The following is a 56,220-nucleotide window of genomic DNA, read 5'->3' as shown; positions in this document are numbered from 1 at the left end:
GCGATCCCGCCGCGGGTGCGAGCGCTGCCGCCGAGCGCCACCGGCCCGACTCGACCTCAGGTGCCGGGCGCGGTCTCCGCGAGCCAGGCGTCGAGCTCGCTCGGCTCATCGGTGATGATGCCGTCGACCCCGAGCGCATTCACCGCCTCCCAGTGCTCGAGCTTGTTGAGCGTGTAGCAGAGCACGGCGATCCCGGCCTCGTGCGCACGCTCGAGCGCCCCCGGCACGGCCGTGACGGAGTCGACGGTCGTGGCAAACCCGATGAGCCCGAGGTGCTCGGCGAGCGGCACCGGGTTCGCCGGCAGCTCGCGGATGAGCATGATGCGCGGCAGCGTTGGCGCTGCGGCCTGGAGCGAGGTGAGCGTCTCGATGCTGAAGCTCTGGAACACGACCCGGCCGCGCAGGCCGTGACGCTCGACGAGGTCGGTCACGAGCCGCACCTCGTCGGGCCTCCAGTCGGCCTTGAGTTCGACGAGCGCCCGGGCCTGGTCGCGCGAGGCGAGCTCCGCGAGGAACGCATCGAGGGTCGGGATCTTCGCGCCGGCGTACTCGGGCGCGTACCAACCGCCGACGTCGAGCCGTTCGAGCTCGTCGAGGCCGAGATCGCCGACACTGCGACGGTCGCCGGTGATGCGCTCGAGGGTCGTGTCGTGGAAGAGCACCGGCACGCCGTCTCGGCTGAGCTGCACATCGGTCTCGACGAATTCGAGTTCGTCCATCGCGAGCTCGAGCGAGGGCATCGTGTTCTCGGGCGCGGTCGCCCGATCACCGCGATGCCCGACGGTGAACGCCGGCTCGCCGGGCTGGCGGAGCGCGCCGAACACGTCGATCGCGTAGACGACGGGCGGCGACTGGGCGATGAACAGCACCGTCGCCATGACCGCTACGGCGACCGCCGCGAGGACGGCGCGGAGCGTACGTCGGGGCGGGTGGGCGAGGGCGGCGATGAATCGGAATCGGGTCGGGGTCGCGGGTGCGGCGGCACTCGGCCGCCGACGTGCGGTCGTCGGGGCGACCGCACGCGAGGCGTGCGTCACGGGTTCGGGCCTTTCCACCGATCACGCTTCGTCGGGCGACCGGTGCAGGAAACTTTAGCACCACCGTTACCGTTTCGTTACCATGCGATTCGGCCGAGGATGCCTCGTGCCGCGGGCATGCCGCGGCCGCACGCGCACCACCGCGCAACGGGCCGGTCGGCGAGCGGACTCAGCCCTCCGCCGGCACGACCGCCTGCATCGTCGCGCTCGTGCGCGGGAGATCGGCGGCGGCCGCCGAGCGCGACCGCCGCGCACCCGTCACCGCCGCTCATTGCCTCGGCGGTAGTTGCCGGTGACCCGGGCAAGCAGGTGCTGCGCCGCCATGTCGTCGCCGGCGGCCTCGGCTCGCTCGAGCCCGGCCGTGAGCCGGGCCGCGGTCGAGCCGCCGACCGTCACGACGACCCGGCCGCCGCGCGACACGAGGACCGCGCCGTCCTTCGCGACGCGGTACTCGAACGGGTCGGAGACGAGGCGACCCCGCTCGTCCGACGCGCCTCGCCGGCCCGACATCGCGCGCCGCCTAGCGCAGGCTCTTCGTGTGCCAGACGGTCTTCGTCTCGGTGAATGCCGTGATGCGGCCGAGGGCGGGAGCCGCGGCATCCGGCCCGTTTTCGGGACGCAGCACGCGCTTGAGCGTGTCGGCCGCGTCGATCTCGAGCGAGACCCAGTCGAGCCCGCCCGCGCCGACGAGGTCGATCGCGTTGACGTCGGCGTGGCTCGCGAGCCATGGCGCGATCTCGGCGGGCGAGCCGGTGAGCACGTTCACGACGCCCTTCGGCACGTCGCTCGTGGCGAGCACCTCGGCGAGGCTGATCGACGACAGCGGGAAGCGCTCGCTCGCCACGATCACGACGGAGTTGCCCGCCACCAGCGCCGGCGCGAGCGCCGAGACGAAGCCGACGAGCGACGAGTCCTGCGGTGCGATGACCGCGATGACACCGCTCGGCTCGGGCACCGAGATGTTGAAGTACGGGCCCGCGACCGGGTTCGCGTTGCCCGCGACCTGGGCGAACTTGTCGGCCCAGCCGGCGTACCAGACCCAGCGGTCGATCGCCTCGTCGACCTGCGCGGCGGCGACGGCGCGGGAGACGCCCTCGGCCTCCTCGATCTCGGCGGCGAACTGGGCGCGACGGCCCTCGAGCACCTCGGCGATGCGGTACAGCACCTGGCCGCGGTTGTACGCGGTCGCGCCGGCCCAGCCGGCGACGGCGCCGCGTGCGGCGACGACCGCGTCGCGCGCGTCCTTCCGCGACGCCTTCGCGGCATTCGCGAGGAAGCGGCCGTCGGCCGCGACCACCTCGTAGGTGCGCCCCGACTCGCTGCGCGGGAACGCGCCGCCGATGTAGAGCTTGTACGTCTTCGGCACGGCGAGGCGGCTCACTTCGCAGCTCCCTTCTTCACGGCGCCCGCTCGTCGAGCGCGCGGCTTCGGCTTCGACGCGGATGCCTCAGCCGAGGCATCCGCGCCCTCGATGCGGCGCTGCGCGCCCGACCGGCCGGCCGTGACCTGCGCGGCCGAACGGCCGATCGGGGCGGGCGACAGGTAGGCGGCGAGGCCGTGCCGGCCGCCCTCGCGACCGTAGCCCGACTCCTTGTAGCCGCCGAAGGGCGAGCTCGGGTCGAAGCGGTTGAACGTGTTCGCCCAGATCACGCCCGCGCGCAACTGGTCGGCGACCGCGAGGATGCGACTGCCCTTGTCGGTCCAGATGCCCGCCGACAGGCCGTACGGCGTGTTGTTGGCCTTCGCGATCGCCTCCTGCGGCGTACGGAAGGTCAGCACCGAGAGCACCGGACCGAAGATCTCCTCTCGCGCGATGCGGCTCGAGGTCTGCACGTTCGTGAAGATGGTCGGCGCGTACCAGAACCCGTTCTCGGGGATCTCGCACGGAACGCTCCAGCGCTCGGCGCCCTCCTCGACGCCCGCGTCGCTCAGCGCGCGGATGCGGTCGAGCTGCTCGCGCGAGTTGATGGCGCCGATGTCGGTGTTCTTGTCGAGCGGGTCGCCGAGGCGCAGCGTCGAGAGGCGGGTCTTCAGCCGCTCCACGACCTCGTCGTGGATGTTCTCCTGCACGAGCAGGCGGCTGCCGGCGCAGCAGACGTGGCCCTGGTTGAAGAAGATGCCGTTGACGATGCCCTCGATCGCCTGGTCGATCGGCGCGTCGTCGAAGACGATGTTCGCGGCCTTGCCGCCGAGCTCGAGGGTCGCGCGCTTGTCGGTGCCGGCGATCTGCTTCGCGATGGCGCGGCCGACTGCGGTCGACCCCGTGAAGGCGACCTTGTCGACGCCCTCGTGGGCGACGAGCGCCGCGCCCGTGTCGCCCGCGCCCGTGACGATGTTCACGACGCCCGCGGGCAGGTCGGCCTGCTGCAGGATCTCAGCGAAGATGAGCGCCGTGAGCGGCGTCGTCTCGGCCGGCTTCAGCACGACCGTGTTGCCGGCGGCGAGCGCCGGCGCGATCTTCCACGCGAGCATGAGCAGCGGGAAGTTCCACGGGATCACCTGCGCGGCGACGCCCAGCGAACGCGGATCGGCGCCGAGACCGGCGTGGTCGAGCTTGTCGGCCCAGCCCGCGTAGTAGAAGAACCAGGCGGCGACGAGCGGCACGTCGACGTCGCGCGACTCCTTGATGGGCTTGCCGTTGTCGAGCGACTCGGCGACGGCCAGCTCGCGGGCTCGCTCCTGAACGAGGCGCGCGATGCGGAAGAGGTACTTGCCGCGGTCGCGGCCGCTCATCTTCGACCAGACCCGGTCGTAGGCGCGACGGGCCGCGGCGACCGCGTCGTCGATGTCGGCCTCGTTCGCGTTCGCGATCATGGCGATGCGTTCTTCGCTCGAGGGCGAGATGGTCTGGAAGGGAGTACCGCGGCCGTCGACGAACTCGCCGTCGATGAAGAGGCCGTAGCTGTCGCGGAGGGACAGGATCGCGCGCGACTCGGGGGCCGGCGCGTAGTCGAGGAAGCTCATGTTCAGTCCAGTCAGTCGATCGTCACGTAGTCGGCGCCCGAGTAGTGCCCGGAGGTCATCTTCTGCCGCTGCAGCAGCACGTCGTTGAGGAGGCTCGAGGCGCCGAAGCGGAACAGGTGCGGCACGAGCCACTCCTCGCCGACGGTCTCGGCGACCGTGACGAGGTACTTGATCGCGTCCTTGGAGGAGCGGATGCCGCCCGCCGGCTTCACGCCGACGCGGTGGCCGGTGAGGCGGTGCCAGTCGCGCACGACCTCGAGCATGAGCAGCGTCACCGGCAGCGTCGCCGCCGGGGCCACCTTGCCGGTCGAGGTCTTGATGAAGTCGCCGCCCGCGAGGATCGCGAGCCACGACGCGCGACGCACGTTGTCGTACGTCACGAGCTCACCCGTCTCGAGGATCACCTTGAGGCTCGCGCTCGTGCCGTCGGGGCGACGGCAGGCCTCCTTCACGGCCGCGATCTGGTCGAAGACCTCGCCGTATCGGCCGGCGAGGAAGGCGCCGCGGTCGATCACCATGTCGATCTCGTCGGCGCCCGCGGCGACCGCCTCGGCGGTGTCGGCGAGCTTGATCTCGAGCGACGAGCGGCCCGACGGGAAGGCGGTCGCGACCGCGGCGACCGAGATGAGCCCGTCGTCGGGGTCGCCGTGCGCGGCGCCGAGGGCCTCGATCGCGAACGGCACCATGTCGCCGTACACGCACACCGCGGCGACGCGCGGCACCGTGGGGTCGGCCGGGTCGGGGTTCATCGCCTTTGCGACGAGCGAGCGCACCTTGCCCGGGGTGTCGGCGCCCTCGAGCGTCGTGAGGTCGATGAGCGAGATGATCTTGTCGAGCGCCCAGCGCTTCGAGGTCGTCTTGATCGACCGGGTGCCGAGGGCGGCGGCGCGCTGCTCGAGCCCGACCGCGTCGACCCCGGGGATGCCGTGGAGGTAGCGGCCCAGGGTCTGGTCGTCGGGCTCGCCGCCGAGCACGGCGAGCGCTCGCTCGCGCGCGGTGACGAGCGCGGTGCCGGGGTTGACCGGAGCTGACATGGGGGTGACCTGGCTTTCGTTCATGGGTGGACGGCGTCAGCCGTCGAGGAGATGGAGTGCGGTCGCCTCGTCGGTGACGAGCACCGAGCAGAGGCCGCTGCGCACGACGGCGTCGGCCACGGCGTGCTTGGCCGGGCCGGCCACCACTGCGATCGCGAGCCGTGCGGCGCGGAGTTCGTCGAGCGTGAGCCCGACCGTGCGCGCGTCGAGCGCCGGGTCGACGATGTTGCCGTCGGAGTCGATGTAGCGCCCCACGACGTCGCCCACCGCACCCTTGGCGACGAGCAGGTCGACGTCGGTCGGCGACAGGTAGCCGCTCTCGACGTGCACGGAGTTGTGGTCGGCCGCGCCGGCGCTGAAGAGGTACGCGTCGGCCGACCTGGCGAGCTCGATCACTCCGGCGACGACGCGGTCGGACTCGATCGCCTCTTTCGTCTCGAGCCGCTCGAGGATCGCGGGGCTCGGCAGGAGCGTCGCCTGGCCGCCGCCCTTCTGCGCGATCGAGACCGCCGTCGCCGCGGCGGTGCCCGCGCGACGGTTGAGGCTCACACCGCCGTTGATCTGCACGACGTTGACGCCGGTGGCCCAGCCGTTGCGCAGGTGCTGCGAGATCTCGAACAGGGTGCGCCCCCAGCTCACGCCGAGGGTGCGCGGAACGGGCCGGAGCGCGGTGAGGTAGTCGGCGGCCGCCTGGGCCGTGCGGGCCTGCAGTTCTTCGATCGATGCGACGCCGGCTGACGACACGACGATCGCGTCGTCGAGGCCGCGCTCGTCGCGCAGGCGTCGCTCGATCGGGAGACGCCTCGCGCGCGGGTGCACGATCTCGATGCGGATGAACCCCCGATGCTTCGCCTGCGCGAGAAGTCGACCGACCTTCCACCGGGTGAGGTTCAGTGCCTGCCCGATCTCGTCCTGCGTCTTGTTCTCCTCGTAGTAGAGCTCGGCCGCCCTGATCGAGAGGAGTTCGTCGATCTCGTCCATGCGCCTCCGTCCGCCTCCCTCCCAGCGTAGGCAGCGCGGTGCTCAGCGGCAACACTCGCGGGCCTTCCTGCTCATATGAGCATTCCGGGCACGGATGCTGCGCGCCTATGCTGGTGCAATGCCCACGCCCCTCGCGCTCGCCGTGGACTTCGGCGGCACCAAGGTCGAAGCCGCCCTCGTCGACGAGACCGGCCGCCTCGTGCCCGGCTCCCGCCACCGCCGCCCCACCGGCCCGACCGCCGCAGCGGCCGAACTCGACGACGCCGTGCGCACGGTCGTGGCGGACGCCCTCGCCTCCCTGCCGGGCGATGCCGGGCTCGTCGGCGTCGGCGCAGGGTCGGCCGGGCCCATCGATGTGGCGACCGGTCGCGTGTCGCCGCTGAACGTGCCGGCCTGGCGCGGGCACCCCCTGCGCGACCTGCTCGTCGAGGCGGTGCCGGGCGTTCCCGTCACCCTCCGCATCGACGGGCTGTGCATCGCCCTCGCCGAGCACTGGGTCGGCGCGGGCCAGCAGGCCGAGAACCTGCTCGGAATGGTCGTCTCGACGGGCGTCGGCGGCGGCATCGTGATCGGCGGTCGCGCCGTCGCGAGCCCGACCGGCAACGGCGGCCACATCGGCCACATCGAGGTCGGCGGCTTCGACGACCGGTGCGCGTGCGGCGGCCGCGGCTGCCTCGAGGCCGTCGCATCCGGTCCGCGAACCGTGTCCTGGGCGCGCTCGCAGGGCTTCCAGGGCACCACGGGCGAAGATCTCGCCCGCGCCCACGCGGCTGGCGATGCGGTCGCCATCGCCGCCGTCGAACGCTCGGGCCGAGCGATCGGCCAGGCGATCGCCTCGGCGACGAACCTGCTCGACCTCGATCTCGTCGCGATCGGCGGCGGCTTCTCCCGGGTGTCCCCCGTGCTGTTCGACCATGCCCGCGCCGCCGTCGCCGAGCGCACCGCGTTCAGCTTCGCGACCAGGGTCGACATCGTGCCCTCGGGCCTCTCCGACGAGGGCCCGCTCATCGGCGCGGCCGCGCTCGTGCACCGTCCCGACCTCGTCGTCTGACGCCGCACCGGTTCGCGGCGCGTCGAGCATGCCCGACGCGCCCCCGGACGCCGTCTCCCGGGCACGGGTTCAGCTGCCGTCGGCGCGTGGCACCGCAGGAGCGTGAGGGGGGTTCCCGACCGCCGGCGCCGCTCGGCCGCCGTGCGGGCGGTCAGCGCGGGCCGGCGTCCTCGACGTAGCGCGGCTTCGCGGCGACGACGCCAGCGATCGCACCGGGCACGATCGACAGGAGCAGCAGGATGATCGGCACCGTCCAGTCGCCCGTCGTCGCGTGCACGAAGCCGACCAGCAGCGGCCCCGCGGCGGCCACGAGATACCCGATCGACTGCACGAAGCCCGACAGCGCGACCGCGCCGGCGTGGGTGCGCGAACGCAGGTTGATGAGCACGAGTGCGAGCGGGAACATCAGCGGACCGATCCCCGCGAGCGCCACCCAGAGCCAGGTGGCCGTCTCGGGCGCGAGCAGCAGCCCGAGGTAGCCGAGCACGAAGGCCGCCATCGAGACCGCGACGAGCAGGCGGACCCGGCCGTACCGGGCCGCGACGATCGGCACGACGATGCCCGCCGGCAGCCCCATCGCCGCGTACAGCGACAGCAGGGCGCCGGCCTGCGCCGGCGTCACACCCGCGATGTCGACGAGCACCCGGGGCAGCCAGGCGAATGCCGAGTAGGCGTTGAACGAGCTCACGATGAAGATGACGGCGAGCGCCCACGCGACGGGGGAACGCACGACGCGCCCGAGACCGCCCGCGGCCGGCTCCTCCGGGAGCGCGTCGCGGGCGTCCCGCTTCGGGTGCACGAGCAGCGCGATCCAGGGCACGACCGAGACGACCGCCACGAGGGCCCAGGCGCCGATCGAGACGCGCCAGCCCGCCGCATCCGCGACCGGCACCGCGACGAGGGGCGGAACGAACGTGCTGATCGACATCGCCGTCACGTAGATCGTCGTCACGAGTCCGATGCGATCGGGGAAGTACCGCTTCACGAGCGGCGGAAGCAGCACGTTGCCGATTCCGGTCGTGGCGAAGATCACGGCTCCGGCCGCGACGAGGGCGAGCGCCGAGTCGGCGAGACCGCGCCAGGCGAGACCCGCCGTGAGGGCGATGAGCGCGCCGACGAGCAGCGGCTCGAGCCCGAAGCGCTTCGCGAGCGGGGGCGTCGCGATGCCGAACACGGCGAAGCAGAGCGGCGGCAGCATGCCGAGCAGGCCCACGACGACGGGCGCCAACGCGATCTCGTGCTCGACCCGCACGATGATCGGCGAGAGCGACGCGACGCCGGTGCGCAGGTTGAACGCGACGAGCGCGATGCCGATCAGGGCGAGGGCGCGGCCCGCCCAGAGCGGCCGTGCGGCGCCGGTCACAGGCCGAGGATGCCGCGCGTGCGCTCGACGTCGTCGCGGATGGTGTCGATCAGCGCCGGGATGGTCGTGAACGCGACCATCCCACGGATCCGCTCGACGAACTCGACGTCGACGACGTGGTCGTAGAGGTCGAGCTCGCGGTCGAGCACGTACGCCTCGACCTGCTTCTTCGGCACGCCCTCGAAGGTCGGGTTGTCACCGACCGAGATCGCCGCCGGATAGCGCGTGCCGGCGTCGGTGAGCCAGCCCGCGTACACGCCGTCGGCCGGGATGAGCCCCTCCGACTCGGGCGTCAGGTTCGCGGTCGGGAACCCGAGCTCGCGCCCGCGGGCGGCGCCGTGCACGACGATGCCCGAGACGGTCGGCGTGTGGCCGAGGAGCTCGGTCGCGCGGCGCACGTCGCCCTCGGCGAGGAGCTCGCGCACCCAGCTCGACGAGACGCGACGTTCTCCGTCGGGGGCGACGTCGTCGACGACCTCGACCGTGAACCCGAACGTCGCGCCGAGGTCGGCGAGGAGCGCCACGTCGCCCGCGCCGCGGGCGCCGTAGCGGAAGTCGCGGCCGACCAGCACGGCCTTCGCATGCAGGGTGTCGACGAGCACCCGCTCGACGAACTCCGTCGCCGGCACCGACGCCAGCGCACGATCGAACGGCAGCAGCACGGTGGCGTCGAGGCCCGTCGTCGCGAGCAGCTCGAGCTTCTGCCGGTTGCTCACGAGCGACTCGGGGCACTTGTCGGGCGCGAGGAGCGCGAGCGGGTTGCGGTCGAAGGTGACGACCGCCGTCGCCAGGTCCTGCGCTTCGGCGATCGTGCGCAGCCGCGCGATGATCTCGCGGTGACCGCGGTGCACGCCGTCGAACTTGCCGATCGTGACCGCCGTCGGCCCGAAGCCGTGCGGCACCGCATCGAGTCCCTTGAAGGTCTTCACGCGGCGCCCGCCTCGACCGGCCGGTGCTTCGCGAGCCACCACATGCCCAGCACGGGCAGCACGAGCGGGATGAACAGGTACCCGCGCCCGAACCACGACCACACGGTGTCGTGCGGGAAGAGGGCCGGATCGATGATGCTCAGCGCGCCGACGACGAGCACGCCGGTGAGCTCGAAGGTGAGCGTCACCCAGGCGACGCGGTACCAGGCCCGCCCCGGCCGCACGAGCGCGATGGTCGCGACCACGTAGACGGCCGCCGCGAGCGCCGAGAGCGCGTACGCGAGCGGGGCCTCGTCGAACTTGGACACGATCTGCACGAACGACCGGCCGAGCGCCGCGAGGGCGAGCACCCCGTAGACGGCGACGAGCACGCGACCGACGCCGCTCATGCGGGTGCGGGTGCCGGCCGGTCCGGTCGGGGCGGGGGCGCTCTGCAGTCGTTCCATGACGTTCGATTCTCTCAGAAGCACAGGACCTCAGATGCCCTGCACGGTCCAGATCTGGTACATGCGATAGACCATCACGGCGACCGCGAGCGCCGCCACGCCGAGCACGACCGTCGACCACCGGTTCGGTTCCAGCAGTGCCCAGAAGGCGGCGGCGGGCGGCACGAGTGCGGCCGCAACGAGGTACACCCAGAACTCGAGGGCGCTCCCGGTCGGTGCGTTGCCGACGAGCGGCGCGACGATCGCGATCACGACCTGCGCCACGAGCAGCACCTCGACGACCGCGACCGATCCCAGGCTGAGGTCGCTGGGCTTGCGTCCGGCGAGGCCGAGCGCGAGGCACAGCAGGCCGGCTGCGACGGCGACCGCGAGCTGCAGCCAGGTGAACCAGTCGATCATGCGCTCTGCTCCTGCGGGAATCCGGTGACGACCTTCCACTGCGCGCCGCGGCGCTCGACGATCGCGACGAGGCGGTCGCCCGGCGCGATCGCGGCGACGGCTTCGGATGACTCGGCGGCAGCGGCCCCCGCGGCGATGCGCTTGCCGTGGCCGAGGTCGACGGCCTCGCCGTCGGTGATGTCGAGGATCGGGAGGGCGCGCCGGGCCGCGTCGGCGGGGGCGATGAGCCGTTCCGCGACGTCGAATCCCTCGAGCGTTCCGGCTTCGTCCACCGCGAATCGGCCGATGCGGCTGCGTCGCAGCGCGGTGAGGTGGGCCGCAGTGCCGAGCGCAGCGCCCAGGTCGCGGGCGAGCGCCCGCACGTAGGTCCCGGAGGAGCATTCGACGCGCACGTCGAGGTCGAGGCATCCGTCGCCCGCGGGCCGGGCCGCGAGCAGGTCGTAGGCCGACACCGTCACCCGGCGGGGCGTGATCTCGACCGTCTCGCCGTCGCGCACCCGTTGGTAGGCGCGCTTGCCGTCGATCTTGACGGCGCTCACCGAGCTCGGCACCTGGTCGATCTCGCCCGTGAAGGCGTGCATGGCGGTGCGGATCTCCTCGGCGCCGCCGTCGCCGGCCTCGGAGAGCGCCGCGACGACGGCATCGCCCTCCGGCGTTCGCGGCAGCGGGTCGCCCTCGGCGTCGTCGGTCGTCGTGCCGAAGCCGAGGCGCACCGTCGCGAAGTACTCCTTGTCGAGGCCCACGAGGTAGTGCAGCAGCCGGGTGGCACTGTCGACGCCGAGCACGAGCAGGCCGGTCGCCATGGGGTCGAGCGTGCCCGCGTGCCCGATCTTGCGGGTGCCGGCGAGCCGGCGCATGCGGGCGACCACGTCGTGGCTGGTGATTCCCTGCGGCTTGTCGACGAGGAGGATGCCGCTGTTCACGCCCTACAGGCTAACAGCCGGGACGGCCGCGGCCGACGGGGCGGCCGCGCCGCCCAGCGGGCCGACGAGGTCCGCGGCCCTACGCTGGATGCCGTGAAGATCGGCATCATCGGCGCGGGCGCGCTCGGCGGGACGTTCGCGGCGCTGCTCGCCAGGGCGGGACACGACGTCGAGGTCACCGCGCGGGGCGCGGGGCTCGCGGCGATCCGGGAGCACGGGATCCGGCTGAGCGGCGGATACGGTGATGCGCACGTGAGCGTCGCGGCTGCCGAGACGCTGTCGGTGCGCCCGGATCTGGTGCTCGTCTGCACGAAGGCGCAGGACGCGGCCGCGGCCATCGAGGCCAATGCGGCGCTCGTCGACGGCGTCCCCGTCGTCGTCGTGCAGAACGGCCTCGACGGCGTCGCGACGGCGGAGCGCCTGCTCCCGTCGTCGACGTGCGTCGGCCTGCTCTCGATCATCGCGGCGAACTACACCGAGCCGGGGGTCGTGCGGGTGACGACGCCGGCGACGAGCTACCTCGGCCGCGGCGACGGAGAACCCGACGCCGAGTCGGTTCGCCTGGCGCGCATCCTCTCCGACGCCGTGCCGGTCGTCGCGATCGCCGGATTCCGAGGCGCCCAGTGGACGAAGCTCGTCGTGAACATGGTCAACGCGGTGCCCGCCATCGTCGGCCGCAGCGTGCAGGCGGTCATCGACGATCGCAGGCTGCGCCGGGTGGTCGCCGCGTCGATGCGGGAGACGGTGCGCGTCGGCATCGCACGCGGCGTGCGGTTCGGTTCACTCCAAGGGTTGGGCGACCGGCGGCTGCGGCTCTTCGCCCGGCTGCCGCTCGCACTCGGGCAGGTGCTGCCGTGGCTCATGCGCGTGCGCATGGGTTCGGTGCCGAACCTCGGCTCCACCCAGCAGAGCGTACGTCGCGGGCAGCCGACGGAGATCGACTTCCTCAACGGCGCCGTCGTGCGCGAGGCGGCCGCCGTCGGCCGCGACGCGCCCGTGAGTCGAGCGCTCACGGCACTCCTGCACGAGGTCGAGGCGGCGGGCGCTCCCCTTCCCGACGAGCGCGTGCTCGCGGCAGTGCCCGTCTGACGCGGATGCCTCGGGCGCCTGCCGCCCGAGGCAGCCCGCCCGGTCCGAGCGACGACGAAGGGGGCCCGGCGAACCGGACCCCCTCCTTCAGTGCGCCTGATCAGCGCCGCTCGGGCCTCAGGCCTTCTTGCGGCGCAGGCGTGCGACGACCACGAAGGCGGCGCCCGCGAGCACGATCACTCCCGCGACGATCGCGATCGAGGTGCCGGCGAAGCCGGTCTCGGCGAGGTCGGAGCCACCGGACGCGGTCGGGGTCGACGGCGCCTCGCCCTCGCCACCGGGCTCGCCCGGGGTCTCGGGCACCGGCGGAGCGGCCACGCAGTCCGGCGTCGCCGGCGGGTAGCTGAGCGCGACCGAGAGCTCGGGGTTCACGACGAGCGTGGCGCTCGTGAGGTCGCGGGTCCAGGCGAAGTTGCCGTCGGTCTCGGCCCACGTCCCGTCCTCGAGCTGCTCCCAGCCGGGCCAGCCGTCGGCGTTGCCCTCGTCGTCGACCGAGGCGCCCGGCCACAGCGTGCGGCCCTCGAGGGTGCCGTCCTCATCGAGTTCGCCCAGTTCGAGCGTCTCGGTGTTCGTTCCGTCGCTCAGCACCAGCTGCACGGCACGGTTCTGCACGGTCCCGTCGGGGTCGTCGAGCTGCACGGTGAAGAAGATCCACGGCGCGTTCGCCTCGCAGACCCCCGTCGCGACCGAGCCCTCGAGCGTGGCGCGGCAGGGCTCGTCGGTGTAGGTGAACGTCCAGCTCGTCTGCACGCCCTCGGCGAAGACGTAGCCGGGGTTGGCGGTCGCGGTGACGGTCACCACGCCGGGCTCGACCGAGGTCACGTTCCAGGTGATGGCGTCGGTGTCCTCGGGGAGGTAGTGGCCGTCGTTCGCCGTACCGCAGGCGTCCACGGACCGCGGCCCGATCTCGATCGTGACGACCTCGGGCTGCTCGGCGCACGGCTCGTTCGTGAAGACGAACGTCCATTCGCTCTGCGAACCCTCTTCGAAGACGTAGCCCTCGGCCGGGGTCGCGGTCACGACGACCTTGCCCTCGGCCACAGAACCGGTCGTCGACCAGCTGTAGTCGTCGGTGTCGCTCGGAACGGTGTAGCCGTCGTTCGCGGTGCCGCAGAGGTCGACCATGGTCGGGACGACCTCGATGACGCCGACCTCGGGCTCCTCTTCGCACGGCTCGTCCGTGAAGGCGAACGTCCAGGAGGTCGTCGCGTCGTCGGCGAATCGGTAGCCGTCCTTGGCGGTCGCAGTGACCACGACCTCGCCCTCGGCGACCGAGCCCGACTCGGACCAGGCGATGGCGTCGGTGTCGCTCGGCAGGGTGTAGCCGTCGTTCGCGGTGCCGCAGAGGTCGGCCGACGTGGGAACGACGTCGATCGTGACGACCTCGGGCTCCTCCTCGCACGGCTCGTCGGTGAACGTGAACGTCCACGAGGTCTTCGCACCTTCGGCGAAGATGTAGCCGAGCTTCGCCGCGGCGCTCACGGTGACCTCACCGGATGCGACCGATCCGATGAAGGACCAGTCGATCGCCTGCGTGTCGGAGGGGAGCTGGAACGTGTCGTTGCCGATGCCGCACAGGTCGATGTGCGACGGCGCCGCCTCGATCGTGACGATCTGCGGCTGCCCGGGCTCGTCGACGTAGTGCACCGAGTAGTGGCTGATCGCCTTGCCGCCGGGGTAGGTGATCGTCACCGTCTTCGCCGGCGGTTCGACGTCGATGATCTGCGGACCGTTGCCGTTCTTGACGGAGCCGGCCTTCACGCAGTAGTAGTCGATGAGCTTGCCGTCGGGCGCCGTGACCGTCACGGTCTTCGGGTCGCCGGTCGTGTCGATCTTGTCGGTCCCGTTCGGGAGGTAGCTCGGGCAGACCTTCATCTCGCCCTCGCCGCCCCCGTCGCCGCAGAGCGCGCTGTCGAGCGTGATGGCGCCGGCGTTGTTCGCCTTCTGGTTGTTCGACCACTTCGCCGACAGCTTCAGCTCGTGCGTCTCGCCGAGCGCGGCGCCCTGCTGCACGAACGTGACCTCGCCGCTCGCCGGGATCGTCGTCCCGGTCGCGACGATCGACTCGTCGGACGACTTCGTGATCGTCTCCTGGAGATCCTCGGAGTTCGCGACGGTCCACGTGATGTCGGCCGTCGTGCCGTCCGTCGAACACACGGCCTCGGCCGTGATCGTGTTGTGGTGCGCCGACGCCGGGGCGGCGACGCCGACGAGCGCGAGGCCCGCGCCGAGCGCGAGCGCGGCCACGGCCGCGGCGAGGCGCCGCACCGGGTTGTGAGTGGGGCGCTTCCGCATGCGGACGTCGCCGTGGGCATCGTGCGTCAGACCGACGCCGAGCTTGCTCATTCGGGATATCTCCTGGGTTCGGCCCAGCGGGGGCGGCGAAAACCGGGTGGAGCGAACGAGCGGAGAGCGCGTCAGGGCGCGGTCGCTGGGCGATCGACCCGACGGGCGGCGTGCGGTGCACGCGCGGGGTCGGGTCGATCGCGCAGCGACGATCGGCGCGAACGGGTGGTCGCGCCGATCTCTGCGGGATGTTCGGGTAATTCGGGTGGTGCTCGGGTGTTGCGTCGGGTTTCGCTGCCTGCCGGGGGCTTGGGCAATCAGTTCATTATGTCCTCAAAGAGGGGGACGCGCTACCGTTTCGGGCACAGATCGGCACAGATGTCCCCCGAAGACGGGGTACTCCGATCGGGGTACATCGCAGAAGGCCTTCGTGAGGTGCGAATCAGCGCCTGATCGGCCGCTCGGGCTCGGTGAGATCGACGAGCGCGTCGGCGACGGCGCGCGGGTCGCGATCGGCGTAGGCGAGCCGGTCGGCGGCATCGACCGGCTCGCCGTCGACGACGATGCGGTAGTCCCAGAGGTCGTCGAGCCGCTCGCGCAGCACGAAGCGCCCGTCGAGCACGAGGATGGCGTCGGCGGGGCCGGTGATCCACCTCGGCTCGACCCATGCGTCGCGAGCGGGGTCGAGCACGCGCGTGACGAACGCGGTCGAGCCGGCCATGCGGAACGGCTCGACGAGCACGCGCTTCAGCGCCGACTCGTCGAAGCCGTACCGGTAGTAGCGCTCCGCGGTGTCGTCGCCGAACGCGTCCTGTGCGGCGCGGGAACGATGGAACCCCTCCATGCGCGCGCGGAACACCGCGTGCCCCGCCTCTTCGAGCACCGCTCCGAGATCGTCCGCCAGGGCGGTCTTGCCGCTCTGCACGGGACCGTCGACGGCGACGATCATCCGGCCGCGGCCGTACCGCTGCGCGATCTCCGCGGCGAGCTCGCGGAGGAACGCGACCCGAGGCGTGGTGACGAGGCGCATACGAGCGAGCATAGCCGCGGGGCGTCCGGGTCGCCCTAGGCTGGAGGGATGCCTCGCGCGCACGCCTCCTCGATCGCCGACGTGGTCGTCGCGTGGTTCGACGGCGCCGCCCGTCCGCTGCCGTGGCGCGCCGCCGACGTCTCGCCCTGGGCCGTGCTGGTCAGCGAGTTCATGCTGCAGCAGACCCAGGTCGACCGGGTCGTCCCGCGCTGGGCGGCGTGGGTCGAGCGCTGGCCGACCCCGGCGAGCCTCGCCGCGGAGCCCGCGTCCGAAGCGGTGCGCGCGTGGGACCGCCTCGGTTACCCGCGCCGGGCGCTGTGGCTGCACCGGGCCGCGGTCGAGATCGTCGAGCGGCACGGCGGCGAGGTGCCGCGTGACGTCGATGCGCTCCTCGCCCTGCAGGGCGTCGGCCCGTACACGGCACGCGCGGTCGCCGCGTTCGCGTTCGGCGTTCGCGTACCCGTCGTCGACACGAACACCCGGCGCGTGATCGCCCGCGCCGTCGACGGCCGGGCTGAGCCCGCTCCCCCGTCGACGGTGCGCGACCTCGCCGCGATGACCGCACTGCTTCCCGAGGCGGATGACGCGGCGCGGGCGTTCAACGCGGCCGCCATGGAGCTCGGGGCGACCGTCTGCACGGCGCGCGCGCCGCAGTGCGGCGCGTGTCCCATTCGCGATCGATGCGCGTGGCGCGCCGCCGGCCATCCGCCGTACGTCGGGCCGCGCAAGCCCCGGCAGGCGAGATTCGAAGGCTCCGACCGGCAGGTGCGCGGCCTCGTCATGCGCGAGCTCCGCGCCGCCCACCGTCCCGTGACGCGCGACGAGCTGTCGGTCGTCTGGGCCGACCGCGGCCAGCTCGACCGCGCCGTCTCGGGACTCGTCGCCGACGGCCTCGCCGTCGAGGTCGACGGCGGCCTCGCGCTGCCCGACGCCTGAACCGCGGAACCGCCGCCTGCACGCACCGGTCGGGTGTGCGAGCATGCAGGGATGACCCTCGCCTCCGACCCGCGCCCAGCACCGAGCCCCGACGACCTGCTCGTGCTGCTCGCGGTCGCCAGGGCCGGCCGTTACACCCTCGCCGCCGCCGAGCTCGGCCTCAACCACACGACCGTGGCTCGGCGGATCGACGCGCTCGAGAACGCCCTCGGCGGGCGCGTGCTCGCGCGGAGCGCCTCGGGGTGGGTGCTCACACCGCTCGGCGAGCACGCCGTGGCATCGGCGGAGGCCGTCGAGCAGGCGATGAACGGCCTGCGACCCGGCGGCACGACCCTCACGGGCGTCGTGCGGCTCTCGGCGACCGACGGGTTCAGCGGGTTCATCGCGTCGCCTGCGATCGTGGCGGTGCGCCGCGAGCATCCCGGAGTCACGCTCGAGATCGTCGCGGCGCAGCGCCGTGCGACGCAGCAGCGCGTCGGCATCGACCTCGAGGTCGTCGTCGGCAAGCCGCACGTGCAGAAGGCCGAGGCGATCCACGTCGCCGACTACGTGCTCGGGCTCTACGCGAGCCGCGACTACCTCGCGGCGAACGGAACCCCGGCCTCACCGCGCGAGCTCGCGGGCGCCCCGCTCGTCTACTTCATCGAGTCGATGCTGCAGGTCGACGCGCTCGACGAGGCGCGCCGCCCGACGCAGGGCATGGTCGACACCGTCTCGAGCACGAACGTGTACGTCCAGGTCGACGCGACCCGCGCCGGCGCCGGCCTCGGCCTGCTGCCCGCGTTCCTCGCCGACCGGCACGACGATCTCGTTCGGCTGTTCCCCGATGAGATCGAGGAGCGGCTCCCCTACTGGCTGGTCTGCCGCCCCGAGGCGTTGCGGCAGCCGACGGTGCTCGCCTTCATCGCGGCGCTGCGCGCCCGGGTCGCCGAGGTGCAGGGCGCACTGCTCGGCGTGCGCGGACCACGGCACGGCTGACCGGACGGAAGCCGCCCGCGATCAGCGCGCCTCGGCCTCGTCGAACTCGTCGTCCGCCTCGTCGTCGAGCTCGCGCGGCTTGACGTAGGGGTCGGCCTCGCCCGCATACTCGGCGGTCGCCGCGAGCGCGGTCGTCTCCTCGTCGCGCGTGCGCGCCTCGCGCAGCAGCTCCTCGATGTGCTCGGCGTTCTCGGGGATCGCATCGGCGATGAACTCGAGCGACGGGGTGAGCCGCGCCGTGATGTTGCGGCCGACCTCGCTGCGAAGCATCCCGGTGGCCGCCTTGAGCGCGAGCGCGGAGTCGCGACGCTCCTCGTCCGTGCCGTACACGGTGTAGAAGATGCTCGCGTGCTGCAGGTCGCCCGTGACGCGCACGTCGGTGATCGTCACGAAGCCCAGACGCGGGTCGCGAAGGCCCTTGTCGAGACGCCGGGCGACGATCTCCTTGATGCGGTCGGCCATCTTCCTGGCACGTGCCGGATCAGCCATGGTGGTCAGTGCTCCTTCCGAGCGAAGCCCGGGGCGGCGAGCCGCCCCGGGCCGTTCGGTCACACGCGAGGCTTCTCGCGCATCTCGATGGTCTCGATCTCGTCGCCGACCTGGATGTCGTTGTACTTGCCGAGGCCGATGCCCGCCTCGAAGTCCGTACGGACCTCGGTGACGTCGTCCTTGAACCGGCGGAGCGACTCGATGGCGAGGTTGTCGCCGACCACGACGCCGTCGCGGATGACACGGGCCTTCGCGTTGCGCGTGATGGTACCGCTGCGCACGATGACACCGGCGATGTTGCCGAACTTCGAGGAGCGGAACACCTCGCGGATCTCGGCGACACCCGACTGGACCTCCTCGTACTCGGGCTTGAGCATGCCCTTGAGCGAGTTCTCGATGTCGTCGATCGCGTTGTAGATGACCGAGTAGAAGCGCACGTCGACGCCCTCGCGGGCGGCGCGCTCGCGCGCCTTCACGTCGGGACGCACGTTGAACCCGATGACGATCGCGTTGTCGATCGTGGCCAGGTCGATGTCGCTCTCGGTGATCGCACCCACACCGCGGTGGAGGATGCGCAGCTGCACCGAGTCGTCGACCTCGATCTTCATGAGCGACTCCTCGAGCGCCTCGACGGCACCCGACACGTCGCCCTTGATGATGAGGTTGAGCGCCTCGACCTTGCCCTCTTCGAGTGCACGCGTGAAGTCCTCCAGCGAGATGCGCTTGCGGGCCTTGGCGAGCTGCGCGTTGCGCTCGGCGGCCTCGCGCTTCTCGGCGATCTGGCGGGCGGTGCGGTCCTCGTCGGTGACGAGGAACGTGTCGCCGGCGCGCGGAACGCTCGAGAGGCCCTGCACCTGCACCGGACGCGACGGGGTCGCGGCGGTCACGGGGTCGCCGTTCTCGTCGGCCATGGCGCGCACGCGGCCGTACGCCGTGCCGGCCACGATCGCGTCGCCGACCTTGAGCGTGCCCGACTGGATGAGCACGGTCGCCACGGCGCCACGCCCCTTGTCGAGCTTCGCCTCGATCGCGACACCGCGCGCGGCCTTGTTCGGGTTCGCACGCAGGTCGAGGCCGGCGTCGGCGGTGAGCAGGACCGCGTCGAGCAGCTCCTGGATGCCGATGCCCTCGCGAGCCGACACGTCGACGAACATGACGTCGCCGCCGTACTCCTCGGCCACGAGGCCGAACTCGGTGAGCTGCTGGCGCACCTTCGCCGGGTTGGCGTCGGGCTTGTCGATCTTGTTCACCGCGACCACGATCGGCACGTTGGCCGACTGGGCGTGGTTCAGCGCCTCGATCGTCTGCGGCATGATGCCGTCGTCGGCGGCGACCACGAGGATCGCGATGTCGGTCACCTGCGCACCGCGGGCACGCATGGCGGTGAACGCCTCGTGACCCGGGGTGTCGATGAAGGTGATCGCACGGTCGATGCCCTCGTGCTCGGTGTGCACCTGGTACGCACCGATGTGCTGGGTGATGCCGCCGGCCTCGCCCGCGACGACGTTCGCGTTGCGGATGGCGTCGAGCAGTCGGGTCTTACCGTGGTCGACGTGGCCCATGACGGTGACGACCGGGGGCCGCTGCGCGAGGTCCTCGTCGGTCTCGTCCTCGAGCTCCTGGTCGAGGTCGATGTCGAAGCCCTCGAGGAGCTCGCGGTCCTCGTCCTCGGGCGAGACGACCTGGATCTTGTAGCCGAGCTCGGCGCCGAGCACCTCGAAGGTGGCCTCGTCGAGCGACTCGGTCGCGGTCGCCATCTCACCGAGGTGGAACAGCACCGTCACGAGCGAACCGGGGTTCGCGTCGATCTTGTCGGCGAAGTCGGAGATCGAGGAGCCTCGACGCAGACGGATGACGGTGTTGCCGTCGCCGCGGGGAACGCTCACGCCGCCGAGCGACGGAGCCTCCCGCATCTCGAACTCGGCCCGCTTCGTCCGCTTCGACTTGCGCGACTTCGACTTGCCGCCGCCACGACCGAACGCACCGGCCGTGCCGCCGCCGGGACCACGTCCGCGACCGCCGCCACCCGCGGGACGCGGGCCGCCGAAGCCGCCGCCGGGCCGCTGGAAGCCGCCGCCCGCGCCGGCACCGGCACCGCCGGGACCGCCGGGACGTGCTCCGGCACCGCCGGGGCGCTGGAAGCCGCCGGGGCGGCCTCCGCCCGCGGGACGCGGGGCGCCGATGCGCGGCGAACCGGGCCGCGGCGCCTGGGGCCGCGGGATGTTGCCGGGGCTCGGGCGCTGGCCCATGCCCTGCGAGCTCGAGAACGGGTTGTTGCCCGGGCGCGGCTGGGCGGGGCGGGAGCCCATGCCCTGCGAGCTCGAGAACGGGTTGTTGCCGGGGCGCGGGGCGCCGGGCTTCGGGGCGGGGCGGGGAGCCGCGCCGCCGGGCTTCGCGGCGCCGCCGGGCTTCACCGAATCGCCGGACTTCGCCGGGGCGGGCGTGCTCTCGGCAGCCGTCTGCTCGGCGGCGGCCTTCTCGGCGGCGGCCTGCGCCGCCTTCTCCTCGGCCTGGGCCTGGCGCTCGGCGACCGTCAGCGGCGCGTCGGCCGGCGCGGGCGCGGCGGGAGCCGGAGCTTCGGGGGCCGGAGCCGCGGGGGGCTTGGGGCCCGGCTTGGGACCGGGCTTCACCCCGGCCTTGGCGGGCGCGGCCGGGGCCGCCGGTGCGGCGCCCTTCGCGGCGCCGTCGGCCTCGAGCGCCGCCTTCAGGCGACGTGCGACGGGGGGTTCGATGGACGACGAGGGTCCCTTGACGTACTCGCCCATCTCCTTGAGCTTCTCAAGGGCGATCTTGCTGTCGACACCGAGTTCGGATGCGATCTCGTGTACGCGTGGTTTGGCAGCCACTTCTCTCCTGTTCCGGGCCTGCACCCGGACAGGGGCAGACCATCAATGGCGGACGGGACTCATTTCGAGCCGCTCATTACTTGTCACTCATTGGTGATCACTAGCCGTTCAGCCTGTTCTCTACGTTGGTGGTGCTCACCTCGCCGCGGATGCGGAGCGCCCGCGCGAAAGCACGACGCCGGACTGCGAGGCGGTAGCACTCGAGCGTCGGATGCAACCACGCGCCTCTCCCCGGAAGCACGGCCGCATCGTCTGCGACCACCTGGGATTCCTGGAGAACGACCCTCAGAAGCGAGGATCGCGGGGCGTGCGAACGGCATCCGATGCACGTTCTGACGGGTTCCATCTTACACTCTGCGCTCATGCCCCGCCGACGGGGCCACCGACCGGGGTCGAAACCGCCTCGCGGCGGTCAGCCCTGCTCGAGGATCGAGTCGGGCTGGATGTCGATCTTCGCTCCCGTGAGCTTCGCGGCGAGCCGGGCGTTCTGCCCCTCTTTCCCGATCGCCAGCGACAGCTGGTAGTCGGGCACGAGGGCGCGCACCGCGCGCGTCTGCTCGTCGATCACGTAGGCGCTCGTCACCTTCGCCGGCGAGAGGGCGGAGGCGACGAAGGTCGCGAGGTCGTCGGACCAGTCGACGATGTCGATCTTCTCGGCGCCGAGCTCGGCGGTCACGGCGCGCACGCGCTGGCCGAGTTCGCCGATCGCCGCGCCCTTCGCGTTCACACCGGGCTGGTTCGCACGCACCGCGATCTTGGTGCGGTGGCCGGCCTCACGTGCGAGGGAGACGATCTCGACGACACCCGAGGCGATCTCGGGCACCTCGAGCGCGAAGAGCTTGCGCACGAGCGCGGGGTGCGTGCGCGAGACCGTGATCGACGGACCCTTCGCCCCCTTCGCGACGCTCGTGACGTACACGCGGATGCGCTGGCCGTGCGGGTACTCCTCGCCCGGAACCTGCTCTTCGGGAGGCAGGATCGCCTCGACCGTCCCGAGGTCGATGTGCACCATCTTCGGGTTCGGCCCCTGCTGGATGATGCCCGCCACGATGTCGCCCTCACGGCCGCGGAACTCGCCGAGCACCGCATCGTCGGCGATGTCGCGCAGGCGCTGCATGATGACCTGCTTCGCGGCGAACGCCGCGATGCGACCGAAGTCGTTCGGAGTGTCGTCGGCCTCGCCGATCACGTTGCCCTCGTCGTCGAGCTCGGGCACGTAGATCGTGACGTGCCCCGACTTGCGGTCGAGCTCGGCGCGGGCGCCGTTCGGGTTCGAATGCCCGTGCTGGTTCGGGTTCTGGTGCTTGAGGTAGGCCATCAGGATCGCCTGCTCGATGATCTGCACCAGTTCCTCGAACGGGATCTCCTTCTCGCGCTCCACCATGCGAAGCATGCTGAGGTCGATATCCATCTCCGGCCTCCTCTATTCAGCTCTCAGGCCGCTTCCCCTCGGAGCGGACATTCAAGCCTATCGGATGCCGCGAGCCGCCGTCACCCGCGGAACGGGTCCGTTCGAGGCATCCGCAACCCGGCGGTCAGTCCCCCGGCACCGATGGCGGGGTCGCCCTGGCGGGCGCCGAGGGCAGCGCGTTGATCGCCCGGATCACCTCGTGCAGCTCGCCGACCCGGTGCGGGTCGAGCTCGAACACGAGTCGCGGCTTGTCGAGCGCGTCGCGGTCGGCCTGCTCCGGGGCGAGCGGCTCGGTGCGGGCGAAGCGCCCGCTCGTGAGCAGCCGCCCGAAGCGACGGTCGAGCTCGGCGACCTCGGCATCGCTCGGTTCGGCGTTGAGCCGGAGCACGAGGCGGTCGCCGACCCAGCGGAGCGAGTCGTAGTTGCGCCAGAAGCCGGTGATCTCGGCGACCGCCTCACCCACCGAGTCGGTGATCAGCACGCGATCGAGGTCGCCCGGCGAGACCATGCCGAGCGGTGCGAGCTCGGTCTCGACGTACCGCCGCAGGCTCGTCCAGTAGGTGCCCCCCTCGGCGTCGAGCAGCACGATCGGCATGGGTTCGGCCTTGCCGGTCTGCTGCAGGGTGAGGAGCTCGAACGTCTCGTCGAGCGTGCCGAACCCGCCGGGCAGGCAGACGAATCCGCGCGACTCCTTCATGAGCATGAGCTTGCGGGTGAAGAAGTACTTCATCGTGACGAGCCGCTCGTCGACGGCGATCGCGGCGCTCGGCTTCTCCTCGAACGGCAGTCGGATCGACACGCCGATCGCGAGCGCGGGACCGGCGCCCTCGGCCGCCGCCTGCATGATGCCCGGTCCTGCCCCGGTGACGACCATCCAGCCGTCATCGGCGAGCGAGGCGGCGACGCCCTGCGCCTGGCGGTACAGCGGGTCGTCGGCGGCGATGCGTGCCGACCCGAAGACGGTGACCTTGGGAACGGCGGTGTACGGCGCGAACAAACGGAACGCCTGCCGCATCTCCTCGAGGGCGGCCGCGGTGATCTTCAGGTCGAGCCGGTCGGTGCCGTCGAGCCCGAGCCGCGCCCCCGACGCGAGGATGCGCTCGATGAGCGCTCGGTTCCGCCCGGCGCCGATCTCGGCGACGAGGGCGGCGACCGCCTGGCCGACGGAGTCGGGCAGGGCATCGGGCGACGACGCGACGAACTCACTCACGAGGCCAGCCTGCCACGCCCGCAGCGGTCGGCCGCAGAGACATCCCGTCCGACGCCACTGACGAACCGGATGCCGCGTGGCCCCCCGACCACGCGGCATCCCCCCATGACGCGGCGAACCCCCTCAGCCGCGCCACACCTGGATGACCGACGGTCGCGGCGCCGCGACCAGCCCGGAGTCGCGGCGGTGGGTCGGCACGTAGTCGGGGAAGTACGAATGCGGCTCGGCGACCGTGCCCTCCTCGCCCGGGTGCTGGACCGCGACGAACACCATGCCTTCGCGATCGTGGATGACGGGCCCGCACGTCTCCGCGTCGCGCGGCACCGAGAGGAACTGCTGCACGCGCCCGCGCTCCTCCCCCTCGAGTCCCACCTTGAAGAGCCCGTCGTTGTAGCCGATCTTGCTCGGCGCGCCGTCGGTCGAGATCCAGAGGTCGCCGACCGAGTCGAACGCGATGTTGTCGGGGCACGAGATCGGCGAGACGAGCTCGGCGGGGAACCCCGAGAAGTAGGGCCGTTCGCCGTCGATCGACGGGTCGCCGCAGAGCAGCAGGATGGTCCAGCCGAACGTGGTGCCCGACTGCCCTGCCGTCTCGGTGAGCTCGAGCACGTGACCGTGGCGGTTGCCCGTGACCGACCCGGTCGGAGAGACGAGCGAGACCGGGTTCGCCTCGTCGACCTGCGCGCGGGTGCGGCCCGAGTTGTTCGTGAGGGCCGCGTAGACCTTGCCGGTGCGCGGGTTGGGCTGCACGTCCTCGGGCCGGTCCATCTTCGTCGCTCCGACGGTGTCGGCCGCGAGCCTCGTGTAGACGAGCACCTCCTCGGTCGACATGCCGGGGATGACGCTCTCGCCGTCCTGCGTGAGCGGGATCCACACGCCGGAGCCGTCGAAGGCGCCGTCGCTCGGCAGTGCACCCGTGCCGGTGATCTCGGCCGCGGGCGAGTCGCCGGTGAACTTCGCGACGTAGAGGTCGCCCTCCTCGAGGAGGGTCATGTTGCGACGCCGCGCGGCCTTCGAGCCCGAGGGGTCGAACACGCGCTTCGAGACGAACTTGTACATGTAGTCGTTCGCCTGGTCGTCGCCCATGTAGGCGACCGCGCGACCGTCCTCGCCGATGATGACGTTCGCGCCCTCGTGCTTGAACCGGCCCATCGCCGTGTGCTTTCGCGGCGTCGAGGTCGGATCCTCGGGGTCGATCTCGACGATCCAGCCGAACCGGTTCGGCTCGTTGACGAATCCGGGGTCCTTCGCGTTGAAGCGCGGATCGATGCGTTCGAACGTGTAGGTCGACTTCGTGCTCGGCGTGGCCCGGTAGCGCTTCTGCCCGGCGGTGTCGGCCGCCCAGACGAAGTAGCCGTCGAAGTTCTCCTCACCGGAGAGCACCGTGCCCCACGGCGTCGTGCCGCCCGCGCAGTTGCCGAGCGTGCCCTTCACCCAGCGACCCTCGGCGTCCTCCGCGGTCTGAAGGAGGACGCTGCCTGCGGCGGGACCGGTGACCTCGAACACGGTGTCCGCGGTGATGCGGCGGTTGCGGCGTCCGTCGATGAGGTAGCGCCACGGCTGCCCGAGCTTCGAGCGGCGCAGCTCGACGACCGAGAAGCCGTGCGCAGCCTTCGCGATCGCCGCGCGCTCGTCGAGCACGGCGGCGTCGGTCGAGGGGGCGAACATGATGGTGGGGTTCACGTACTCGTGGTTGTTCACGAGCACGCCCGTGCGGCCGCTGCGGTCCTGCAGGATGTCGAGGTAGTCGCAGTTGTAGCCGAACTGGCCGGCCTGCGCCTCCGGCGTCTGGTGCTCGAAGTCGAGGGCGGGCACGCTCGAGAAGAGCGGGTCGCCCCAGCGGATGATCGGCTGCCACGTGTAGCCCGCCGGCACCGTCACGTCGTCGACGAGCATCGGCACCGGGTCGATCGCGTCGAACGGAAGCCCGCCCGTCGCGCCGGACGCCCCGCCGCCGGGAGCGGCGAACGCCGAGCCGCTCGGCGACGCCGCGGCGAGCGCGATGCCCACTGCGCCGGCCGCGCCGAAGCCGAGGAGGGCCCGGCGCGTCAGCGCGGCCGAGGCGATATCGCGGAAGTGCGCGTTGGTCGTCGTGTTGCACTCCGGCCCGATGCAGGCATTGGCGCACTTGAAATGGCAGGTCACGGCCGAGCGCTTGCCGCGCACGTGGTCGGCCATCGGGAGCAGCTGGATGTCGGTGATCGTCACGGATCGTTCCTCACGCCGTCGGTCAAGGGGGTCGAGTGCAGGCTGCACGCCGAAACCGAAGCCCCACGGGATGGGGGGTGTCCGGAACATGAACGCCGTCCGAACGATCGGGTCCGGCACGACCCGGACGACGAGCCGCGCCTCCCACGCCGTGCCCCCGCGATCCTGAAGAATCGGTATCGCCCACGATCGAGACCGCGCGGCCGATGGGCCGCCAGAGCCGGAGGACGCCCGAATGCCCAGCTCCCGCGCGAAGCGGCGCATCCAGCGCCAGCGCAGCGAACTCAAGAACACCGCCTACGAGATCTTCATCGGCCTGCTCTCGATCCTCTCGATCGCGAACCTCGTGCTGATGTACCTCTTCCACGCGGAGGAGTCGCTGCAGCTCATCCTCTCCGTCATGAACGCGTTGTTCAGCGCGATCTTCCTCGCCGACTTCATCTACCGCATCTCGACGGCACCGTCCGCATCGGGCTACTTCTTCCGCGGATTCGGGTGGGCCGACCTGCTCGCGAGCCTGCCGTTCGCGGAGCTGAAGGTATTGCGGCTGTTCCGCGTGCTCCGCGTGATCCGGCTGCTGCGGGAGCTCGGCCTCCGCACGATCTGGGGCACGCTCATCCACGACCGGGCGAACAGCACGCTCATGACGCTCCTGCTGCTCGGCGTGCTCGTGCTGCAGTTCGGCAGCATCTCGATCCTGGCCGTCGAAGAGGATGCCGAGGGCGCCAACATCACCTCGGCGTCCGATGCGATCTGGTACACGATCGTCACGATCTCGACCGTCGGCTACGGCGACCAGTACCCCGTCACCAACCCGGGCCGCCTGATCGGCGCCCTCATCATCATCGTCGGCGTCGGCATCTTCGGCACGTTCACGGGCTACCTCGCGAACCTCTTCCTCGGGCCGCAGAAGGCGGCGGAGGCCGCCGACGCCGCACTCGAGCCGGAGACGGCACCCGCCGATGCGACCGTGGACGACGTCGCCGGAGGCGCGGTCGCGGCGCCCGTCGACACGGGCACGACGGCGGCGGGCGACGCCGATGCCGTCGTCGACGAGACCGAGCCCGTCGCCGCCCGGGAGGCGGCCGGCGCCGCGTCACCCGCCGAGCTCAGTGCGCGGCTCGAGGCGCTGATCGCCCAGTCGGAGGAGACGGCCGCCGAACTCCGCCGCCTGCTCGCGGATGCCGCGCCGGGGCGCTGAGCCGACGTTCGCTGGGCGCCGCGGCCGCCGGCGCGGGCCGAACGAGCGCCCGCTCCCGGCGAACGAGCGGGCTCAGGCGTCGAGCGCGGCGACCACGCCGTCGATCGGCACCTGGGTGCGATCGCCGGTCGCCCGGTCCCAGACCTCGACGACGCCGTCGGCGACACCGCGGCCCGCGATCACGATCGTCGGCACGCCGATGAGCTCGGCGTCGCCGAACTTCACGCCGGGCGACACCTTCGGCCGGTCGTCGTAGAGCACGTCGCGGCCGGACGCCTCGAGGTCGGCCACGATGCGGTCCGCCGCCTCGAACGCCGCCTGGTCCTTGCCGGTGGCGACGACGTGCACGTCGAACGGGGCGACCGACGGCGGCCAGATGAGGCCCTTGTCGTCGTTGTGCAGCTCGGCGATGATCGCGAGGATGCGCGTGACGCCGATGCCGTACGAGCCCATCGTCACCGTCGCGAGCTTGCCGTTCTCGTCGAGCACCTTGAGCCCGAGCGCCTCGGCGTACTTGCGGCCGAGCTGGAAGACGTGCCCGATCTCCATGCCCCGCGCGAGCTCGACCGGGCCGGAGCCGTCGGGAGCGGGGTCGCCGGCGCGCACGTCGGCGATGTCGATGACGCCGTCGGCGACGAAGTCGCGGCCCGCGACGAGCGAGAGCACGTGCTTCTCGTGCAGGTTGGCGCCGGTCACCCAGGCGGTGCCGTCGACCACGCGCGGGTCGACGAGGAAGCGGATGCCGCTCGCCGACTCCTCGCCGAGCACGGGGCCCTCGGGCGACCACGGCCCGATGTAGCCCTTGACGAGCGCGGGGTGCTTCGCGAAGTCGGACTCGGTCGCGGCCTCGACCTCGGCCGGGGCGAACGCCACCTCGGCGCGCTTCAGCTCGACCTCGCGGTCGCCGGGCATGCCCACGGCGACGAGTTCGCGTGTGCCGTCGAGGTGGGTCAACGCGAGCACGACGCACTTCAGCGTGTCGGCTGCGTGCCAGGGCCGGTCGGCGCGCGGCTCGTGGTCGTTGACGTGGTCGACGAGGCTCAGGATCGTCGGGGTGTTCGGCGAGTCGAAGATGCGCGCCTCGGGCCGGCCCTCGATCGGCAGCGGCTCGGGCGCGAGCGTCTCGAACGCCTCGACGTTCGCTGCGTAGCCGCCGGCCGAGCGCACGAAGGTGTCTTCGCCGACGGGCGTCGGGTGCAGGAACTCCTCGCTCTTCGAGCCGCCCATGGCCCCTGCGTCGGCCTTCACGATGACGTACTCGAGGCCGAGCCTGGTGAAGATGCGCTCGTACGCGTCGCGCTGCGCCTGGTACGAGGCATCCAGCCCCTCGTCGGAGACGTCGAACGAGTACGCGTCCTTCATGGTGAACTCGCGACCGCGCAGGAGCCCCGCACGGGGGCGCGCCTCGTCGCGGTACTTGTCCTGGATCTGGTAGATCGTGAGCGGAAGGTCCTTGTACGACGAGTACAGGTCTTTCACGAGCAGGGTGAAGACCTCTTCGTGCGTGGGGGCCAGCAGCAGGTCGGCCTCCTTGCGATCCTGCAGGCGGAAGAGCGCGTCGCCGTACTCCGTCCACCGGCCGGTGACCTCGTAGGGCTCGCGCGGCAGCAGCGCCGGGAAGTGCACCTCGTGGGCGCCGGCCGCCTCCATCTCTTCGCGCACGATGCGCTCGATCTTCGCCTTCACGCGCAGGCCGAGCGGCAACCACGCGAAGATGCCCGGCGCCTGGCGCCGGATGTAGCCGGCGCGGACGAGCAGTCGGTGGCTCGTGACCTCGGCGTCGGCGGGGTCTTCGCGGAGCGTGCGGAGGAAGAAGTTCGAAAGGCGTGTGGGCACCCGACGATTCTACTGAGAAGGCCGGATGCCTCGGGGCCGCGCGGCCCCGAGGCATCCCGCCGCCGCGATCGCGCGACGGAGGGAGGTCTCCGCGGCGTGCTCGCGCGTCAGGCCGGGCAGGGCCCGAGGTCGCGCCAGGCGCCCCACTCGCCGCCCGAGCCCGGCACCTCGCCGCGGGTCCACCACTTCGCCGCCCACGTGCGGCCGCCCGAGCTCGCCTGCTGGCCGGCCGTGTACACCTGGTCGGCCTGCCACGCGACCGGGCAGTCGTCGCCCGAGCCGCCGCCGCTCGAGGGGCCGCCGACGTTCACGTCGATGCAGCTGTAGAAGGCGTTCGTCGTGTCGGCGACGTTCCAGCGGGCGAGGATGGTGTGCTCGCCCGCCGGCAGCCCCGTGAGGATGTGCTGCACGGTCGCGGCCGGCTGGGCGCCGAAGTCGTTGACGCGCTTCCACAGCGCACCGTCGACGAAGTACTCCCAGCTCTCCGTGGCGTGGCGCGCGGTGAGGTGCCACTGGATGGTGACGGTGTCGTCGACGCCCTTGCGCGGCCACGGCTTCGTCGCGTCGTCGAGGATCGCGAACGCAGGGTTGCCGCCACTGCACCGGAGCGACCCTTTGGGCGCCTCGACGCTCTGCGGCTCGTATTCGACCTGACCGCAGTCGAACGAGGTCAACCCCTGCGAGCAGTAGTCCTGCCGGCTCGGCGGGTCGTCGACCCAGCCGTGGCCGCTCGCGGCGGCGGCTCCGACGAACGGGAGGACGAGCCCTCCTGCGAGGGCGATGACGAGGGCCAGGCGACGCGGATGCTTCATGACGTGCTCCTTCGATCGAGTGCCTCGGCGCGGACGCCCCGCGCCAGCGCACACGGTAGGGGTCGGGGCGGACGACCGCATTCGCAATCCTGCGTAGGCGACTGCGTAGGCACCCCTGACCTGAGGCCTCGGCCCGACGGCTCGCGCATGGCCTAATGTGCTCGCATGGGTGAGTCGAACGCACCGTTCTCCGTCGAGGTCTCCTCCGAGGCGTGGCGGGCCGAAGCCGACCGCTGGATCGCGGAGTCGCTCGCCGGGCGCGACGTCGTCGTCGTCGGGACCCGACAGCCGCGGGTGCGCCCGTGGTCGACGCAACTCGTCGTCGAGGTGGCAGGACCGTCGGGAGCCGCCCGGTACTGGTTCAAGGCGAACTGCCGCGCGCAGTCGTTCGAGCCCGCCCTCCAAGCGCGACTCGCAACGCTCCTTCCGGGCGATGTCGACGCCCCGATCGCGGCCGACCCCTCCAGGGGCTGGATGCTCACCGCCGACCGCGGAGCGACGCTCGCAGATCGGCACGACCCCGCCGCCGAGGACTGGTCGCGCGTCATCGACGAGTGGGCGCGCGTGCAGCGCTCCTTGGCCGGGCGCTCGGCCGAAGTGCTCGGCGCCGGCGTGCCCGACTGCTCCCCCGGAACCGTGCCGGCCCGCTTCGCCGAGCTGCTCGGGCTCGTGCTCGCCCTGCCCACCGGTCATCCCTCGGCGCCCGATGCGGCGACCGCGGCCTCGCTCGTGGCCGCGGCCGACCGCGTCGCGCTCGCCGCCGAGGCGCTCGACGAGGGCGGCCTGCCCGCGACCCTCCAGCACGGCGATCTGCACCCCGGCAACGTGTTCGCCTCGGACGACGCCTCTGACGGGCTGCGCCTCTTCGACTTCGGCGACGCGCAGTGGGCGCACCCGGTCGAGGCCCTGCTCGTGCCCCGCGCCGTGATGGAGTACCGCGGCATCGACCCAGAGCCCGTCGTCGCGGGATTCCGCGAGGCCTGGGCCGACGTCGCGCGGTTCGACGACGCCGAGTGGGCCCGGCTCGTCGCCGCGGCCGAGACGACGCACGCGGTGAACCGGGCGCACACGTGGTGGGGATGCCTCGCGCAGGCCACCGACGACGAGACCGCGGAGTGGGGTGAGGCGGTGCTGCGGCACCTCTCGCGGGTGCTCGGTCGGTCCGGCGACTCGTAGGCTGGGCGCATGCCCGCCCGCCGACCGCACCTGGCTCCGTCCGTCGCGCAGAGCGAGCTCGCCGCGTCCCTCGCCGACCTGCGTGCGTCGATGGCGCTGCCCGACGGCTTCGCACCCGAGGTCGTGGCCGAGGCCGAGGCATCCCGGCCCGAGGCACCTGGTCGCGACCTGCGCGACCTGCCGTTCGCGACGATCGACCCGGCGGGGTCGACCGACCTCGACCAGGCGATGCACCTCGCGCGCCGAGGCGACGGCTTCCTCGTGCACTATGCGATCGCAGACCTGCCCGGTTTCGTGCGGCCCGGCGGATCGGTCGACCGGGCTGCGCGTGAGCGCGGGCAGACGCTCTATGCTCCCGACGGTCGGGTGCCCCTGCACCCGCCGGTCATCGGCGACGACCGGGCGTCCCTCCTGCCCGGCGTCGACCGTACCGCGTACGTGTGGCGCTTCGAGCTCGCCACCGACGGCACCCTCGGGACGACGGCGGTCGAGCGAGCGCTCGTTCGCTCCCGGGCGCGCCTCGACTACTCCGGGGCGCAGGCGCTCATCGACGACGGCGACCGGGAGTCGCCGGTCGCCCTCCTCGGCGAGATCGGGCGCGCCCGCATCGAGCAGGAACGCCGCCGCGGCGGCGCGAGCCTCAACACCCCCGACGAGGAGATCGTGCGCAGCGACGGCGGCTACGACCTCGCGCGCCGCACGCCGCTGCCGGTCGAGGACTGGAACGCGCAGCTCTCTCTGCTGACCGGCATGGCCGCCGCGTCGATCATGCTGGGTGCGGGTGTCGGCATCCTGCGCACCATGCCGAGCCCCGACGACGAGCGGCTCGCCGCCTTCCGCCGGCAGACCGTCGCGCTCGGGCTTCCGTGGCCCGAGGACGAGTCGTACGGCGAGTACCTGCGTCGACTCGACCGCGCCGACCCCGTGGCGCTCGCGGTCCTGCAGGCCGCGAGCGGGCTCTTCCGCGGTGCCGGCTACGCCGCGTTCGACGGCGCACCGCCCGCGGAGACGATGCAGGCGGCGCTCGCCGCGCCGTACGCTCACGTGACGGCGCCGATCCGCCGGCTCGTGGACCGATGGGGCCTCGTCGTGTGCGAGGCGATCGTCGCCGGGCGCGAGGTGCCCGCCTGGGCGCGTGCGTCGCTCGCCGAGCTGCCTGCGATCATGGCCGCCTCCGAGCAGCGGGCGGGGCGCCTCGGCGCGGAGTCGATCGCACGGGTCGAGGCGGCGCTCCTGCGCGACCGGGTCGGCGAGCGGTTCACCGCGACCGTGCTCGAGCTCAGGGGCGACCGCGCGGTCTTCCAGCTCGAGACGCCCGCGGTGACGGCGAGCTGCCCCGCGCCGGCCGACGCCGCGCCGGGCGGCGCGATCGAGGTCGTGCTCGAGGCGGCCGACATCGGCACCGGCACGGTGCGGTTCGGCGCGGCGTGAGCACTCTCACAAGCGGCGGCGCCGAACGGGCGACGACTCACGCGCAGTGCGTGCCGAACGACGCTAGGGCGTGACGACCGTCGGTGCGCCCACCGGGGCGTCGGTGCCCATCTCGTCGGCGATGCGCTGGGCCTCGGCGATGAGCGTCTCGACGATCTCGGCCTCGGGCACGGTCTTGATGACCTCGCCCTTCACGAAGATCTGCCCCTTGCCGTTGCCGCTCGCGACGCCGAGGTCGGCCTCGCGCGCCTCGCCGGGGCCGTTCACGACGCAGCCCATGACGGCGACGCGGAGCGGCACGGTGACGTGCTTGAGGCCCTCGGTCACGTCGTTGGCGAGCGTGTACACGTCGACCTGCGCACGCCCGCACGACGGGCACGACACGATCTCGAGCTTGCGCTCGCGCAGGTTCAGCGACTGCAGGATCTGCAGCCCGACCTTGACCTCTTCGACGGGCGGCGCGGAGAGCGAGACGCGGATGGTGTCGCCGATGCCCTCGCCGAGCAGGATGCCGAACGCCGTCGCCGACTTGATCGTGCCCTGGAACGCGGGACCCGCCTCGGTGACACCGAGGTGCAGCGGCCAGTCGCCGCGCTCGGCGAGCATGCGGTACGCCTTCACCATGACGATCGGGTCGTTGTGCTTGACCGAGATCTTGAAGTCGTGGAAGTCGTGCTCCTCGAAGAGCGACGCCTCCCACACGGCCGACTCGACGAGCGCCTCGGGCGTCGCCTTGCCGTACTTCTCGAGCAGGCGAGGGTCGAGCGAGCCGGCGTTGACCCCGATGCGGAGCGACACCCCAGCAGCCTTCGCACGGGCCGCGATCTCGCCGACGCGGTCGTCGAACTTGCGGATGTTGCCCGGGTTGACGCGCACCGCGGCGCAGCCGGCGTCGATCGCGGCGAACACGTAGTTCGGCTGGAAGTGGATGTCGGCGATGACCGGGATCTGGCTCTTCTTCGCGATGATCGGCAGCGCCTCGGCGTCGTCGCGGCTCGGCACGGCGACGCGCACGATGTCGCAGCCCGACGCCGTGAGCTCGGCGATCTGCTGGAGCGTCGCGTTGATGTTCGTCGTCGGCGTCGTGGTCATCGACTGGACGCTCACCTGGGCGTTGCCGCCCACGAGCACCTTGCCCACCTTGATCTGGCGCGACTTGCGTCGGGGGGCCAGGACTTCGGGGACCTTCGGCATTCCGAGATTCACAGCAGGCACGAGGCAAGTCTAGTTGCGCTGGACAGAGTGGCGGCGCTGCGAGGGGATGCCTCAGGCACAGCCGTCGGCCTCCATCTCTGGTGCGCCGATCCACTTGACGGAACGCCCGTCGTCGGACGGGCTGACGACGACGTTCACCCGATCGGGACGGTCGGCCGGCACTTCGATCGCCTCGGCCTCGATCGAAGTCCCGACGCAGGTCCACACGTCGTCGTCGAACGATTCATCGGCCTCGGCCTCGCTCCAGGCGTCGCCGGCCTGGAGGCCGTTCGCAGCCGACAAGACGATCGGACCGACTGCGGGCCCGTCGAAGTAGACCGCGAACCGCGGCCAGACGACCCAGTCGAGATTCTCCGACTCGCGCCGCCCCTCGTCGTAGAAGCGTTCGTCCAGCACGAACGGATCCCAGTGGTGATGGACGCCGTCGGGCCGATGATTGCCGCCGTCATAGGGCTCCTCGACCGGAGGAGTGCCGAACACCTCCGTGAGGACCGCGATGGCCTCCTCGGGGCTCGACATGTACGGCAGCGTCGTGACGGTCACGTCGTCGGCGCGGAGCTCGAGCCCTTGCGGCCTGGCCACGAGACCGTCGACGGTCGTGATGGGATCCACCGTCGGCGTCGGCGTCGGGGACGGGGTCTCCACCGCGACCGGCGGGCTCGGAGATTCGGACGCGGGCACCGCACCCGTCGGGCCGGGTGTGCAACCAGCCAGCAATATCGCCGCCAGCGTCGCCCCGATCATGCTTCCCGCACGCCGCACCGACCCCATCGTTCCTCCGATCTCATCGAGAACACTCGACGTCAGTCTGGCGTCTTGGCGGGGTCCACGGGAGCACGGGGACGGCACGAAACGGCAACGCTCCTGACTTTCACCCGATCTGCGTGAGCAGCGACTCCAGGAACTCGGCCGGCCGCTCGAGATGGGGCGAATGCCCGCAGCCGTCCAGCTCGACCTCGGTGACCGCCCCGCCGCGCTCGGCGTAGCGGGCGAGCACGGCGCGGGTCTGCGACACCATCGGCTGCGGCGGTGCGAGCTCGTCGCCCGGCCAGCCCGGGATGATGCCGGCCTTGCCGAGCTGATTGAGGTCGAAGAACGAGGCGTCGCCGACGATCGCATCCTGTGCACCGTGGATCCACAGCACGGGCGGCTTCTCGGCGACGTCGACGATGGCCGAGGTGTCGAAGTGGGTCGGCGCCATCGTGTTCAGCACGCCCCGCCCGCCGGGCGCGAACCCCGGCCAGTTCGCCGAGCCCGAGGCATCCCCGGGGTAGTGGTCGACGCCGGTGGCGGTCGACAGCATCGAGGCGACCCAGATCGACTCGAGCTCGGAGGCGAAACCGGGCGCGACGTAGCTCGACCGGTACACCGTGAGCGGCGAGGTCGGCGACTCCTCGGTGCGGTCGCCCGCGGCGAGCCGGGCGACGAAATCGGGGTTCGCTCCCCCGCCGCCCGTGCCCGCCGCATCGTCGACCAGCAGCGTCCCGTCGAGCCGGGTGCCGCCGAAGCCGTACGGCGAGACCGTCGACTGCAGGGTGAGGCTCGCGACGAGCTCTGGGCGGTCGATGACGAGCTGCATGGCGACCCCGCCGCCCATGCTCCAGCCGACGAGGTGCACGGCGCCGAGGCCGAGCTCGTCGATCACCGATGCGACGTCGTCGGAGAAGTCGCGCACCCCTCGCGTGGCGTCGACCGGCAGCGTCTCGCTGTCGCCGAAGCCGCGCAGGTCGATCGCGATCGCGCGCACCGAGGCCGGCAGCGCGAGCATGACGGGCTGCCAGAACAACGACGACGAGACGTTGCCGTGGACGAGGACGACGGTCGCGGACTGCTCGCCCGGCACCGCGGGGCGCTCGAGCATCCCGGCGCGAAGGCGCGGCGTGGCCACCTGCCGGGCCAGGATGCCGGGCAGGATCGTGTCGACCACGGCTACCCCACCGCGGAGGTGTCGAGGGGCGGCTCCGTCGCGGCGACGACCTCGGCGACCGTGACGCCCGGCGCGCACTCCACGAGCACGAGCCCGTCGGCCGTGACGTCGATCACCGCGAGGTCCGTGATGATGCGGTCGACGACGCCCTTGCCGGTGAGCGGCAGCGAGCACTCGTCCACGATCTTCGGCGAGCCGTCCTTCGCGACGTGCTCCATGAGCACGATGCGTCGGCGGGCGCCGTGCACGAGGTCCATCGCGCCGCCGGGTCCTTTCACCATCTTGCCGGGGATCATCCAGTTGGCGAGATCGCCGCGCGCCGAGACCTGCATGGCGCCGAGGATGGCGGCGTCGATCTTGCCGCCGCGGATCATGCCGAAGCTCAGGGCCGAGTCGAAATACGCGGCGCCGGGGAGCACGGTGACGGTCTCCTTGCCGGCGTTGATGAGGTCGGGGTCGACCGCGTCCTCCGTCGGGTACGGCCCGACGCCGAGGATGCCGTTCTCCGACTGCAGCAGGATCGTCGTGCCCTCGGGCACGTAGTTCGGCACCAGCGTCGGCAGGCCGATGCCGAGGTTCACGTACGATCCGTCGCTGAGTTCACGGGCGGCGCGGGCCGCCATCTCGAGGCGGGTGAGTGCCATGGCTCAGGCTCCTTCCGGCATCTCGCGCGATGCCGCCTTCTCGACCGACACCGTCCGGCGTTCGATCCGCTTCTCGATCTCGGGGCCGACCACGACCACACGGTCGACGAACACGCCGGGCAGGTGCACGGCGTCAGGATCGATGTCGCCGGGCTCGACGAGCTCCTCGACCTGGGCGATGCAGATGCGCCCGGCCATCGCCGCGAGCGGCGAGAAGTTTCGCGCCGACTTGTCGAAGACGAGGTTGCCGAACCGGTCGGCCTTCAGCGCGTGCACGAGCGAGAAGTCCGTCGTGATCGCCTCCTCCATGACGAACTCGCGCGGCTCCCCCGCGACCTCGAAGGTCTGCACGGGCTTCGGCGGACTCGCGACGGCGACGGTGCCGTCGGCGTGATAGCGCCGCGGCAGGCCGCCCTCGGCGACCTGCGTGCCGACGCCGGTCTGCGTGAAGAACGCGGCGATGCCGCTGCCCCCCGCCCGCAGCTTCTCGGCGAGCGTGCCCTGCGGGGTCAGCTCGAGCTCGAGCTCGCCCGAGAGGTACTGCCGCTCGAACTCTTTGTTCTCGCCGACGTACGAGGAGGTCATCTTGGCGATGCGCTGCTTCGCGAGCAGCACGCCGAGCCCCCAATCGTCGACGCCGCAGTTGTTCGAGACGACGGAGAGCCCGTCGACCCCTGCGTCCAGCAGGGCCTGGATCAGCACCATCGGGATGCCGCAGAGCCCGAACCCGCCGACGGCGAGACTGGCTCCTGAGGGGATGTCGGCGACCGCTTCTTGGGCGGACCCGACGACTTTGTCGAGTGTCACGATGCACCTTCCTGTGTCTCCGCGGCCTGGATGCGGGTGCGGATCACATCGATCACGCTACCGGTGCCGAGGGCCGTCATGAGGATCGTGTAGTGGTTGACGTCGTCGACCTCGTGGACGACGAGCTGCGGGAGCCGTTCCGTCGCCGCAGCGACGAGCGGCTCGGCGTACAGGGGCGCGCCGTCCAGCGGGCCCCGCGGCGCCCTGAGGAAGTCGACCGGACCGGGCAGCGCGGCGAGCGCCGCGGCATACCCCGCCGACCCGTCGAGTTCGAGCGCGTCGACGGCGACCGCATCGGCATTCGCCGCGCTGCGCAGTGCCGGCGGCTCCCCTTCGAGGTCGTAGTCGACGTACGCCTCGATCGCGTCGCTCCAGTACGGACCCATCGCGGGATGGCGCCGCCAGAACGCGAGGTATGCCGCCCGGTCGGGGAACGTCATCGCCAGCCGCTCGAGCGCCGGGCCGAGCAGGAGCGCCGGCAGGTCCTCGGGCGCGACCCCCGCGGGCGCCGGGATCGGCAGTCCGCCGTCGACGAGGACGACGCCCGCGACGCGGTCGGCGTGGCGCTCGGCGAGGCGCACGGTGACGAACGCGCCCATCGAGTGCCCGACGACGAACGCGCGCGGGACGCCGAGCGCGTCGAGCACGCCCGCGAGATCGTCGGCGTGCTGCTCGAGTCCGTACGGCGCAGGCAGCCGGTTGCTGCGACCGCGACCGCGCAGGTCGGGGGCGATCACCCGGCGGTCGGGCAGGCCGTCGGCGAGCAGGTCCCATGCGCGATGGCTGGCGGTGATGCCGTGCACCGCGAGGATCGGCAGCCCCGAGGCATCCTCGTGCCACTGGCCGCCCGCGAGCGCGCCGCCCGCGACCGCGGCGGTGAAGGCGGCGCCTGTCATCGTGCGCTCCATCCGCCGTCCATCGTGTAGCTCGCCCCCGTCACCATGCCCGCGTCGGGCCCCGCGAGCCAGAGCGCGAGGCTCGCCACCTCGGCGGGCTCCACGAGCCGCTTGACGGCCGACTCGGTGAGCATGATCTTCGGCAGCACCTCCTCCTCGGTGATGCCGTGCAGCCGCGCCTGGTCGGCGATCTGCTTCTCGACGAGCGGCGTGCGCACGTAGCCGGGGTCGATGCAGTTCGACGTGACGCCGTGCGGGCCGCCCTCGAGCGCGGTGACCTTCGAGAGCCCCTCGAGCCCGTGCTTGGCGGCCACGTAGGCCGACTTGAACGGCGACGCCCGCAGGCCGTGCACGCTCGAGAGGTTGATGACCCGTCCGAAGCCCCGCTCGTACATGCCGGGCAGCGCGGCGCGGATGAGCAGGAACGGCGACTCGAGCATGAGCCGGAGGATGAACGAGAACCGCTCGGGCTCGAACTCCTCGATCGGGCGGACGTGCTGGATGCCCGCGTTGTTGACGAGGATGTCGGCTTCGAGCGAGAGGCCGGCGAGCGCCGCGGTGTCGGCGAGGTCGACCGCCCACGACTCGCCGCCGAGCTCGTCCGCGAGCGCGGCGGCGGCGTCGGCGTCGAGGTCGGCGATCACGACGTGCGCACCCGCGCTCGCGAACGCACGCACGCAGGCGGCGCCGATGCCGCTCGCTCCCCCGGTGACGACGGCGCGTCGCCCAGTGAGATCGGTCACGTTTCCTCCTTGTCGGCCGCGCTCCCGCGCGGCGTCGTGGGTCTGGTGGGATGTCTCGTGCTCACGCATCGGTCGCCTCCTCCGCCTCGAGCGGATGCCGGACGCGGCCCGACCGGATGCGCTGCGGCAGGCCCGCGATGCCGCCCGGCAGGAACAGCACGACGAGGACGAACAACGTGCCGAGGATGAACAGCGGCTCGCTGAGCGGCACCCGCAGCACGGCGGGCAGGCCGGCGACGGCGTCGGAACCGGCGAGCGCGGTGAGCCGCTGGTCGAGGAGCGTGTAGACGATGCCGCCCACGATCGCGCCCCAGCGGTACCCGACTCCGCCGAGCACGACGATGACGAGCAGCGTGAGCGTGAAGTCGGCGGTCGCGATGCGCGGCGACGCGCCCGACTGCAGCAGCAGGTAGGCCATGCCGACGACGACGGCGAGCACCGAGGCCACGACGAACACGAGGAGCTTCACGGTGTAGGGGCGGAGGCCCAGCACGCGCACGCGCAGTTCGTTCTCGCGCGTCGCAGCGGCGACGTGCCCGGCGCGACTCCGCTCGACCCACAGCACGACGAGGTACACGACGACGAGCACCGCGAGCGCGAGCCAGTAGAGGTTGCGGGTGTTCACCACGCCGACGAGCGCGCTGGGCACGTGCTCGATGTCGAGCGACAGCCCTTCGTCGCCGCCCGTCGCCCCGCCGGGGTTGCGGCGGATGAGCACCGAGCCGGCCTGGGCGAACGCGAGGGTCACCATCGCGAACGAGATGCCGGTGACCCGCAGGGCGAGCGCGCCGACGGTCATCGCGAGGACGAGCCCGCCGACGAGCGTCACGAGGATCGACACGACGAAGATGAGGTCGCCGGGCCACTCGGGCGGTGCGAACGCCTCGAGCGTCATGCCGAGGCCGTACGCGCCCGCGGCGAAGAAGAGCGCGTGCCCGAACGACAACAGGCCGGCGAGGCCGAACATCATGCGGTAGCCGAGGGCGAGTGCGGCGATGAGCATCGCGTAGGCGAGGAGCTGCAGGGTGCCCGGGGTGTAGGTGGGGCCGGGCAGGACGCCCGGGACGTCGATCGCGAGCAGCGGCAGCACGGCGAGCCCCACGACGGCGAGCACGCCGCCGATCACCGGCAGGAGGGCCGTGTTCTGCCAACGGGTCCGTCTCGACATCATGCGACCTTCCCCATGAGCCCACGCGGGCGGATGAGCAGCACCACGGCGAGCGCGACGACGACGACGAGGTCGCCGGTGCCGCCGAGGTAGAAGTTGGCGAACTGCTGCAGCACGGCGACGAGCACCGAGGCGACGGCCGCGCCCGTGAGCGATCCGAGCCCGCCGATGACCGTCACGATGAACGCGAAGATGAGCAGCACGCTGCCGAGGTGGGCCGACACGTAGCCGTAGTAGACCGAGGCGAGCACCCCGCCGAGCCCGGCTGCGGCGCCCCCGATCGCGAAGACGAGCGTGAACGACCGCCGCACATCGATGCCGAGCGCCGACACCATCTGCCGGTTCTCCACGCCGGCCCGGATGATGAGGCCGTAGCGGGTGCGGTGCAGGAAGAGCACGATGCCGCCGAGCACGACCAGGGCGCACGCGATGAGCAGGAACCGGTCGTTCGGGATCCTCGCGCCGAGGATCTCGGTCGTCTCCGTGAGCCATTCGGGCTTCGCGGTGTAGATCGGGTCGGTGCCCCAGATGCCCTCGAAGAGGGCGACGGCGGCGAGCGAGAGCCCGACGGTGACGAGCGCCTGCTCGATGTGCCGCTCGTAGAGCCGCCGGATCAGGAAGTACTCGGTGAGGGCCGCGACGAGCGCGCCGACGGCCATGCCGACCAGCGCAGAGACGGCGAGTCCCCACCATGTTCCGTCGGAGACCCTCCGCCCGGCCTCCCAGCCGAGGAACGCGGAGATCGTGAGGAACGCGCCGTGCGCGAAGTTCAGGACGCCCATGAGCCCGTAGATGAGCGAGAGCCCGCTCGCGACGAGGAAGTACAGGGCCCCGAGTCCGAGGCCGGTGATGACGAGGAGGACGACGGTGCTCATCAGGCGGCCTCGCTCGCGTCGTGCACCCCGAGGTGGCGCTGCACGAGCGCCTCGTCGTCGAGGAACTCGTGCGCCGTGCCCGTGAACACGACCGTGCCGCCCGAGAGCACGACGACGCGCTCGGCGAGCCGGCGGATCACGTGGAGGTTCTGCTCGACGAGGAGGATCGGCACCGTCTCGGCCGCCGTCGCGAGCGCCGCGGCGACCTCGTCGACGATGCGCGGCGCGAGCCCTTTCGTGGGCTCGTCGACGAGCAGCAGCCGGTTGTCGTTCACGAGGGCCCGGGCGAGCGAGACCATCTGCTGCTGCCCGCCCGAGAGGGTGCCCGCGCGCTGCGCGCGGCGCTCGACGAGGTCGGGGAAGAGCCGCTCGACCAGTTCGCGCCGCGGTGCCGCGTCGCGCTCGGCGAGCCGGAGGTTCTCGGCCACCGTGAGGCCGCCGAACACCTCGCGGTCCTCGGGCACGTAGCCCACGCCGCGCTGCACGATGCGATGGGTCGGAAGGCCGTCGATGCGCTCCCCCGCGAGTCGGACCTCGCCCGAACGCTCGATGAGGCCGAGCACCGACTTCACGGTCGACGTCTTGCCGACACCGTTGCGCCCGAGGAGGGCGGTGACCCCGGTCGCGGGCACCTCGAACGTGACGTCCTCGATGACCTGCTGCCCGGCGATGCGCCCGGTGAGGCCGCGGACGTCGAGGATCGACTCGGTCACATCGCCTCCCCGAGGTAGGCGGACTGCACGGTGGGGTTCGCCATGACGGCCTCCGGGGTGTCGACGGCGAGCAGTTCGCCGTGGTGCATGACCGCGACGCGGTCGACGAGGCCGAGCACGACCTCCATGTGGTGCTCGACCATGAGCACGGTGCGCCCGCCGCGGTGCAGCCGGCGGATGACCTCGGTGATCGCGGGGACGTCTCCGGAGGCGACGCCGGCCATCGGCTCGTCGAGCAGGATCGCCTTCGGGTCCTGCGCGAGGAGCATCGCGATCTCGACCTTGCGCTTCTCGCCGTGGGCGAGACCCGACGCCTCGGCGTCGGCGCGGTGCGCGAGGCCGACCTCCTCGAGGCAGTCGAGGGCGCGCGTCGTCGCCTCGTCGCCTGCGCGCGGGATGCGCACGAGACTCGTGGCGCCGCCGAGGCGGGCCTGCGCGGCGAGCCGCACGTTCTCGAGCACGCTGAGCTCGGGGAAGAGGCTCGAGGTCTGGAAGGTGCGGCCGAGCCCGGCCGTGGCTCGTCGGTGGACGGGCTCGCGGGTGACGTCGACGCCGTCCAGGACCACCCGCCCGGCGGTGGGGCGGACGACGCCCGAGACGACGTTGAAGAGCGTCGTCTTGCCGGCGCCGTTCGGCCCGATCACCCCGAGCATCTGGCCCGCGGGCACCTCGAGCGAGACCCCCTCGAGGATGCGGGCCCCGCCGATGCGGAGCCCGATCCCCTCGAGTGCGAGCATCGCGTGGTCGCTCGTCATGCGGTCACTCGCCGGCGACGGGCGGGGCGACCGTCTCGGCGTCGACGGTGTCGACGAGCTCGGGCACCCAGGCGTCGCCGTCCTGCACGAGCTTCGCCTGGTACATCGGCTGGATCATCGCGTGGTCCTCCTCGCGGACGGTGATCTCGCCCTTGACCGAGTCGAACGTCCAGCCCTCGAGCGCGTCGACCATGCCGTCGACGCTGTCGCCGCCCTCGCGGACCGCCTGCACGAGCATCTGCGCGGCGACGAAGCCGTCGGGCGAGAACAGGTCGGGCGTCGCACCGGCCTCGTCGAGGTGCTCGATCATGGCGGTCTCGACGTCGGTGCCCGACGCGCCGGCGAAGTAGTGGTTGAGGAACGAGATGTCGCTCGAGGCATCCCCGTAGGCGCCGTAGGTCGCGACGTCGCCGAGGCCGGTCACGACGGGCGCGGCGTCGAAGACGCCCTGCTGGGCGAGTGCCGTCCACATCGCGCCCGACGAGGCGCCGGCCCACGCGACGAAGACGAGGTCGGGCGAGGCGGCGACGAGCTGCTGGGCGAAGGGCGTGAACTCGGTGGCGTCCTCGGCGACGAGCACGCCCTCGACCGTCGCGCCCTGGCCGCCGAGCACCGCCTGCACCCCTGCGAGGTTGCCCTGGCCGAACGCGTTGTCCTGCGCGAACACGACGACCTTCTTGCCGGCCGGGTCGCCGATGAAGGTGCCGGCCGTCGCGACGTCCTGGTAGGTCTGCCGGCCGGAGCGGAAGGTGTAGTCGTTGACACCCGTGATCGCGTCGGCCGCGGCGGGGCCCGAGATGTAGAGGATCTTGTTCTGCTCGGCCTGCTCGGCGAGCGCGGTCGCGATGCCCGAGACGACGGTGCCTGCGATGATCTGCGTGCCCTGGCCGATGACGTCCTTCGCGAGCGAGACGGCCGTGTCGGGGTTGCCCTGGTCGTCGAGCCACTCGATGTCGAGCTCGCGCCCGTCGACGGCGCCCGTGCCGTCGGTGGCGTAGTCGAGGCCGGCCTCGAAGCCCGCGGTGTAGGCCTCGCCGTAGGCGGCGAGCGGACCCGACTGGCTCGTGATCATCGCGACCTTCACGGGAGCCGCGTCGCCCGACGCATCGCCTCCGCCCGCGGTGGCGGTCGGTGCGCAACCGACCAGGGCGATGGATGCGGCGGCGATGACGGCCGTCGCGAGATACCTCTTCGTAACCCGCATGGTGTGTGTGCCTCTCAACGGTGAACGGCTGTGGTGACGGGCCCGCGACAGGTGCGGCGCCCGGATTGCGCTCCCCAGTATTCGATGCGCACGCCTGCAGCGTCGATGCCGAGAATCGCAGCCTCGATGTGCAGTTCTGCACATCGCCCGAGCGGCGGCGGCCCCGCCAGGGGAACCTAGACTGGAAGCACACCCCACCTGCTGACGAAGGAGTCACCCACCATGAGCACGCCCGACGTCGTCATCATCGCCGGCGCCCGAACCCCGTTCGCCCGCATCAACGGCAACCTCGCCTCGCAGTCCGCCGTCGAGCTCGGAACCGTCGCGATCCGCGGCGCGCTCGAGCGGGCCGGCGTCTCCCCCGACGACGTCGACGCCGTCATCATGGGCCAGGTGCTGCAGGCCGGTGCGGGCCAGAACCCCGCCAAGCAGTCGGCCGTCGCTGCGGGCATCCCCTGGCGCGTGCCAGCCACGACCGTCAACAAGGTCTGCCTCTCGGGGCTCGTGGCCATCACCGATGCGGCGCGCCTCATCCGGCTCGGCGAGGCCGACGTCGTCGTGGCCGGCGGCCAGGAGTCCATGACGAACGCGCCGCACCTGCTGCCCGGCTCCCGGGCCGGCAAGACCTACGGCGACTGGACGATGGTCGACCACGCCGCGCACGACGGCCTCACCGACGCGTTCGACCACGAGTCGATGGGCGCCTCGACCGAGCGGGTCAACACGCGCTACGGCATCGAGCGTCCCGAGCAGGACGAGATCGCCGCCGCCTCGCACGCACGCGCCGGCGCCGCGCAGGCCTCTGGCGTCTTCGCCGACGAGATCGTCGCGGTCGAGATCCCGCAGCGCAAGGGCGACCCCGTGGTCGTCGCCGAAGACCAGGGCGTTCGCCCCGACTCGACCGTCGAGGTGCTCGCGAAGCTGCGTCCGGCGTTCGCCGCCGAGGGCACCATCACTGCGGGCAACTCCTCGCCGCTCTCCGACGGGGCCGCGGCGGTCGTCGTCGCGAGCCGCCAGTGGGCCGAGTCGCGGGGCCTCCCGTGGCTCGCGCTCGTGGGTTCGGCCGGCCAGGTCGCGGGGCCCGACAACTCGCTGCACTCGCAGCCGTCGAACGCGATCGCCGCCGCGCTCGAGAAGGGCGGGGTCGCGGCGAGCGACCTCGACCTCGTCGAGATCAACGAGGCCTTCGCCGCCGTGTCGCTGCAGTCGGCGCGCGACCTCGACCTCGACCTCGAACGGGTGAACGTGCACGGCGGCGCGATCGCCCTCGGACACCCGATCGGCGCCTCGGGCGCGCGACTCGCGCTGCACGCGGCGCTCGAGCTCTCCCGCCGCGGCGGCGGCAACGCCGCGGTCGCCCTCTGCGGCGGCGGCGGGCAGGGCGAGGCGCTCCTGCTCAGCCGCTGACACGATCGTGATGGGTGCCTCGGCCCCGCGCCGAGGCATCCATCACGACACCGTTTCAAGGGATCGTCCAGCGCTGAGGACGATCCCGGCCGAATCGTCCTGACGAGCCTGCGAAATCCTGAAACGATAGGCGCATGACGACGCCAGCGCACCCCCCGCTCGACCACCGCCTGCGCCGCATGGTCGGGCGCGACCCGTCGGAGCCGCATCGCGCCGCGACCCCGCTCGAGCTGCTCTTCGACCTCACCTTCGTCGTCGCGTTCAGCCAGGCCGGCACCCAGGCCGCGCACCTGCTCGAGCTCGGGCACTTCTCCTCGGCGATCATCGCGTTCTCGCTCGCGGTCTTCGCGATCTGCTGGGCGTGGATCAACTACACATGGCTCGCGAGCGCGTACGACAACGACGACGCCTACGTGCGAGTCGCCACCATGGTGCAGATGGTCGGCGTGCTCGTGATGGCGCTCGGCATGCCCGAGTTCTTCCACTCGATCGAGGGCGGAGAGCACGTCGACAACGGCGTCATCATCGCGGGGTACGTCATCATGCGCCTCGCGACGATCGCCCTGTGGCTGCGCATCGCCCGGCACGACCCGTCCTCCAGGCGCACGGCGCTGCGCTACGCGGGCTATCTCGCGATCGTACAGGCGGCGTGGATCGTGCTCATCGTCGTGAACCTGCCCTTCGCGCTCACGCTGTGGATCTGGCTGCTGCTCGGCATCTGCGAGATGGCGATCCCGCCGCTCGCCGAGCGCGGCGGCGGCTCGACGCCGTGGCATCCGCACCACATCGCCGAGCGCTACGGACTGCTCGTCATCATCACGCTCGGCGAGGTCGTGCTCGGCACGATCCTCGCGATCTCTGCGGCCGTCGAGGCGGAGGGATGGTCGCTCGACGCGGGCCTCGTCGCGTTCGGCGGCACCCTGCTCGCGTTCGGCCTGTGGTGGACCTACTTCACGATGCCCTCCGGCAAGCTGCTCGCCCGGTTCCGTCGCCGCTCGTACGTGTGGGGCTACGGGCACATGATCGTGTTCGGGGCGCTCGCGGCGACGGGCGCGGGACTGCACGTCGCGGCGAACGAGATCGCCGGCCATGCGCCGATCGACGACGTCGCGGCACTCGGCACCGTCGTCGTGCCGGTCGCGATCTTCCTCACGGCGCTGTTCACGCTCTACAGCTTCCTGATGGGTCGGTTCGACCCCTTCCACATCGGGCTCTTCCTGGGCAGCATCGTCGTGCTCGCACTCGCGCTCGTCGCCGTCGCGGCCGGCGCGAGCCTGCCCGTCGGCATCGTCATCGCCGCGTGCGCGCCGATCGTCGTCGTGGTCGGCTACGAGACCGTCGGCCACCGCCACCAGCGCGCGGCGCTCGAGGAGATCCTGCGCTGAGGCCGCACGGCGACGCGGATGCCGCGGCACTCGGCCGCGGCATCCGCGTCGTCCTTCGGCGTCAGGCGTTCGGCCGGTTCGCGCGCAGCACCTCGAGGCGTGCGCGGTACTCGGTCTCGTCGATGTCGCCCTGCGCGAATCGCTCGGCCAAGGTCTGCTCGGCCGTGCGGGCGCCGCGCGCCCACGGCGGCCCGTAGCCCGACGCCTGGGCCTCGGCCCAGTAGCGGCGGCGATTGCGGCTCACGAGGAAGACGATGAGCCCGATGACGAGGATCCAGAAGATCGGGATGAGGAAGAAGACCCACCCGAACCCGGCGGCCCAGGGGCCGGCGTGGGTGACCGCGGTGGCGGCGAGGGTCGTGAACATGAGGTGCTCCCGGTTGATTCGTGCGGTCGCGTCTCGACCGTCGATTCGAGTCTCGCGACCACGGGGCCGCGGCGAATCCGCCAGGCGGAGGCACTTCGACTGCTCCCCCGGGAGCATCCGCGCCGCCGCGGGGTACGACCCGCCGCCGCCGGGCCCGGAGCGGCCCGGCTACTCCTGCCAGCCGGGCGCGACGAGGCCCGATTCGTACGCGACGACCACGAGCTGCACCCGGTCGCGAGCGTGCAGCTTCTGCATGATGCGCGACACGTGGGTCTTCGCGGTCAGCGGGCTCAGCACGAGCCGCTCGGCGATCTCGTCGTTCGTGAGCCCCTGGCCGACGAGGCGCAGCACCTCGCGCTCGCGCTCGGTGAGCACCGAGAGGGATGCCTCGTCGGCATCGCGCAGGCCGGTCGCGAAGCGCGCGAGGAGCCGCTTGGTCACGCCCGGCGAGAGCAGCGCCTCCCCGCTTGCGACCACCCGAACCGCACGGATGAGGTCGACCGGCTCGGTGTCCTTCACGAGGAAGCCGCTCGCCCCCGCTCGTACGGCCCGCGCGACGTACTCGTCGAGCTCGAACGTCGTCACGATCACGACGTGCACTCCTGCGAGGGCGGGGTCCGCGGCGATCTGCTCGGTGGCCCACAGCCCGTCGCCGCCCGGCATCCTGATGTCCATGAGCACGACGTCGACGGGTTCGCGGCGCACGAGGCCGAGGAGCTCCTCGCCGGTCGACGCCTCGCCGACGACGTCGAGGTCGGGCTCCGCGTCGAGCAGCGCGCGGAAGCCGGCGCGCACGAGCACCTGGTCGTCGGCGAGTGCGACGCGGATCGTCATGCGGTGCCTCCCCAGGGCAGTTCGGCACGCACCCGCGTGCCGCCGAGCGTGCCGCGACCGAGTTCGACGGTGCCGCCGAGGAGTGCGGCGCGTTCGCGCATGCCGAGGATGCCGCGGCCTTCGCCGGCCTCGTCCGCGGCGGCGTCGAGTCCGCTCCCGTCGTCGTCGACCGTCACGACGAGCAGGTCGTCCGCCCGCTCGAGCACGACGTCCGCGTGGCGTGCGCCCGCGTGCCGCACGACGTTCGTGAGCGCCTCCTGCACGATGCGGTAGGCGGCGAACTGCACGGCCCGCCCCGGCGGCGCGTCGAGCCGGTCGTCGAGCGCGACCGAGAATCCGGGCGACGCGAGCCCGCGCACGAGGCGCGGGAGCTCGGCCAGCTCGGCCTGAGGCACGAGGGGCGCCCCGCCGTCGCCGTCGCGGATGACGCCGAGCACGCTCCGCACCTCGTCGAGCGCGGTCTTCGACGTCTCCTTGATGTTCGCGAGCGCGGTGCGAGCCTGCTCGGCATCGCGGTCCATGAGGTGCAGTCCCACGCTCGCCTGCACGTTGATCTGCGAGAGGGCGTGCCCGATCACGTCGTGCAGCTCGCGGGCGATGCGCACCCGTTCCCGCTCCTCGGCGGTGCGCCGGCGGTTCGCCGCCTCGGCGCGCATCGCGGCGAAGCGTGCCCGGCGGGCCCGGGCGAACCAGCCGATGCCGAAGCACGCCGCGAGCGCGAGCGTCGTGATCGCGATCCGTGCCGGATGCCACGACACGCCGAGCACGGGGCCGAGTGCGATCGCCGCGGCCCAGCCCGTGACGACCGAGGCCGCGGCCCAGACGACGGCGCCGCGCGCGACGCCGAGCACGATGGCGAACGCGAGGGCCGCGTAGGGCGGCCCTGCATCGGGGGTCAGCAGCACGTCGGCGAGCGCCGCGAGCGTCACGACGGCGACCGTCGGACCCGGGAACCGCCGCGAGGCGAGCAGGGCGAACGGCCCGATGACGGCGAGGGCGATCTGCAGCGCGGCCGTGCCCGCGTCGAGCCGGAGCCAGAACGCGATGCCGATCGCCGCGGGCAGCTGCACGAGCAGGCTGACGACGACGGGTGCCCAGAGCACGAACCCGGCCGGCGGCCGGCGCTCGCCGCCCGCCCACGGCGGCCCGCCCGCCCACGGCGGACGGCCGTTCCAGGTCTCGACGGGGCTGTGTGGATCGGGCACGGCCCGATCGTATCGCCGGCCCGGCCGGGCGGCGTCTGCCCGGCGGCGGCTCATCGGGTACTCCCGCGGGAGTACGCGCCGGCCCGCTCGACGCGCGCGGGCATCAGAAGAGCGAGACCGGCTTCACGATGTCGGCGTAGATGAGCAGCGCGCTCATCGCGCCGAACACGACGACGACCGCGAGTGTCACGGGCATGAGCTTGGCGAGGTCGACGGGCCCGGGATCCGGTCGGTGGAACAGCTTCGCGAAGCCCCGCCTGATGCCCTCCCAGAGCGCCCCGGCGATGTGCCCGCCGTCGAGCGGGAGCAGCGGGATCATGTTGAACACGAAGAGCATGACGTTCAGCGCGGCGAGGATGCCGACCATCCAGGCCGCCTTGTCGACGACGGCGACGTCGTCGAGCGCGGCGACCTCGCCGGCGACTCGGCCGACGCCGACGACCGACATCGGCCCGTTCGGGTCGCGCTCCTCGGGGCCGAACGCCGCCTGTGCGACGTCGACCATGCGCTGCGGCAGGTTGAAGATGACTCCGGCGACGGCGTTCATCTGGTCGCCGACGGCCGGCAGCACGGCCGTGATCGGCTGCTGCACCGTCTCGGATGCCGCGCCGATGCCGACGAACCCGACGTCGACCGTGACCGGCTCGCCCGAGGCGTCCTTCACGACCTGGCCGTTCTCGCCGATCGCGTACTGGGTGCTGAGCATGGGCGTGACGGTGAGCGCGACATCGGCGCCGTCGCGCTCGACGACGAGCGCGACCGTGTCGCCGGGGTGCTCGCGGATGATCGCGGTCGACTCCGACCACGAGTCGATCGGCTCGCCGGCGACGGAGACGATGCGGTCGCCGGGCTCGATGCCGGCAGCGGCGCCCGGCGCCTTCGGATCACCGGGCTCGCACGTCTGGCGCTCGCTCGTCGCGGGCAGTGCGCACTCCGAGACGGTGCCGACCGTCGTCGAGGCCTGCGTCACGCCGAAGCCCATGAGCAGCACGCCGAACAGCACGGTCGCGAGCACGAGGTTCATGAACGGGCCGCCGAACATCACGACGATGCGCTTCCACACCGGGAGCCGGTAGAACGCCCGATCCTCGTCGCCCGGCGTGATCGACTCCGCGCTCGAGTCGCGCGCGTCCTGCACGAGCCCCCGGAAGAAGCCCGTCGAGTCGGCCTTCACCTCGCCCTTCCTGCCGGGCGGGAACATGCCGATCATCGAGATGTAGCCGCCGAGCGGGATGGCCTTCACGCCGTACTCGGTCTCGCCCTTGCGTCGGGACCACACCGTCGGCCCGAAGCCGATCATGTACTGGGTCACCTTGACCCCGAAGAGCTTCGCGGGCACCAGGTGCCCGATCTCGTGCAGGCCGATCGACACGGCGAGGCCGACGACGATGATGGCGACGCCGATGACGAACGCGAGCACGGAATCCACGGTCGACAGCGTACTGCGGGCGGCTCGGAGCGCGCTGGGCGAGCGCTATCGATCCGCTGAGCGGGCGATCCGCGCGTCGGCGGCGCGCCGGGCCGCCGACTCGGCGGCCGCGAGCGACGCCAGGGTCACCGGGCCGGACGCCTCGTGGTGCTCGACCACGTCGCGCACGGTGTCGACGATGTCGAGGAAGCCGATGCGGCCCGCGTGGAACGCCGCGACCGCCTGCTCGTTCGCCGCGTTGAAGACGGCCGGATACTCGCCGCCGGCGCGACCGACCTGCTTGGCCAGTCGGATCGCGGGGAACGCCTCCTCGTCGAGGGGCTCGAACGTCCAGGCCTGCGCCTGCGTCCAGTCGATCGGGCGGCCCGCGGCGGCGACGCGGTTCGGCCAGTCGAGGCCGAGCGAGATCGGGAGGCGCATGTCGGGCGGCGAGGCCTGCGCGATCGTCGAGCCGTCGACGAACTCGACCATCGAGTGGATCATCGACTGCGGGTGCACCACGACGTCGATGCGGTCGTAGTCGACGTCGAACAGCAGGTGCGCCTCGATGACCTCGAGGCCCTTGTTCACGAGGGTCGCCGAGTTCGTCGTGATCACGAGGCCCATGTCCCAGGTGGGGTGCGCGAGCGCCTGCGCCGGCGTGACGCCGGCGAGGTCCTCGCGGCGGCGGCCGCGGAACGGGCCGCCCGACGCCGTGAGCACGAGCCGGCGCACCTCGTCGTCGGTGCCCGAGCGCAGCGCCTGCGCGATCGCCGAGTGCTCGGAGTCGACCGGAACGATCTGCCCCGGCTTCGCGAGCCGGGTGACGAGGTCGCCGCCGACGATGAGCGACTCCTTGTTGGCGAGGGCGAGTGTGGCGCCGCGTTCGAGCGCGGCGAGGGTCGGTCCGAGGCCGACGGACCCGGTGATGCCGTTGAGCACGACGTCGGCGTCGACGTCGCGCACGAGCTGCACGGCCTCGTCGATGCCGACGGCGGTGTGCTCGACCCCGAACTCCGCGGCCTGTTCGGCGAGGAGCGCCCGGTTCGAGCCGACGCCGAGGCCGACGAGTTCGAACCGGCGCGGGTTCGCCCTGATGACGTCGAGGGCTTGGACGCCGATGGAACCCGAGGACCCGAGGATGATGACGCTGCGCACGAGCACAGCCTACGGCGCGCCGGCCTCGCGGGACCTGCGCCGTCGACGACGGTGACCGACGGCCGGCCGTCACACGAGTACGGCGACCGACGCGACCACCGGCTCGGGGACGGGCAGGTCGTGGAATCGGACGCCGCGCCAGCCCGGCCCGAACTCGGGCACCGTGCGCTCGATGCGACCGATTCCGCCGTCATCGCCCGGCATCGTGACCGCGAGCGTCGAGGGCTCGATGAAGCCGGTGTGCCCCATCGCGCGCAGCAGCGCCGACTTGCGCGCCCAGATGAGCGCCCGCGCCCGCGGCCGCTCGGCCGGGTCGAGCGCCGCGAGCGCGGCGCGCTCGCTCGCATGGAGGGCGGCCTCGTCGACCGATTCGCGCACGCTGTCGCCCGCGGGCTCGATGCCGACGCCGACCCTGCGACTCGTGGCGGCCGCGGCGACGACGACCTCGCCGGCCACGCCCACGTCGACGAACCACGGCGCCCCGGTCGGCGTCGTCGGGTACCCGACCGAGGGCCGACCGTGCCGGTTGCCGCAGACCTCGCACGCGTGCACGAGCTCGACGTCCTCGGACGGCACGCCCGATCCGTGCGCCACCAGCCGGCGCAGCACCGCATCGGCGGCCGGCCCGCGGCGGCCCCGTGTGGCCACCAGCACGCGCGTGTCGCCGCCCGCGAGCTCGATGAGCTCGTCGTCGCCGATCGCTTCCATGCCCCGATTCTCCCGCATGTCCGGCTTTCCGCACCGCCGGGGCAATATGCCGCCGGTCGCATATCGCGGCTCGTATGGTCGGATGGTGAGTGCTCCGTCGATCAAGCAGGTGCGACAGGGTCCGGTCTACCGCATCTTCCGAGGCATCCTGAAACCGCTCGTGCGGCTCGTGTACCGCCCGAAGATCACGGGCGCCGAGCACGTGCCCGCCACCGGACCGGTGATCCTGGCCTCGAACCATCTGTCGTTCGTCGACAGCATCGTGATCCCGCTCGCATCGCCGCGACCCGTGCAGTTCCTCGCGAAGTCGACGTACTTCACCGGCACCGGGTTCTCGGGCTGGCTCTCGCGCACCTTCTTCGGCGCGATCGGCGCAGTGCCGGTCGAGCGCGGCGCCGGATCGCAGGCGCAGGAGGCGCTCGACGCGGGCCGCGGCATCCTCGAGGGCGGCAACGCCTTCGCCCTCTACCCCGAGGGCACGCGATCGCTCGACGGCCGCCTGTACCGCGGCCGCACGGGCGTCGCGTGGCTCGCGCTCATGACAGGCGCCACGGTGGTGCCCGTCGGGCTCATCGGCACGCAGGAGATCCAGCCGGTCGGCGCCAAGTTCCCCCGGGTGCGCCCCGTCACCGTGCGGTTCGGCGAACCCATCGACGTCTCCCGCCACGGCGCCGCCACGAGCGGGCGCGCCCGACGCGCGGCGACCGACGAGATCATGGCCGCGATCCACGCGCTCAGCGGCCAGGAGCTCGCGGGCGTCTACAACGAGGCCCCGCCGCAGGGCGCGTTGGCGAAGCTCGCCGACAAGGTCGTGCCGCGCGAGCGGATCTGACGCGATTCCCAGCCCGGCCGCGCACGCACCCGGTATCGTCGCTCCGGTGACCTCCGCGAAGCCCGTCGCCCGTGCCCGCACCGCCGCGCGCACGCGCATCGTGCGCGCCGCCGGGCTCGCGGCCGCGGCCCTATTCGCCGTGGTCGGGCTCGCGGCGTGCGCCCCGCCCGACGGTCGGGACGCGACGTGGGAGGGCGGCGCGGCGAACCGTGCGACGCCGACACCCGAGTTCGCGATCCCCGACGCGACGACCGGGTTCGACCCCGGCTTCATCGTCAGCGACGACGCGTTCTACGACAGCGCAGCGATGTCGGCGGGTGAGATCCAGGCCTTCCTCGAGGGCATCGACTGCCGCCCCGACGGCGATGTGCCGTGCCTCGCCGACTACCGGCAGACGACCACGACGCAGCCCGCCGTGGGCGGCGAGCACTGCGCCGCCTACGAGGGCGAGTATCGCGAGCGCGCGTCGGCGATCATCGCGAAGGCCGCGCGGGCGTGCGGCATCAGCCCGCGCACACTGCTCGTGCTGCTGCAGAAGGAGCAGTCGCTGCTCACCCGTCCGAGCGCCGACGGGTACCTGCGGGCGACCGGGTACGGCTGTCCCGACACCGCGGACTGCGACCAGGAGTACTTCGGGTTCTTCAACCAGGTGTACAACGCGGCGTGGCAGTTCCGGCAGTACACCGAGGAGCCGAAGCGCCAGTACCGCATCGGCAACGTCCGCGTCGCGTTCAATCCCGACGCGGCCTGCGGTGCGGCGAAGGTCGCGATCCGCAACCAGGCGACCGCCAACCTCTACAACTACACGCCCTACCAGCCGAGCGACACGACCCTCGCCGATCCCGAGGCGGGCGATGACTGCTCGGCGTTCGGCAACCTCAACTTCTGGCGTCTCTGGCACCGCTGGTTCGGCGACCCCGAGGCCGAGCGCTATCCCGGCTTCCTGCCGGAGTGCACGCGACTGGTCGGCGGTCACACGTGCCCGCCCGGTCCCACGCTGCCCGCGCGACCCGCCTCCGACGGCCCCGGCGCCTGACCGCGCCGGCCTCGGGCGCGCCGCGGGTCGCGCGCGGGGGCGCCGCGGGGGGGCGCCCGGCCACCGCACGGCCGCGGCTCAGCCTGCGACGACGACGGTCGGCTCGTGCCGTACCGGGAACGCGACCGAGGCGGCGATGAAGCACTTCTCGGATGCCTCGGCGTGCAGCTCGAGCGCGAGCTCGCGCATCGAGGCATCCGCCACCACGACCCGTGGCCGCAGGACGACCTCGGTGAACCGGCCGCCACCGCGGCCGTCCTCCTGCATGATCCCAGCCGCGACGTCGGCATAGCCGCGCACGACGACGCCGTGGTTGGTCGCGACGTGCAGGTACGAGAGCATGTGGCACTGGCTGAGCGCCGCGATGAGGAGATCCTCGGGGTTCCAGCGTTCGGCATCGCCGTGGAACACCCGATCGCTCGACCCCGCGATCTCGTGCTCCTTGCCCGCGACCCGGACCACGTGGCGCCTGCTGTACGCGCGGTACCCGCTGGTGCCCGTGCCGCGGTCGCCCTGCCACTCGACCTCGACCTCGTACTCGTGCCGCCCGAGCATGCCGTCTCCTCCCGACTCCTCCTCCGATTCTGCCGCCTCCACCGGCGGTCCCGACCGCTCCCGGCCTCGAAGCGCGGGGGCCTGCGGCGATATGGTGGAGGCACCATGACTGACTCCCAGATGCCCGCCCAGACCGCAGCCGCGCCGGTGTACACCGTGCCGCAGGAGCGCAAGATCGTCACCGCCGTTCCCGGCCCCAAGTCGCAGGAGCTGCAGGCCCGTCGCGCGAACGTCGTCTCGGCCGGCGTGTCGAGCGCACTGCCCGTCTTCATCGAGCGTGCGAACGGCGCGATCCTCGTCGACGTCGACGGCAACCGGTTCCTCGACTTCGGCGCCGGCATCGGCGTCACGACGATCGGCCACACGGAGGAGCGCGTCGTCGCCGCGGCCGCCGCACAGCTGCAGGACGTCATCCACACGCTTTTCACCGTCACGCCCTACGAGGAGTACGTGCGCGTGGCCGAGCTGCTGGCCGAGCACACGCCCGGCAACTGGGCGAAGAAGTCGGTGCTCGTGAACTCGGGCGCCGAGGCCGTCGAGAACGGCGTGAAGATCGCCCGCAAGCACACCGGTCGCCGCGCCGTCGCGGTGCTCGACCACGCGTACCACGGCCGAACGAACCTCACGATGGCGATGAACTACAAGGCCATGCCGTACGGTGCGGGCTTCGGCCCCTTCGCCGGCGACGTCTACCACGCGCCGGGCTCGTACCCCTACCGAGACGGCCTCTCGGGCGCCGACGCGGCCGCCCGCACCATCGGCTATCTCGAGAAGGTCGTCGGCGCCGCCGACCTCGCCTGCCTCGTGGTCGAACCGATCCAGGGCGAAGGCGGATTCATGGTGCCGGCCGAGGGCTTCCTGCCGACGCTGCAGGCGTGGTGCACCGAGCACGGCGTCGTCATGATCGCCGACGAGATCCAGTCGGGCATGGCCCGCACCGGCCGCTACTTCGCGAGCGAGCACTTCGGGTGGGAGCCCGACCTCGTCCTCAGCGCGAAGGGCATCGCGGGCGGCCTCCCGCTCGCGGCGGTCACCGGCCGGGCCGAGATCATGGATGCCTCCCACCCCGGCGGCCTCGGCGGCACGTTCGGCGGCAACCCCGTGGCGTGCGCGGCGGCGATCGCGGTCTTCGAGGCGATCGAGGAGAACGACCTGCTCGCCGAGGGCCGCCGCATCGAGGCGACGCTCATGTCGGGGCTCGAGCGGCTGCAGCAGCGCTACGACACGATCGGCGACATCCGCGGCAAGGGCGCGATGATCGCGATCGAGCTCGTCGAGCCCGGCACCCGCGACACGTCGAAGCGTCCGAACCCCGAGGCGGTCGCGTCGCTCGTCGCCTACGCCGCGCAGCAGGGCGTCCTGTTCCTCAGCGCCGGCACGTACGGCAACGTGCTGCGATTCCTGCCCAGCCTCGCCATGAGCGACGAGCTCATCGAAGACGGCCTGCGCGTGCTCGACGACGGCCTCGCGGCCCTCGGCTGAGCCCGTGTCCGGTACCTTCTCCGTCGCCGATTCCGTCCAGCTCGCCGTGGTCGAACGCAGTGGTTTCATCGAGTCCCGGCACGCCGGCTCCGCCGTCGTGCTCTCCCCAGAAGGCGAGGTCGTGCGCTCGCTCGGCGACGTCGCGACCCCCGTCTTCCCTCGCTCGGCGATGAAGCCGTTCCAGGCTGTCGCCGTGATGACGTCGGGCGTCGCGCTCCGCGGCGAGGACGCGGCGATCGCGATGGCCAGCCACTCCGGCACGGCCGCGCACGTCGCCCTCGTCGAGGGTCTGCTCGCCCGTGCCGGCATCCCCGAGTCGTCGCTCGGCTGCCCGCCCGCCATGCCGGGCGACCGCGTCGCCCGCGACGAGCTCATCCGCCGCGGCTCGCCGAAGCGTCGCGGCTACATGACCTGTTCGGGCAAGCACGCCGCCATGCTGCTGGCATGCGCGGCGAACGAGTGGCCGCCGGGCGGCTACCTCGACCCCGAGCATCCGTTGCAGAAGCGCATCCTCGACGTGCTCGAACGCCTCACGGGCGAACGGCCGGCTGCGACCGCGATCGACGGGTGCGGAGCCCCCGTGCACGCGGTGAGCCTCACGGGGCTCGCCCGCGGGGTCCACAAGATCACGACCGCCCAGGCCGGATCGCCGTTCGCGCTGTACCGCGAATCCGCGGCGCTCACCGCCGCGGCGCGCGAGCACGGCTGGGCCGTGGCCGGCCCGGGCCAGCCCGACACGGTCGCGATCGAGCGCCTCGGCGTGTTCGCGAAGTTCGGCGCCGAGGGCGTCATGATCATGTCGGCCCCCGACGGCACGACGACCGCCGTCA

The 56,220-nt window shown here is 72.1% G+C and carries 53 protein-coding genes (1 of these 53 only partly in view); 13 read left to right on the top strand and 40 right to left on the bottom strand.

The window, feature by feature from the left end:
- Positions 1 to 56: 56 nt before the first annotated feature.
- The 6 genes from PX701_RS14555 to PX701_RS14530 all read right to left on the bottom strand — a co-directional run bounded on the left by PX701_RS14555 (position 57) and on the right by PX701_RS14530 (position 6,016).
- Positions 57 to 1,037 (bottom strand): glycerophosphodiester phosphodiesterase, encoded by a 981-nt coding sequence (locus PX701_RS14555; protein ID WP_275506702.1) that lies wholly within the window; start codon positions 1,035 to 1,037, stop codon positions 57 to 59.
- 258 nt (positions 1,038 to 1,295) lie between these two features.
- On the bottom strand, positions 1,296 to 1,547 hold the full coding sequence (locus PX701_RS14550) for a hypothetical protein (RefSeq protein WP_275506701.1): 252 nt from the start codon (positions 1,545 to 1,547) through the stop codon (positions 1,296 to 1,298).
- 10 nt (positions 1,548 to 1,557) lie between these two features.
- Positions 1,558 to 2,418 (bottom strand): aldehyde dehydrogenase family protein, encoded by an 861-nt coding sequence (locus PX701_RS14545; RefSeq protein ID WP_275506700.1) that lies wholly within the window; start codon positions 2,416 to 2,418, stop codon positions 1,558 to 1,560.
- The gene (locus PX701_RS14540) at positions 2,415 to 4,001 is read right to left on the bottom strand and encodes an aldehyde dehydrogenase family protein (RefSeq protein WP_275506699.1); all 1,587 of its coding nucleotides are present in this window, start codon (positions 3,999 to 4,001) and stop codon (positions 2,415 to 2,417) included. Before PX701_RS14540 ends, PX701_RS14545 begins: the two co-directional genes overlap by 4 nt.
- Positions 4,002 to 4,012: 11 nt before the next feature.
- Complete coding sequence (gene deoC / locus PX701_RS14535; RefSeq protein WP_231431410.1) at positions 4,013 to 5,035, bottom strand: deoxyribose-phosphate aldolase; 1,023 nt, start codon at positions 5,033 to 5,035, stop codon at positions 4,013 to 4,015.
- A gap of 36 nt (positions 5,036 to 5,071) precedes the next feature.
- Positions 5,072 to 6,016, bottom strand: a complete 945-nt coding sequence (locus tag PX701_RS14530) for a sugar-binding transcriptional regulator (protein WP_231431411.1) — start codon at positions 6,014 to 6,016, stop codon at positions 5,072 to 5,074.
- A 118-nt stretch (positions 6,017 to 6,134) separates the two neighbouring features.
- Between PX701_RS14530 and PX701_RS14525 the strand changes: the two genes are divergently transcribed.
- On the top strand, positions 6,135 to 7,067 hold the full coding sequence (locus tag PX701_RS14525; RefSeq protein WP_275506698.1) for an ROK family protein: 933 nt from the start codon (positions 6,135 to 6,137) through the stop codon (positions 7,065 to 7,067).
- Positions 7,068 to 7,218: 151 nt separating this feature from the next.
- Here the strand turns inward: PX701_RS14525 and PX701_RS14520 are convergent, their stop codons facing one another.
- From PX701_RS14520 to truB, 5 genes are read right to left on the bottom strand one after another with little or no spacing between them, the layout of a single operon-like run.
- A complete protein-coding gene (locus tag PX701_RS14520; RefSeq protein WP_275506697.1) occupies positions 7,219 to 8,430 on the bottom strand; it encodes an MFS transporter in 1,212 nt (403 codons plus the stop codon).
- Positions 8,427 to 9,359 (bottom strand): bifunctional riboflavin kinase/FAD synthetase, encoded by a 933-nt coding sequence (locus PX701_RS14515; RefSeq protein WP_275506696.1) that lies wholly within the window; start codon positions 9,357 to 9,359, stop codon positions 8,427 to 8,429. Before PX701_RS14515 ends, PX701_RS14520 begins: the two co-directional genes overlap by 4 nt.
- A complete protein-coding gene (locus PX701_RS14510) occupies positions 9,356 to 9,805 on the bottom strand; it encodes a hypothetical protein (protein WP_231431415.1) in 450 nt (149 codons plus the stop codon). Before PX701_RS14510 ends, PX701_RS14515 begins: the two co-directional genes overlap by 4 nt.
- Positions 9,806 to 9,835: 30 nt before the next feature.
- Positions 9,836 to 10,204: a hypothetical protein gene (locus PX701_RS14505; RefSeq protein WP_231431416.1), complete on the bottom strand. Its 369-nt coding sequence runs from the start codon at positions 10,202 to 10,204 to the stop codon at positions 9,836 to 9,838.
- Complete coding sequence (gene truB, locus PX701_RS14500; protein ID WP_275506695.1) at positions 10,201 to 11,127, bottom strand: tRNA pseudouridine(55) synthase TruB; 927 nt, start codon at positions 11,125 to 11,127, stop codon at positions 10,201 to 10,203. Before truB ends, PX701_RS14505 begins: the two co-directional genes overlap by 4 nt.
- Before the next feature lie 93 nt (positions 11,128 to 11,220).
- On the opposite strand from truB, the gene PX701_RS14495 reads away from it, so the two are divergent.
- Positions 11,221 to 12,216, top strand: coding sequence for a ketopantoate reductase family protein (locus PX701_RS14495; protein WP_275506694.1), 996 nt, complete (start codon positions 11,221 to 11,223; stop codon positions 12,214 to 12,216).
- A 117-nt stretch (positions 12,217 to 12,333) separates the two neighbouring features.
- Here the strand turns inward: PX701_RS14495 and PX701_RS14490 are convergent, their stop codons facing one another.
- Both PX701_RS14490 and PX701_RS14485 read right to left on the bottom strand, forming a co-directional pair.
- Positions 12,334 to 14,562 (bottom strand): InlB B-repeat-containing protein, encoded by a 2,229-nt coding sequence (locus tag PX701_RS14490; RefSeq protein WP_275506693.1) that lies wholly within the window; start codon positions 14,560 to 14,562, stop codon positions 12,334 to 12,336.
- A 382-nt stretch (positions 14,563 to 14,944) separates the two neighbouring features.
- A complete protein-coding gene (locus tag PX701_RS14485) occupies positions 14,945 to 15,532 on the bottom strand; it encodes a nucleoside/nucleotide kinase family protein (protein WP_231431420.1) in 588 nt (195 codons plus the stop codon).
- A 48-nt stretch (positions 15,533 to 15,580) separates the two neighbouring features.
- Between PX701_RS14485 and PX701_RS14480 the strand changes: the two genes are divergently transcribed.
- Together PX701_RS14480 and PX701_RS14475 are read left to right on the top strand one after the other, a co-directional pair.
- Positions 15,581 to 16,468, top strand: coding sequence for an HhH-GPD family protein (locus PX701_RS14480; RefSeq protein WP_275506692.1), 888 nt, complete (start codon positions 15,581 to 15,583; stop codon positions 16,466 to 16,468).
- Positions 16,469 to 16,519: 51 nt separating this feature from the next.
- Entirely contained in the window at positions 16,520 to 17,446 is a 927-nt protein-coding gene (locus tag PX701_RS14475; RefSeq protein WP_275506691.1) for a LysR family transcriptional regulator, read from the top strand.
- A gap of 21 nt (positions 17,447 to 17,467) precedes the next feature.
- Here the strand turns inward: PX701_RS14475 and rbfA are convergent, their stop codons facing one another.
- The 6 genes from rbfA to PX701_RS14445 all read right to left on the bottom strand — a co-directional run bounded on the left by rbfA (position 17,468) and on the right by PX701_RS14445 (position 25,580).
- Positions 17,468 to 17,935, bottom strand: a complete 468-nt coding sequence (gene rbfA, locus PX701_RS14470) for a 30S ribosome-binding factor RbfA (protein ID WP_231431423.1) — start codon at positions 17,933 to 17,935, stop codon at positions 17,468 to 17,470.
- Positions 17,936 to 17,994: 59 nt separating this feature from the next.
- Positions 17,995 to 20,781, bottom strand: coding sequence for a translation initiation factor IF-2 (gene infB / locus PX701_RS14465; RefSeq protein ID WP_275506690.1), 2,787 nt, complete (start codon positions 20,779 to 20,781; stop codon positions 17,995 to 17,997).
- Positions 20,782 to 20,881: 100 nt separating this feature from the next.
- Positions 20,882 to 21,127, bottom strand: a complete 246-nt coding sequence (locus PX701_RS14460) for a YlxR family protein (protein ID WP_231431425.1) — start codon at positions 21,125 to 21,127, stop codon at positions 20,882 to 20,884.
- 66 nt (positions 21,128 to 21,193) lie between these two features.
- Positions 21,194 to 22,192, bottom strand: coding sequence for a transcription termination factor NusA (nusA, locus tag PX701_RS14455; RefSeq protein WP_231431426.1), 999 nt, complete (start codon positions 22,190 to 22,192; stop codon positions 21,194 to 21,196).
- 124 nt (positions 22,193 to 22,316) lie between these two features.
- Positions 22,317 to 23,402: an LOG family protein gene (locus PX701_RS14450; RefSeq protein ID WP_420831080.1), complete on the bottom strand. Its 1,086-nt coding sequence runs from the start codon at positions 23,400 to 23,402 to the stop codon at positions 22,317 to 22,319.
- Positions 23,403 to 23,525: 123 nt separating this feature from the next.
- Entirely contained in the window at positions 23,526 to 25,580 is a 2,055-nt protein-coding gene (locus PX701_RS14445; protein WP_275506803.1) for a PhoX family protein, read from the bottom strand.
- A 265-nt stretch (positions 25,581 to 25,845) separates the two neighbouring features.
- Here PX701_RS14445 and PX701_RS14440 point away from each other — a divergent pair, with 265 nt between their 5' ends.
- Positions 25,846 to 26,811 (top strand): ion transporter, encoded by a 966-nt coding sequence (locus PX701_RS14440; RefSeq protein WP_275506689.1) that lies wholly within the window; start codon positions 25,846 to 25,848, stop codon positions 26,809 to 26,811.
- Positions 26,812 to 26,883: 72 nt separating this feature from the next.
- Here PX701_RS14440 and PX701_RS14435 read toward each other — a convergent pair whose 3' ends face one another.
- Positions 26,884 to 28,647, bottom strand: coding sequence for a proline--tRNA ligase (locus PX701_RS14435; RefSeq protein WP_275506688.1), 1,764 nt, complete (start codon positions 28,645 to 28,647; stop codon positions 26,884 to 26,886).
- Positions 28,648 to 28,754: 107 nt separating this feature from the next.
- The gene (locus tag PX701_RS14430; protein ID WP_275506687.1) at positions 28,755 to 29,459 is read right to left on the bottom strand and encodes a lytic polysaccharide monooxygenase; all 705 of its coding nucleotides are present in this window, start codon (positions 29,457 to 29,459) and stop codon (positions 28,755 to 28,757) included.
- Positions 29,460 to 29,624: 165 nt separating this feature from the next.
- Between PX701_RS14430 and PX701_RS14425 the strand changes: the two genes are divergently transcribed.
- Positions 29,625 to 30,635 (top strand): phosphotransferase, encoded by a 1,011-nt coding sequence (locus PX701_RS14425; RefSeq protein ID WP_275506686.1) that lies wholly within the window; start codon positions 29,625 to 29,627, stop codon positions 30,633 to 30,635.
- Positions 30,636 to 30,644: 9 nt separating this feature from the next.
- On the top strand, positions 30,645 to 32,066 hold the full coding sequence (locus PX701_RS14420) for an RNB domain-containing ribonuclease (RefSeq protein WP_275506685.1): 1,422 nt from the start codon (positions 30,645 to 30,647) through the stop codon (positions 32,064 to 32,066).
- A 63-nt stretch (positions 32,067 to 32,129) separates the two neighbouring features.
- Here PX701_RS14420 and ispG read toward each other — a convergent pair whose 3' ends face one another.
- From ispG to PX701_RS14360, 12 genes are all read right to left on the bottom strand, one after another.
- Positions 32,130 to 33,260, bottom strand: a complete 1,131-nt coding sequence (ispG, locus tag PX701_RS14415) for a flavodoxin-dependent (E)-4-hydroxy-3-methylbut-2-enyl-diphosphate synthase (RefSeq protein ID WP_231432358.1) — start codon at positions 33,258 to 33,260, stop codon at positions 32,130 to 32,132.
- 72 nt (positions 33,261 to 33,332) lie between these two features.
- Entirely contained in the window at positions 33,333 to 33,893 is a 561-nt protein-coding gene (locus PX701_RS14410; RefSeq protein ID WP_275506684.1) for a hypothetical protein, read from the bottom strand.
- A 259-nt stretch (positions 33,894 to 34,152) separates the two neighbouring features.
- Entirely contained in the window at positions 34,153 to 35,208 is a 1,056-nt protein-coding gene (locus PX701_RS14405; protein WP_275506683.1) for an alpha/beta fold hydrolase, read from the bottom strand.
- Positions 35,209 to 35,210: 2 nt separating this feature from the next.
- Complete coding sequence (locus PX701_RS14400; RefSeq protein ID WP_275506682.1) at positions 35,211 to 35,852, bottom strand: CoA transferase subunit B; 642 nt, start codon at positions 35,850 to 35,852, stop codon at positions 35,211 to 35,213.
- A 3-nt stretch (positions 35,853 to 35,855) separates the two neighbouring features.
- Positions 35,856 to 36,659 (bottom strand): CoA transferase subunit A, encoded by an 804-nt coding sequence (locus PX701_RS14395; RefSeq protein WP_275506681.1) that lies wholly within the window; start codon positions 36,657 to 36,659, stop codon positions 35,856 to 35,858.
- A complete protein-coding gene (locus tag PX701_RS14390; protein WP_275506680.1) occupies positions 36,656 to 37,555 on the bottom strand; it encodes an alpha/beta fold hydrolase in 900 nt (299 codons plus the stop codon). The genes PX701_RS14395 and PX701_RS14390 overlap by 4 nt, the downstream gene beginning before the upstream one ends.
- Positions 37,552 to 38,298, bottom strand: coding sequence for a 3-hydroxybutyrate dehydrogenase (locus PX701_RS14385; RefSeq protein ID WP_275506679.1), 747 nt, complete (start codon positions 38,296 to 38,298; stop codon positions 37,552 to 37,554). Before PX701_RS14385 ends, PX701_RS14390 begins: the two co-directional genes overlap by 4 nt.
- 61 nt (positions 38,299 to 38,359) lie before the next feature.
- On the bottom strand, positions 38,360 to 39,466 hold the full coding sequence (locus PX701_RS14380; protein WP_275506678.1) for a branched-chain amino acid ABC transporter permease: 1,107 nt from the start codon (positions 39,464 to 39,466) through the stop codon (positions 38,360 to 38,362).
- Entirely contained in the window at positions 39,466 to 40,341 is an 876-nt protein-coding gene (locus PX701_RS14375) for a branched-chain amino acid ABC transporter permease (RefSeq protein ID WP_231431438.1), read from the bottom strand. The genes PX701_RS14380 and PX701_RS14375 overlap by 1 nt, the downstream gene beginning before the upstream one ends.
- Positions 40,341 to 41,054, bottom strand: a complete 714-nt coding sequence (locus PX701_RS14370; protein ID WP_231431439.1) for an ABC transporter ATP-binding protein — start codon at positions 41,052 to 41,054, stop codon at positions 40,341 to 40,343. Before PX701_RS14370 ends, PX701_RS14375 begins: the two co-directional genes overlap by 1 nt.
- Positions 41,051 to 41,809 (bottom strand): ABC transporter ATP-binding protein, encoded by a 759-nt coding sequence (locus PX701_RS14365; protein WP_275506677.1) that lies wholly within the window; start codon positions 41,807 to 41,809, stop codon positions 41,051 to 41,053. Before PX701_RS14365 ends, PX701_RS14370 begins: the two co-directional genes overlap by 4 nt.
- 4 nt (positions 41,810 to 41,813) lie before the next feature.
- Entirely contained in the window at positions 41,814 to 43,013 is a 1,200-nt protein-coding gene (locus PX701_RS14360; protein ID WP_275506676.1) for a substrate-binding domain-containing protein, read from the bottom strand.
- A gap of 222 nt (positions 43,014 to 43,235) precedes the next feature.
- On the opposite strand from PX701_RS14360, the gene PX701_RS14355 reads away from it, so the two are divergent.
- On the top strand, positions 43,236 to 44,420 hold the full coding sequence (locus PX701_RS14355; RefSeq protein WP_231431442.1) for an acetyl-CoA C-acetyltransferase: 1,185 nt from the start codon (positions 43,236 to 43,238) through the stop codon (positions 44,418 to 44,420).
- Positions 44,421 to 44,554: 134 nt separating this feature from the next.
- Entirely contained in the window at positions 44,555 to 45,805 is a 1,251-nt protein-coding gene (locus PX701_RS14350) for a low temperature requirement protein A (RefSeq protein WP_275506675.1), read from the top strand.
- A 61-nt stretch (positions 45,806 to 45,866) separates the two neighbouring features.
- Here the strand turns inward: PX701_RS14350 and PX701_RS14345 are convergent, their stop codons facing one another.
- The 6 genes from PX701_RS14345 to PX701_RS14320 form a co-directional block, all read right to left on the bottom strand.
- Complete coding sequence (locus tag PX701_RS14345; protein ID WP_275506674.1) at positions 45,867 to 46,172, bottom strand: SHOCT domain-containing protein; 306 nt, start codon at positions 46,170 to 46,172, stop codon at positions 45,867 to 45,869.
- Between the two features lie 168 nt (positions 46,173 to 46,340).
- The gene (locus tag PX701_RS14340; protein ID WP_231431445.1) at positions 46,341 to 47,006 is read right to left on the bottom strand and encodes a response regulator; all 666 of its coding nucleotides are present in this window, start codon (positions 47,004 to 47,006) and stop codon (positions 46,341 to 46,343) included.
- On the bottom strand, positions 47,003 to 48,211 hold the full coding sequence (locus PX701_RS14335; RefSeq protein ID WP_275506673.1) for a sensor histidine kinase: 1,209 nt from the start codon (positions 48,209 to 48,211) through the stop codon (positions 47,003 to 47,005). The genes PX701_RS14340 and PX701_RS14335 overlap by 4 nt, the downstream gene beginning before the upstream one ends.
- A gap of 103 nt (positions 48,212 to 48,314) precedes the next feature.
- Positions 48,315 to 49,640, bottom strand: a complete 1,326-nt coding sequence (locus PX701_RS14330) for a M50 family metallopeptidase (RefSeq protein WP_275506672.1) — start codon at positions 49,638 to 49,640, stop codon at positions 48,315 to 48,317.
- Between the two features lie 45 nt (positions 49,641 to 49,685).
- Positions 49,686 to 50,777, bottom strand: a complete 1,092-nt coding sequence (gene dxr, locus PX701_RS14325) for a 1-deoxy-D-xylulose-5-phosphate reductoisomerase (protein WP_231431448.1) — start codon at positions 50,775 to 50,777, stop codon at positions 49,686 to 49,688.
- A gap of 69 nt (positions 50,778 to 50,846) precedes the next feature.
- A complete protein-coding gene (locus PX701_RS14320; RefSeq protein ID WP_231431449.1) occupies positions 50,847 to 51,485 on the bottom strand; it encodes a 4'-phosphopantetheinyl transferase family protein in 639 nt (212 codons plus the stop codon).
- A gap of 82 nt (positions 51,486 to 51,567) precedes the next feature.
- Between PX701_RS14320 and PX701_RS14315 the strand changes: the two genes are divergently transcribed.
- Together PX701_RS14315 and PX701_RS14310 are read left to right on the top strand one after the other, a co-directional pair.
- Positions 51,568 to 52,317 carry a lysophospholipid acyltransferase family protein gene (locus PX701_RS14315; RefSeq protein ID WP_275506671.1) on the top strand — a complete coding sequence of 250 codons (750 nt, stop codon included), beginning with the start codon at positions 51,568 to 51,570 and terminating at the stop codon, positions 52,315 to 52,317.
- Between the two features lie 46 nt (positions 52,318 to 52,363).
- The gene (locus PX701_RS14310) at positions 52,364 to 53,353 is read left to right on the top strand and encodes a hypothetical protein (RefSeq protein WP_231431451.1); all 990 of its coding nucleotides are present in this window, start codon (positions 52,364 to 52,366) and stop codon (positions 53,351 to 53,353) included.
- A 78-nt stretch (positions 53,354 to 53,431) separates the two neighbouring features.
- Here the strand turns inward: PX701_RS14310 and PX701_RS14305 are convergent, their stop codons facing one another.
- Positions 53,432 to 53,908, bottom strand: coding sequence for an OsmC family protein (locus PX701_RS14305; protein WP_231431452.1), 477 nt, complete (start codon positions 53,906 to 53,908; stop codon positions 53,432 to 53,434).
- Positions 53,909 to 54,013: 105 nt separating this feature from the next.
- Between PX701_RS14305 and gabT the strand changes: the two genes are divergently transcribed.
- Both gabT and PX701_RS14295 read left to right on the top strand, forming a co-directional pair.
- Entirely contained in the window at positions 54,014 to 55,390 is a 1,377-nt protein-coding gene (gene gabT / locus PX701_RS14300; RefSeq protein WP_275506670.1) for a 4-aminobutyrate--2-oxoglutarate transaminase, read from the top strand.
- Between the two features lie 4 nt (positions 55,391 to 55,394).
- On the top strand, positions 55,395 to 56,220 hold the 5' portion of the coding sequence (locus PX701_RS14295) for an asparaginase (RefSeq protein WP_231431454.1). 164 nt of this gene lie beyond the right edge of the window; 826 of the gene's 990 nt are visible here — the first part of the coding sequence; it begins with the start codon at positions 55,395 to 55,397; its stop codon lies off the right edge, out of view.

This window comes from Agromyces chromiiresistens (assembly GCF_029167465.1).
GTDB classification, from domain to species: domain Bacteria; phylum Actinomycetota; class Actinomycetes; order Actinomycetales; family Microbacteriaceae; genus Agromyces; species Agromyces chromiiresistens.
This window is presented reverse-complemented; position numbering and strand designations above follow the sequence as displayed.

What these genes read in the sequence shown, in the direction of transcription:
- PX701_RS14380 (WP_275506678.1), bottom strand. Translation starts at nt 39,466, where the DNA reads ATGTCGAGACGGACCCGTTGGCAGAACACGGCCCTCCTGCCGGTGATC.
- PX701_RS14365 (WP_275506677.1), bottom strand. Translation starts at nt 41,809, where the DNA reads ATGACGAGCGACCACGCGATGCTCGCACTCGAGGGGATCGGGCTCCGC.
- PX701_RS14485 (WP_231431420.1), bottom strand. Translation starts at nt 15,532, where the DNA reads ATGCGCCTCGTCACCACGCCTCGGGTCGCGTTCCTCCGCGAGCTCGCC.
- PX701_RS14550 (WP_275506701.1), bottom strand. Translation starts at nt 1,547, where the DNA reads ATGTCGGGCCGGCGAGGCGCGTCGGACGAGCGGGGTCGCCTCGTCTCC.
- PX701_RS14315 (WP_275506671.1), top strand. Translation starts at nt 51,568, where the DNA reads ATGGTGAGTGCTCCGTCGATCAAGCAGGTGCGACAGGGTCCGGTCTAC.
- PX701_RS14305 (WP_231431452.1), bottom strand. Translation starts at nt 53,908, where the DNA reads ATGCTCGGGCGGCACGAGTACGAGGTCGAGGTCGAGTGGCAGGGCGAC.
- PX701_RS14505 (WP_231431416.1), bottom strand. Translation starts at nt 10,204, where the DNA reads ATGATCGACTGGTTCACCTGGCTGCAGCTCGCGGTCGCCGTCGCAGCC.
- PX701_RS14540 (WP_275506699.1), bottom strand. Translation starts at nt 4,001, where the DNA reads ATGAGCTTCCTCGACTACGCGCCGGCCCCCGAGTCGCGCGCGATCCTG.
- PX701_RS14355 (WP_231431442.1), top strand. Translation starts at nt 43,236, where the DNA reads ATGAGCACGCCCGACGTCGTCATCATCGCCGGCGCCCGAACCCCGTTC.
- PX701_RS14420 (WP_275506685.1), top strand. Translation starts at nt 30,645, where the DNA reads ATGCCCGCCCGCCGACCGCACCTGGCTCCGTCCGTCGCGCAGAGCGAG.
- PX701_RS14445 (WP_275506803.1), bottom strand. Translation starts at nt 25,580, where the DNA reads ATGGCCGACCACGTGCGCGGCAAGCGCTCGGCCGTGACCTGCCATTTC.
- PX701_RS14510 (WP_231431415.1), bottom strand. Translation starts at nt 9,805, where the DNA reads ATGGAACGACTGCAGAGCGCCCCCGCCCCGACCGGACCGGCCGGCACC.
- PX701_RS14425 (WP_275506686.1), top strand. Translation starts at nt 29,625, where the DNA reads ATGGGTGAGTCGAACGCACCGTTCTCCGTCGAGGTCTCCTCCGAGGCG.
- PX701_RS14400 (WP_275506682.1), bottom strand. Translation starts at nt 35,852, where the DNA reads ATGGCACTCACCCGCCTCGAGATGGCGGCCCGCGCCGCCCGTGAACTC.
- PX701_RS14440 (WP_275506689.1), top strand. Translation starts at nt 25,846, where the DNA reads ATGCCCAGCTCCCGCGCGAAGCGGCGCATCCAGCGCCAGCGCAGCGAA.
- PX701_RS14430 (WP_275506687.1), bottom strand. Translation starts at nt 29,459, where the DNA reads ATGAAGCATCCGCGTCGCCTGGCCCTCGTCATCGCCCTCGCAGGAGGG.
- nusA (WP_231431426.1), bottom strand. Translation starts at nt 22,192, where the DNA reads ATGGATATCGACCTCAGCATGCTTCGCATGGTGGAGCGCGAGAAGGAG.
- PX701_RS14345 (WP_275506674.1), bottom strand. Translation starts at nt 46,172, where the DNA reads ATGTTCACGACCCTCGCCGCCACCGCGGTCACCCACGCCGGCCCCTGG.
- PX701_RS14375 (WP_231431438.1), bottom strand. Translation starts at nt 40,341, where the DNA reads ATGAGCACCGTCGTCCTCCTCGTCATCACCGGCCTCGGACTCGGGGCC.
- PX701_RS14360 (WP_275506676.1), bottom strand. Translation starts at nt 43,013, where the DNA reads ATGCGGGTTACGAAGAGGTATCTCGCGACGGCCGTCATCGCCGCCGCA.
- PX701_RS14320 (WP_231431449.1), bottom strand. Translation starts at nt 51,485, where the DNA reads ATGGAAGCGATCGGCGACGACGAGCTCATCGAGCTCGCGGGCGGCGAC.
- rbfA (WP_231431423.1), bottom strand. Translation starts at nt 17,935, where the DNA reads ATGGCTGATCCGGCACGTGCCAGGAAGATGGCCGACCGCATCAAGGAG.
- PX701_RS14480 (WP_275506692.1), top strand. Translation starts at nt 15,581, where the DNA reads ATGCCTCGCGCGCACGCCTCCTCGATCGCCGACGTGGTCGTCGCGTGG.
- PX701_RS14350 (WP_275506675.1), top strand. Translation starts at nt 44,555, where the DNA reads ATGACGACGCCAGCGCACCCCCCGCTCGACCACCGCCTGCGCCGCATG.
- ispG (WP_231432358.1), bottom strand. Translation starts at nt 33,260, where the DNA reads ATGCCGAAGGTCCCCGAAGTCCTGGCCCCCCGACGCAAGTCGCGCCAG.
- PX701_RS14530 (WP_231431411.1), bottom strand. Translation starts at nt 6,016, where the DNA reads ATGGACGAGATCGACGAACTCCTCTCGATCAGGGCGGCCGAGCTCTAC.
- PX701_RS14340 (WP_231431445.1), bottom strand. Translation starts at nt 47,006, where the DNA reads ATGACGATCCGCGTCGCACTCGCCGACGACCAGGTGCTCGTGCGCGCC.
- deoC (WP_231431410.1), bottom strand. Translation starts at nt 5,035, where the DNA reads ATGTCAGCTCCGGTCAACCCCGGCACCGCGCTCGTCACCGCGCGCGAG.
- PX701_RS14490 (WP_275506693.1), bottom strand. Translation starts at nt 14,562, where the DNA reads ATGAGCAAGCTCGGCGTCGGTCTGACGCACGATGCCCACGGCGACGTC.
- PX701_RS14390 (WP_275506680.1), bottom strand. Translation starts at nt 37,555, where the DNA reads ATGACAGGCGCCGCCTTCACCGCCGCGGTCGCGGGCGGCGCGCTCGCG.
- PX701_RS14525 (WP_275506698.1), top strand. Translation starts at nt 6,135, where the DNA reads ATGCCCACGCCCCTCGCGCTCGCCGTGGACTTCGGCGGCACCAAGGTC.
- gabT (WP_275506670.1), top strand. Translation starts at nt 54,014, where the DNA reads ATGACTGACTCCCAGATGCCCGCCCAGACCGCAGCCGCGCCGGTGTAC.
- PX701_RS14475 (WP_275506691.1), top strand. Translation starts at nt 16,520, where the DNA reads ATGACCCTCGCCTCCGACCCGCGCCCAGCACCGAGCCCCGACGACCTG.
- PX701_RS14460 (WP_231431425.1), bottom strand. Translation starts at nt 21,127, where the DNA reads ATGGAACCCGTCAGAACGTGCATCGGATGCCGTTCGCACGCCCCGCGA.